Raw genomic sequence first — 56796 nt, 5'->3', positions numbered from 1 at the left:
ACTCGACGTGATCGCAGGCTACAAGGCACCGCTGGCCAACGGCACGCTCGACGTCGGCGTCACCTGGTACATGTATCCGGGCGGCGCGGACGAAACCGACTTCTTCGAACCCTATGCCAAGCTGAGCGGCACCGCGGGTCCGGCGACGTTGACCGCGTCGGTGTTCTACGCACCGAAGCAGCAGGCGCTGGGGCTCTACACCCGCTCGGCGACGCCGTTCGTCGCGGGGCCGGGCACGTCGGAGGACAATCTCTACCTCGCCGGCGACGCCGCGGTCGCGATCCCGACCAGCCCCATCACGCTGAAGGGCCATATCGGCTATTCGGACGGCAACCCGGGCCTCGGACCCAACGGCACCAGCGTCGCGCCGACGGGCAAATACTGGGACTGGTCGGTCGGTGCCGACGTCACCTGGAAGAACCTGACCTTCAACGTGTCCTACGTCGACACCGACATCTCGGCGCGCGAGGCGGCCTATCTCCAGCCGAACCTGGCGAAGACGACCGGCGGCTCGATCGTCGGCCCGACCGCGGTGATCGGGGTGACCGCAGCGTTCTGACGACTCGCGTCATCCCCGCGAAAGCGGGGATTCAGGGCCACGGGCGACATCGCCTGTGGCCTTGGATCCCGGGTCGAGCCCGGTATGACGGTTACTCTACCGAGAACGTCAGGCCGGCATTCGCCTTCAGCCGCGCGACCAGCGGTTCGGCCATCAATGCTCCGGGCGTCCAAATCCCGCCCTCGCCCGCCACATCCTTCACCAGGCAGATCGCCGTCTCCGCGATCATCTTCGACGTCGATCCATAGCCCGGATCGCGGTCGCCCGTGACGGTCGCGCGCAACCGTTCGCCCGACGGCATCTCCCCCAGGAAGGCGATTTCGTAATGGCCGCTCTCGCGCTCTTCCAGTGACGGCCCCTCACCCGGCGCCGGCCCCTTGTCGCCGCCCATCGGATTGAACTTGGCAATCGCCTCCGCCGCGGCCTTGCCGATCTCGCCCAGCCCCGGCGCGACCATCATCTCGTCATAGGTGAAGTCAGTGCCGTACGCGTGGGCGAGCAGCGCGTTGGTGCGGTGAACGTTCTTGGTGTTGATCGCCGCCATCACGAACGGCGCGGTCCAGGCGCCCAGCGCATCGTCATATTCGGGCATCAGTCCCTTGGGCTGCGATGGCCCGGAGAAGCCCGGCGTCAGCGCGAACGGATCGATCATCAGCTTGAAGATCGACGGGTCCTTCGCCGCCGCCGCCATCGTCGCCCTGGCACTGGCGAAGGTGCCGCCGGAGAACGTCCCCTTCATCGCGATCACGCGGCCCTTCACGCGGGGGAAGGATTTGCCGAACCGCGCGATCGCGGCCTGCTGCAATGTCCAGACGCCCAGGTCGAACGGGATCGAATCGAACCCGCCGCTGAAGACGATTCGCGCGCCGGTCAGCTTCGCCTGAGCTTCGTGCGCATCGATCATGTGCCGCATCCACGCCGGCTCGCCGCACAGGTCGACATAGGCCGTGCCCGACGCCGCGCATGCCGCGACCAGCGGCTCGCCGTAAAGCTGATACGGCCCGACCGTCGTCAGCACGACCATCGCCTGGTCGCACATCGCACGCAATGACGCGGGATCGTCGGCATTGGCGGTGATCAGCGGCACGTCGAGACCGAGATCGTCGCGCACCGCCTCCAATTTGGTCAGCGATCGCCCGGCCATCGCCCACCGCACGCCGTGATCGCGGCTGCCCAGATATTCGGCGACCAGCTTCCCCGTGAAGCCGGTCGCGCCGTACACGATGATGTCGAAGTCTCGCATGGTCCCTCTCCTTGTGTCCGGCAGCGTCGCCGATCCCCGGGTGGCGCGCAAGGCCGGGGCATCCTAGATGGACCCGACAGACCCACCCCCCGCCCCGTTCGGGCTGAGCCTGTCGAAGCCCTGTCTTTTCTTCCGCGCCGAAGAAGGGCAGCCCTTCGACAAGCTCAGGGCGAACGGCGGTTTTGCCGGAAGCCAGCCATGCCCCAATACGACTACGACCTCTTCGTCATCGGCGCCGGATCGGGCGGCACCCGCGCCGCGCGCGTGTCGGCGGCGCACGGCGCGCGGGTCGCGGTGGCGGAGGAATATCGCGTCGGCGGCACCTGCGTGATCCGCGGCTGCGTCCCTAAAAAGCTGCTCGTCTACGGCGCGCATTTCGCCGAGGATCTGAAGGACGCACAGCGCTTCGGCTGGAAGGTGCCCAACGACTGCGAATTCGACTGGAAATGCCTCCAAGAAAACGTCCTGTCGGAGGTCGACCGGATCAATGGCGCCTACACCAGCACGCTGCAAAGCCACGGCGTCGAGATCATCAACGAGCGCGCCGTGGTTACCGGCCCGAACAGCGTGAAGCTGGCCAGCGGACGCGAGATCACGGCCGAGCGCATATTGATCGCGGTCGGCGCGCGCCCGGCAGTGCCGTCCTGCCCGGGGCACGAGCATGGCATCACCTCGAACGAAGTGTTCCACCTCGACGCCATTCCCAAGCGCGTGCTGATCGCTGGCGCAGGCTATATCGCCAACGAATTCGCCGGGGTGCTGCATCAGTTCGGTGCCCACGTCACCCTCATCAACCGTACGGACGTGATTCTGCGCGGTTATGACGAGTCGATTCGTGACCGGCTGCTCCAGATCAGCCTGATGAAGGGCATCGAATTCCGCTTCAACGCCGAATTCCGTGGGATCGAGAAGCAGGCCGACGGCAGCCTGAAGGTCGAGATGACCGGCCATGATCCGCTGGAAGTCGACTGCGTGATCTTCGCGACCGGCCGCGTTCCCAACACCGACGGTTTGGGGCTTGAGACGGCCGGTGTCGAGTTGGACGACAAGGGCGCGATTCCGGTCGACGCCGACAACCAGTCGAGCTGCCCGTCGATCTATGCGGTCGGCGACGTCACCAACCGCGTCCAGCTGACGCCGGTCGCGATCCGCGAAGGCCAGGCGTTCGCCGACACCGTCTATGGCGGCAAGCCGACGCGGGTCGACTATAACTGCATCCCGGCCGCCGTGTTCAGCCATCCGCCGATGGCCGGCGTCGGGCTGACCGAGGCGGAGGCGAAGAACAAGCTGGGGACGGTCAAGGTCTACCTCAGCGACTTCCGCGCGATGAAGAACGTACTCGCCAATCGCAACGAACGCTGCTTGTACAAGATGGTGTGCGAAGCGGAGACCGACCGCGTGGTCGGCCTGCACATGATCGGGCCGGATGCGCCGGAGATTCTCCAGGCGGCGGCGGTCGCGGTGAAGGCCGGGCTGACCAAGCAGGCGTTCGACGAGACGGTGGCCTTGCATCCGAGCATGGCGGAGGAACTGGTGCTGATGCGTTGAGGCCAAGCGGCGTCGCGCCGGCATGGCCGGCGGACGGCCGCGGTGCGCAGCATGGCCTCACCCGGCCGGCGGGCGTAGCCCGACCGACGACGCGGCTTCGCCGCGGCGGAGCCGTGTGCCCCTACCCACTGTTCGCGCTGAGCTTGTCGAAGGGCGTGCCCCGAACACGTGCTTCGACTTCGCTCAGCACGAACGGTGGGTAGCGTCGTGGGGCAGCCCCCACTCCTCCCCCAACGAACATGACAAAACCAAAACCCGCCAGTCACGCCTTCGACACGTTTTCCCGCTATGTAATCTGTCCCATGACCCGGGAAACCATCGCCGAGACCTATGCCCGCGACGGCTATGTCGTCGTCCGCCGTGTGTTCACCCCCGCCGAGATCGCGCAAATTTCTGCCGCGATCGACCAGCTGTGGCAGGAGGGAACCGTCCTCGGGGCGAGCTGGCGGCACGGCAATCTGTTCTACAACGTCGCCCCCGGCCGCGATGGCGCGCCGAAGGTGCGGATGGCGCAGTGGCCGTCCTATCACCAGCCGGTGATGAACGCGGTGCGACTCGATCCGCGCTTCGCCCGGTTGCTCGGGACCCTGATCGGTGGCGACCTGAAGCAGATCATCAACCAGGTGCATTGGAAGGAGCCGCACGGGGCCGGCGACTTCGCGTGGCATCAGGATTCGCGCTTCCGCAAGCCGGATCATGTCTATCGCAACCTGGGCACCTCCTATGTGCAGACCGGTCTCGCGATCGATCCGCATACGCCGCAGTCGGGCTGTATGCGCTTCGTGCCGGGCAGCCACCGGCTCGGCAACGTCGACCTCGACGTCGACGCCGATGTGCTGGGCCGCGCGATGGACGACGCGGCGCTTGCGAAGATCGGCTATACCACCGCGGACGTGGTCGATCTGGTGCTGGAGCCGGGCGACGTGGCCTTCTGGAACCCGTATCTTGTCCACGCCTCCGGCCGGAACCGGGAGGGGCATATGCGCCGCCTGTACATCAACGGCTATGTCCGCGCCGCCGACTGCGACCGCGGCGAATGGGCGTTCCGCGACGGCCGGCCGGTACCGCTGGGGCCGGAGCCGGCGATCGTGCATTACGAGAACCTGCCGAAGGACCGCGACCCGCATTACGTGTGAAGGCGCCTTCTCTGCATTTGCGTTTGTCGTCCCCGCGAAGGCGGGGACCCATCTCCCGGATGAGCCCCGTGGCGAGCGCAAGAGATGGATTCCCGCCTTCGCGGGAATGACGATCGGGAGGGCGAAAGTCCTTGATTTCATGAGAGCGCTACGGCTTGAGCAGCCCATGCGCTTCTTCTCCGACAACGCCGCCCCGGTTCACCCGGCCGTCCTCGACGCGATGGTCGCGGCCAACGTCCTCGACACCGCTTATGACGGCGATCGCTGGTCGCAGCAGCTGGACGGTGCCTTCTCCGACCTGTTCGAGACGTCGGTCAAAGTATTGTGGGTACCGACCGGGACCGCGGCGAATTGCCTGGCGCTGACCGCGCTGTGCCCGCCCCATGGTGGCATCGTGTGCCACCGCGACGCGCATATCCAGGTCGACGAAGCCGGCGCGCCGGAATTCTACACCCACGGCGCCAAGCTGCTGCTGGCCGATGGCCCCGGCGCCAAGCTGACGCCGGATGCGATCCGCGCGGTCACCGATGCGATCCGCCCCGACGTGCATCAGGTCCAGCCGCATGCGGTGTCGATCACCAACGCGACCGAATATGGCCTGGCCTATACACCGGACGAGGTCGCCGCGATCGGCGACCTGGCGCGCGAGAAGGGCTGGGGCCTGCACATGGATGGCGCGCGCTTCGCCAACGCGGTCGCGCATCTCGGCTGTTCGCCGGCCGAGGTGACATGGCGGGCAGGCGTCGACGCGCTGTCGTTCGGCTGCGTCAAGAACGGCGGCATGTCGGCCGAGGCGCTGATATTCTTCCGCCCGGAACTTGCCGCGCCGATCCTCTACCGCCGCAAGCGTGCGGGGCTGCTGTTCTCCAAGGGCCGCTACCTCGCCGCGCAGTTGCTGGCGATGCTGGAGGGCGATCTCTGGCTGGAGAACGGCCACGCCGCGAACGCCGGTGCGCGGTTGCTGGCGGCAGCGGCGGGCGATCGGCTGGTCTATCCGGTCGAGGCGAACGAGGTGTTCCTGCGCGTGACCGCGGACGAGGCGGCGAGCCTGCGCGCGCTCGGCTTCGACTTCTACGACTGGGGCGTCGGCGAAGCGCGGCTGGTGATTTCGTGGAACCAGACCGAAGCCGAGATTGCGCCGCTGGCGAAAGCGATCGCCGCACTCTGAAGTCATCCCCCCTGCCTTTGCGAGCCATCTACGAAAGTCACGCATTCGCCCACAAGCCTTCGGTGTTCCCGCGCAGGCGGGAACCCAGGACGAAGCAATACAACAGATCGCTTTGCTCGCCGCTCTAGGCTCCCGCCTGCGCGGGAGCACCGACGGGCTTTTCGCAGAAGTCGCGCTTTCGCTGGTTAGAGCTTTGTGGCTAAAGCGCCGCCATGTCCGACGCCGACCGTCCGCAATCGACCCGCCTGTCGGTCCTCCTCCCCTTCGCGATCGTCACCGCGATCTGGGGGTCGACGTGGATCGTCATCACCGGTCAGCTGGGGGTCGTGCCGGCAAGCTGGTCGGTCACCTATCGCTTCATCGTGGCCGGGGTCGCGATGTTGGGCTGGGCGCTGTGGCGACGGGATTCGCTGCGGCTCGATGCGCGCGGCTGGGGCTTCGCGACGGCGCTGGGGACAGCGCAGTTCGTGCTGAATTTCAACTTCGTCTACCGGGCGGAAACCTTCATTACGTCGGGCCTGGTTGCGGTCGTCTTTGCGTTGATGCTGGTACCGAATGCGCTGCTGGGGCGGATATTCCTGGGGCAGAGGCTCGGGCGGCAGCTGTTGCTGGGGTCCGCCATCGCAATCGCCGGCGTCGCCTTGCTGTTCGTCCACGAACTGCGCGCCGATCCGAGCGGCGGGGCCAAGCTGTTCGCCGGGATCGGCTTCACGCTGGCGGGCGTGCTGTCGGCGTCGAGCGCGAATATCCTACAGGGAACGAAGACCGCCAAGCTCTATCCGATGGCGTCGATGCTGGGCATATCGATGCTGATCGGCGCGGTGCTCGATGCCGCCTATGCCTTTGCGACGGTGGGTCCGCCGGTGCTGGACCCGCGACCGATCTACTGGGCCGGCACCTTGTACCTCGGGCTCGCCGCTTCGGCGATCGCCTTCCCGCTCTACTACGGCGTCATCCGTGTGATCGGCCCGGCGAAGGCGGCCTATTCGGGTGTGCTCGTGCCCGTCATCGCGATGCTGCTCTCGACGCTGTTCGAGGGCTATCGCTGGTCGCTACTGGCGGGGAGCGGAGCGGCGCTGGCGATGGTCGGGCTGGTCGTGGCGCTGACCGCGCGCAGGCCCAACCGGTAATCCGCGAAGCGCGGGCGCCAGCCGAGCACCCGCCGTGCCTTGCCATTCGCCACCCGCCGGTTCTCGGCATAGAAGGCGCGCGCCATCGGCGACAGCTGGTCGAGCGACACCAGCGGCGGCGGCGGCGGCAGGCCGACCAGCCGCGCGGCATAGGTCATGACGTCGTCCTGGTTCGCCGGCCGGTCGTCGGACAGATTATACGCCCCCGCCGGGCCGTCGAAGCCCGCGATGACGCCCGTCGCGAGATCGGCGACGTGGATGCGGCTGAACACCTGATCGGGCAGTCCGGTCAGATGCGCCTTCCCCTCCCGAAGCCGATCGATCGGCGAGCGACCGGGGCCGTAGATACCGGGCAGGCGGAACACCCGCGCGCCCAGCGCCAGCCAGCGCGCGTCGGCAGCATTGCGGTTCGCGCGCCGTCCGCGGATCGGCGCGGCTTCGTCGACCCACGCCCCGCCCGCATCGCCATAGACGCCGGTCGACGACAGATACCCGAGCCATTTGCCCGCCAGCAGGTCGCCGTACCGGTCGAGCACCGGATCGCCTTCGTCGGGCGGGACCGACGACAGGACATGCGTCGAGGCCGCAAGCCCGGCGCGGACCGCAGCGGCATCGTCGAACGATATGTCACCCGCCCGCCCCGTCGCGATGACGACGCCGCCGCGGCTGCGCACCGCCGCGGCGACGTGGCTCGCGGCATAGCCCAGACCGAAGACGAACAGCCGCGTCATGCGTCTGTCAACACGCTGTCGATCCATTCGGGCACCAGCACGCTCGCCGGACCCATCCGGCTTTCGTGGAAGTGGATGCTGCCATCCGAGGGATCGAGGTTCAGTTCGATCGTATGCGCCCCGTGCCAGCGCGCGGTGCGGACGAACCCCGCCGCGGGATAGACCGCCCCCGATGTGCCGATCGACACGAACAGGTCGCACTGCGCCAGCGCCGCTTCGATCCGGTCCATATCGTAGGGCATTTCGCCGAAGAACACGATGTCCGGCCGCATCGCCTTTGCTCCGCAGGCGGCGCACGGCGTCGCCGGCGGCAAGGCATCGCTCCACGGCGTCCGCACGCCGCAAGCCGCGCACAACGCCGATCGCAGTTCACCATGCATGTGCAGCAGTCGCGTGGCCCCCGCCCGCTCGTGAAGATCATCGACGTTCTGCGTGACGATCAGCAGTTCGCCCGGCCACTCGGCATCCAGCCTGGCAAGCGCCCGGTGCGCGGCATTGGGCGCGACCCCCGCCAGGGCGGCGCGACGCAGGTCGTAGAAGCGATGGACGAGCGCCGGGTCGCGCTCCAGCGCCTCGGGCGTACAGACGTCCTCGACGCGGTGCCCTTCCCACAATCCACCCGGTCCGCGAAAGGTGGCGATCCCGCTCTCGGCAGAAATGCCGGCACCGGTCAGTACGACGATCGACTGCATTTTATCCATATCGGACCGAATACCGCATCGACCACAGCCTGGCGACCGTGCCCGCGTTACTCGTTTTGGTCAAAATAACCGCTCCGCATAAATCAATGATCAAAACGTTGGTGACACTATCGCCGATGTAGAGGGACCGGGGATAGCTTCATCAAGATGTTGATTCGCGTCGAAATCGAACGGCTTCGGCCAGGAGTGTTCGTCGATTCGTTCGACGGCTCTTGGTTGTCGAGCCCGTTCTGGCGGAAACGCTTTCTTATTCAGGACGCCGACGCGATCACGCGGTTGCGGGACGCCGACATCACGGAAGTGACGATCGATACGGCGCGCGGGCTCGGCCCGATCCCGTTGGCCGAGCCGACGCCGGTCGTTGCCGAGGACGACATTCTCGACGAACGGACGATCTCGCCGTCGCAAACGCCCGTCGCCGAGGCGGAGCCCGAGGCGGCCGCCCCCCGGCGTCGCGTCCGCGCGACCAAGGCGAGCGAGGTCGAACGTGCCGCCGAGGTCGTGGAACGCTCGAAGGAAGCCGTGACCGCAATGTTCAGCGAAGCGCGGATGGGGCAGGCGATCGACGTCGACGCGGTCGAACCTCTGGTCGACGAGATCGCGGCATCGGTCGCGCGCGACCCGTCGGCGATGGTCAAGGTCACCCGGCTGAAGACCAAGAACGAATATACCTATCTCCATTCGGTCGCGGTCTGCGCGCTGATGATCAATCTGGCGCGACACATCGGGCTGCCGCCGGAGGATCATCGCATGCTGGGCATGGCCGGCCTGCTGCACGACATCGGCAAGATGTCGATCCCCGAGGAGATCCTCGACAAGCCCGGCCGCCTGACCGAGGAAGAGGTCACGATCATCCGCGCCCACCCGGAACAGGGGCATGTGATGCTGGTCGACAGCCCCGGCGTGTCTCCGATCGCACTCGACGTGTGTTTGCATCATCACGAGCGGGTCGACGGCGGCGGCTATCCCTTCGGCCTCTCCGGCGACCAGCTCAGCCTGCACGCGCGCATGGGGGGTATCTGCGACGTCTATGACGCGGTGACGTCGAACCGGCCGTACAAGCGCGCATGGTCGGCGAACGACGCGCTTGCCCGGATGCTCGAATGGGAGGGCCATTTCGACGAGGAATTGCTCTACGCCTTCATCGCCAGCATCGGCATCCAGCCGACCGGGGGGCTGGTACGTCTGGCATCGAACCGGCTGGGAATCGTGATCGAGGGCAATCACGACGAGCCGACGGCGCCGAAGGTCCGCGCCTTCTACGACATTCCGACGCAGCGGTTCGTCCCGCAACAGGACATCGACACCGCCGTCGCGCGCCTGTCGGATCGTATCCTGCGATCCGAAGACGGCGGTTACTGGTTCGGTCAGAATTGGGAAACCGTGCGTGATGCTGTCAACCGCGGCGAAATGCCGCAGACTTCGCACGACCCAGCCAGACCCTATGCCGCGACACCGCGCCAGACTCTTGCCACGCGGATCAGGGCCGCGGGGGGGAGCCGGTGAGCATGGGAAGCAATGCCCTGCAGGCGCCACGCCGCAGCCGCCTCGCCACCTGGTTCGGTGGGCAGCAGGCCGATGATCCGCGCGCCACTGCCGCATCGGCCCAGGCCCCCGATACCCGCGCGATCGTCGAGCGGCAGCTGTACGACGACATCGGCGACTTTCTGGTTCGCCATCGCCTCTCGCCGATGCCCATCCATTTCGAGATCGCGCATGCCTATCTGACCGGCGCCGATCCGATGATCGCCGGCGCCATCGGCAAGATGCTGGCCGAAGAGGAAGGGTTGAGCGCCCAGCGCATCAGCGATCTGATCGCCGAACTGCGTCCGGTCGAATCGGTGCCACAGGCGCTGGCACAGCTGGCCGATCAGCTGGAGGAACGGCTGAACGAGTGCATCGCGGCCAATGATCGGTCGCATGTTTCGGCGCGCGATTACGGCGATGCCCTGGACGATGCCCAGGCGCGGCTGGAAACCGATCCGGTCGGGACGCTCGAACATATCGCAGGGCTGACGCGCGCGGTCGTCTCGACGACGCGCCTTGTCGAAACCGAACTGAAGCAGACGCGCCGGGCGACCGAGCAATTGCGCTCGGACCTGGACCGTGCGCGCGCCGCGGCGGAACGCGATCACCTGACCGGACTGCCCAACCGTCGCGGGTTCGAGCGTCGTCTGGCCGAACTGATGAACGCGCCCGATGCCGATCGTCGCCGACTGGTCGTGGCGCTGGTCGACATTGACGATTTCAAGCGCGTCAACGACGTCCACGGCCATCCGGCGGGCGACCGGGTGCTGAAGTTCGTCGGCAATTTCCTGGCGAGCGAACTCGGTCCCGACATCTGCGTCGCGCGGTACGGCGGTGAGGAATTCGCGGTGCTGACGAACGGGCGCAGCACGCACGACGCGGTCATGCTGCTCGACGAAGTGCGCGAGCGGCTGGGCGAACGCAGATTGGTCAACCAGGAAACCAGTGAGCCGATCGGGTGCGTCACCTTCTCCGCCGGTGCAGCCGCGCTGACCGATGACATCGCACGCGCGATGGCGGCGGCTGATGCCGCGCTTTACAAGGTAAAGCGTACCGGCAAGAACGCAGTCAACATGGCGTCGGCAAGCTGACGGGTCAGGCGAACGGCGTCTCGGCCGGCCGGCCGACCGCATAGGCGCGACTGGGCGCGTCGATCGGAAAGCCCCGCGCGACGGCCTTGCGGATTTCGCGCCGGACGTGCTCCAGCGTCGCCGCGGTGGTCGCGGCGGCGGTCGAGGTCTTCAGGAACTCCTGCGATACCATCAACCCGCTGCGGACCCGAACCATCGACCCGCCGGGCCGGATCAGCCGCCCCACGCGTCGCCGCACCGTCGTCTCGGCGAGGCCGAGCGCCCGCGCGATGACGCTGGGGCGCACGGCGTGGCGTTCGCACATCGGCAGGCCGATCGCCTGCGGGTCGCAGGCATGGCGCCGGACGTTGGCGCACAATGTCGTCGAAAACAGCGCGAGGTCCAGCCAATCGCCGTGCAGCCCACGATTGGTCTCGACGGTCGCCAGCAACGTATCGACCGCACCGCTGACCCCGACCGAGATGTGATAGGGCGGGAGCGGTTCGGGGGCGGGTGCCGCGGCATCCTTGTCCGCAAAATCCTCGACGAACCGCACGAACGCATCGTTCGACAGCTTCACGACCGCGTCCACATCGGGTCGGTCGATCAACCCCGGCGCAGCCGTCACGCCGCCGCGCACGCGCACGCAATATCCGGCGTCGATCAGCGCGTTGACGTGCCGGCGCACGGTCTCGAACGACCGGTTGAGGGAGATCGACAGCGAATGCGCCGAAATGGGGCGCGCATCGCCGCGTGGCGACAGGCCTTCACGCACCACCAGCGAGAAGATGACGAACCGGTCCATGTCGCCATCGAACAACCGCAGGCCGGCGGCGTTGATCGTCACCTGCATCTCCGCCAGCAACCGCGTCAGGCGGCGGACGGGCACCGTATCTGTCAGAACGACCTTGGAAAGATATGGCATCGCTCAGCTTTTGCAGTCCTTGTCCGAACCGTCCAATCCGATGACGGCCTTGATCGTGGTTTTTGCCCGAAATGAGTAATATGCGTAATATTATGTCCTGATCATCCGCAACGCGCGCAAAGGGCTGGGCCGCTACGCCGCCATGTGCCAAGGCCTGCGTCCATGACAGCGATCGGAATCTACGGCAGTCTCGGACGGATGGGGCAGGCGATCGTCGGGGAGCTTTCAGCCCTCGGCGCGCGCCACGCGGGCGGCGCGGATTCGCGGGACGATCCGGCGCCACTTGCGCAGGCGGCGGACGTATTGGTCGACTTTTCGGCCCCCTCGGCGCTTCCCGCCCATCTGGCCGCGGCCCGCGCAGCCGGTACGCCGATCGTCATCGGCACGACCGGGCTGACGTCGGAGCATCATGCGCTGATCGATGCCGCTGCCGCGGATATCGCGGTGCTCCAGACCGGCAATACCTCGCTCGGCGTGACGCTGCTCGCGCAACTGGTCCGCGAGGCCGCCGCGCGGCTCGATGCCGATTGGGACATCGAGATCGTCGAGATGCATCACCGGCACAAGGTCGATGCGCCGTCCGGGACCGCCCTGCTGCTGGGCGCGGCGGCGGCCGACGGGCGCGGGACGACGCTGGCGGATGTCAGCGTGTACGACCGCGCCGGGGTGACCAGCGCACGCAGCGAAGGCACGATCGGCTTCGCCTCGCTGCGCGGCGGGTCTGTGATCGGCGACCATAGCGTGATCATGGCAAGCGAGGGTGAGCGGATCGAACTGGTCCACCGCGCCGACAGCCGCGCGATCTTCGCGCGCGGCGCGGTCCGCGCCGCCCTGTGGCTCGCGACGCAACCACCGGGCCGCTACGCGATGGCGGAGGTGCTCGGGCTTTGAAGAAGGCCGACGTCGTCACCTTCTTCCACCGCCTCGCGGAGCATGATCCGCATCCGGTGACCGAGCTCGAATATTCGAACCCCTTCACCCTGCTCGTCGCGGTCGCGCTGTCGGCGCAGATGACCGACGCCGGCGTCAACAAGGCGACCCGCGGCCTGTTCGCCGTCGCCGACACGCCAGAGAAGATGGTCGCACTCGGCCTTGACGAGATCCGCCACTATGTTCGCACGATCAACTTCAACAACACCAAGGCGAAGAACGTCCTCGCGCTGAGCGAAGCGCTGGTGCGCGATCACGACGGCGTCGTCCCCGACGATCGCGCCGCGTTGGAAGCGTTGCCGGGCGTCGGGCGCAAGACGGCCAATGTCGTGCTCAACACCGCCTTCGGGCACGAGACGTTCGCGGTCGACACGCATATCTTCCGCGTGTGCAACCGCACCAAGCTTGCTCCCGGAAAAGATGTGGTCGTCGTCGAGACGAAGCTCGACCGCGTCGTCCCGCAGCCGTTCCGCCTGCACGCGCACCACTGGCTGATCCTGCACGGCCGCTACACCTGCAAGGCGCGACGCCCCGAATGCTGGCGATGCATCGTCGCCGACCTCTGCGCGTTCAAGCCGAAGACGCCGGCGCCCAAGCCGGTCGCCGCTGCCGGAGAGTCGTGATGATCCGCCCCGCCCTCATCGCCCTGTTGCTCGCCGCCGCGCCCGCACTCGCCCGCGACGACGTCGTACCGGCGGCGACGCCGAACGGTGCGCCGGTCAGCTGCATCTCGACCGTCGGCCTGCGCAGTCAGGTCCGCAGCGATTCCGTCATCGACTTCACGGCGGGCAGTCGCACCTATCGGAACACGCTGCCGCAATCCTGCCCCGGCCTCGGCTTCGACCGCCGCTTCGCCTATTCGCTGACGACGCCGCGTCTGTGCGACGTCGACATCATCACCGTGTTGCAGGACCCCGGCCTGTCGCCCGGCGCGAGTTGCGGGCTGGGGAAATTCCAGCCCGTCACCCTCGCCCGCCGCGTGCGTTAGATCAGAACGACGTCGACAGCTGCGCGAACCAGTTGCGCGGCCGCGCGAAGATGCGCTCCGCATAGCCAAGCGTCGCCAGCGACGCGTTGCCCTGGATGAGGTAGCGCGAATCCAGGATATTGTTGACGCCCGCGCTCAGTTCGATCCGGTTGGCGAAGCGAATGCCGACCGACGCGTTTCCGACGAAATAGCCATTCTCCTCAATCAGCGGGATGCTGCCGGTGATGAAGGTGATCTTCGATTGGTACGTTCCGTCGACGCGCGGCGTCAGCGTCGTGCCGCCGCCGAGTTCGATCTTGTACGACAGGCCGAAGTTCGCCTGAAGATCAGGCGTGAACGGCAGGTCGTCGCTGGGCGTCACGGTCGCGGTCGCTCCGGGGATGGGCGTGATGCTCTTGATCTTGTCCTTCAGCACGCTGAGCCCGCCGTCGAAGATCAGGCCCCAGGGTGCGCGATAGCTCGCCTCCGCCTCGAACCCGCGGATGCGCGCTTCGCCGGCGTTGAAGAGGAGCGGCACGACGCCCTGGCGGAAGATCAGCTGGATGTCCTGATACTGCGCCTCGAACGCGGCGAGGTTCAGGCGCAGGCGGCCGATGTTGGTCTTGATGCCGGCTTCATAGCTGGTGACGCTTTCGTCCGAGAAGGGCACCGGCAGGTTGTTCGAGGTCGCCGCATTGTAGCGCGTGTTGAACCCGCCCGATTTGAAGCTCTTGGCATAGGACGCATAGGTGCTGATCGCGTCGTTCCAGCGATACTGGATGCTGCCCGATCCGGTCAGCGCCGCGAAGTCGCGCTGGAACGGCCGCGGGAAGATGAACAGCGGCCCGCCCTGCGACGTCGCCAGCGTCGGCAACGGGTTCGGGTCGGGCTGGGTCGCGGGGAACAGGTTGAGCACCGTCCCCTGATAATATTTGCGGTCCGAGGTGTAGCGCAGGCCACCGCTCAGTTCGAGCCGCGCGGTCGGCGACCAGCTGACTTCGCCGAACACCGCGACCGAATTGGTCTTCAGGCGCGACACCTGAAGATCGCGGCTGCCGGGGCCACCTGCGAGCAGCGAGGAAATGACCGGCGGCGACGGTGGGAAGGCGAGGAAGACCGTCGCGCGCTCGTCGGTCGCTTCGTTGAAATAATAGCCGCCGAGGATGCCGTTGACCTTGCCGAAGTCGAGCTGAAGCTGGACTTCCTGGCTGAACTGGTTCGACTTCGATCCGACGTCGGTGGTTATGAGGGTCAGCGGCGTATTGTCGGCGTCACGGATGCCGCGCGAGCTCGTCTCGCGATAGGCGGTGATCAGCTTGACCAGCGCCTGGTCGGTCAGGCGGATGTTGGCGGTGCCGGCAGCGCCCCACACTTCCGACATGCTCATGACTGGCGCGTTGCCGCCGTTCACGAAGTCGCCGCGGGCCTGAAGATCGTTGGCGCAGCGGATGTCGGCGATCAGCGGCACGTTGGGCGCGCCGAAGCGACGGTCGCCCGGCACGATCGGCGAGAAGGGGATGGTCGCGCCCGGGCAGCCGGCGGCAACGCTGGCGATGGCGGCGACCGGGGCCTGTTCGTTGACGCCCGCCAGCACGAACGGCGCACCGTTTTCGTCGCGGCGAGAATAGTCGGCGCGCAGGAACAGATCGAACGCGCTCGACGGCTCCCACTTCAGCGCGCCGTTCAGCGAATAGCCGTTCTCGTTACCCAGATCCTTGCCGTCGACCGCGCGGATGACATAGCCGTCGCGCTTGCGGAAGCCGCCCGAAATGCGCGCCGCAAGCGTGTCGCCGAGCGGGATATTGAGCGCCGTGAAACCCTCGCGCAGATTATAGTCGCCGATGCGCAGGCGGCTGCGGCCGCTCCACGTGCCGAGTTCGGGCTGGCGGGTGCGGACCAGGATCGCGCCACCGATGGTGTTGCGCCCAAACAACGTGCCCTGCGGCCCGCGCAGCACTTCGACGCCGTCGATGTCGCCGAAGTCGATCGCCCCGCCCACCGCACGGCCGAGGTAGACTTCGTCGAGATAGATGCCGACGCCCGGATCGACCGCCGCGGTCGGATCGACCTGACCGACGCCGCGGATGAAGACGACCGCGGAGGCGGTATTGCCCGACAGCTGGCCGGCGGGCTTGAATTGTAGGCTGGGGGTGATGCGCTCCAGATCCGATGTCTGGACGATCTGGCGCTGCTCCAGGATCTCGGCGCTGAATGCGGAGATCGCGACCGGCGTATCCTGCAGGCTTTCCTCGCGGCGGCGTGCGGTGACGATGATGTCCTGCGGGTCGGCTTCGGTCGCCGACTGGGCCTGCGCCGACCCGTCCTGCGCCTGCGCGATACCGGGCACCGCGGCGATCGCCAGGGCACCGATGGCGGCGTTGCAACCCAGCACGGCACGCATCGTAGAACGAAGACCAGTCATCGCATCCTCCCGTTTCGGGGCGGCTCAGCGGCGCCCCATTTGTCCCGAATGCTACGCCCGGATATGTTATTGTCAATAACAGTAATGACGCGAAGCTAAACACAGGCATTTGACGCATTCGGCAAAACGTGGCTTCCGCTTGTTATGACGGAAACCCATTCTCTGGTCGGCGCGCTCAATCCCCTGGTCGGCTATCATCTGCGTCGTGCGTCGGCGGTGTTCGCGGCGGACTTCGCCGCGGCGGTCGAGGGCACGGGGATGCGACAGGTGCTGATCGGCATCCTGGCCGTCGTCGCTGCCAGTCCCGGCATCAATCAGGGCGCGGTGGGCCGCATCCTGGGCATCAAGCGCGCCAATATGGTGTCGCTGATCAACGAGCTGATCGACGCCGGCATGATCGTGCGCGAAACCGACCCGACCGACCGACGCGCCTTCACGCTGACTCTGTCACCCGCGGGCACGGCAATGCTCGACGACTGCACGCGGCGGATCGAAGCGCATGAGGACCAGTTGCTTGCCGGCTTCTCCGCGGCGGAAAAGGCGATGCTGCTCGACCTGCTCGGCCGCATCGAGAAACGCGCCGCGCCAACGGATTAGCTACCCGCCCCCTTCCCCCGTTCGCCCTGAGCGAAGTCGAAGGGCGTGCCTATAGGACAGAAGCTTCGACTTCGTTCAGCACGAACGGGATGCGGGATCAGCCTTCCGCCAGGATCAGCGCATCGAGAGCGACCACACCCTCCCCGCGCGGATAGACGACCACCGGGTTCAGATCGACCTCGCGGATCGACGGCGTTCCGGCCAGCACGCGGCCGAGGTTCGCGATGAGATCCGCCACCGCCGCCACGTCGAGCGCGGGCGAGCCGCGATAGCCATCGAGCAGCGCCCCCTGCTTCAGCGCGCGGAGTTCGGCGACGATGGCGTCCTTCGTCAGGTCGATCGGTAACAGGCGGACGTCGTGAAGCAGCTCCGCGGTCACCCCGCCGAAGCCGACCAGGATCACCGGCCCCCAATCGGGATCGTTGCGCGCGCCGACGATCAGTTCGACCCCGCGCTTCCCCATCGCCTCGACCTGCGCACCGTCGAGCACGATCGATCCGTCATAGGCGGCGACATTGCCGTACAGCCGCTCCCACGCCGCCTCCAGCGCCGCGTCGTCGGCGATGTTCAGGATGACGCCACCCGCGTCACTCTTGTGGCTGAGCGCCGCGGCTTGCGCCTTGATCGCAACCGGATAGCCGATACGCGCGGCGACCACCTTGGCCTCATCTACCGTCGCGGCGAACCCGCCCGCCGGGAACGGGATACCGACCGGCGCCAGCAGTTGCTTGGCGCGATATTCGGGGATCACGCCCGGCGGCAGGTCGAGCGTGACAGGCTCCGCCTCGGCGCGCGCAAAGTCGCGTTCGGCCCGACGCAGCAGATGCCGCAGCGCGCGGAAGGCGCGGTCGGGCGACGGGAAATAGGTCACGCCGATCGCCCGCAGGCCATCGATATACTCGGCCGGCACGGGCGCCCCGTCGTCGAGGCCGGCGAAGATCACCGGCTTGGTCGGAGCGAGCGCCGTCACCGCATCGATGATGTACGGGAATTTGCGCGCCGCGGTCGCCGGGTCGGTCTGGATGATCCCGAACACCAGCGCGGCATAGGCATCGTCCGCCAGCAGCGGGATCAGCGTGCGACGGTAGAGGTCGGGGTCGACCAGCGCCTGCGCGGTCAGGTCCATCGGGTTGGACACGGGGATGAAATCGGGGATCGCCGCGCGCATCGCCGCCACGGTGTCGCCCGACATCGCCGGCAGGTCGAGGCCGATGCTCTCGGCCAGATCGAGCGTCAGCGCCTTGAACGCGCCGCTTTCGGTCAGCACGGCGGTGCCGCCGCGCTTGACCGGCTGGCTGCGCACGGCCAGTTCGACGACATCGCCCAACGCCTCCAGGCTGTCGACCAGGATGACGCCCGCGCGTTCGACCTTGGCGCGCATCAACTGCCAGTCGCCCGCCATCGCGCCGGTATGCGTTGCGGCGGATTCGCGCGCCGCACTCGACGTGCCGGGGTGGAGCAGGACGATGTGCTTGCCCGCCGCCCGCGCCCGTTCGGCCAGCGCCAGGAAGCGCGCGGGCTTGCGGAACTGCTCCACGATCATAGCGATCGCGGGGGTGGCAGGGTCGTCGATCAGGTGTTCGACATAATCCTCGACGCCCGACGCCGCCTCGTTGCCGGTCGACACCGACACGGTGATGCCAAGTCCCTTGGCCATCAGCGTGGTGCCGAGCACCACCGCCATCGCGCCCGACTGGCTGACGATGCCAACCGCAGGCTTGCCGGCGAGATCCAGCACCGGCGCCTCGACGAAGGTCAGCGGCACGCCCGCGGCATAGTTGACGAGGCCCAGGCAGTTCGGCCCCTCGACGATCATGCCGTGTTCCGCCGCGATCCGCGCGACTTCGGCCTGCGCGGCCAACCCCTCCTCACCGCCCTCTGCGAAGCCCGCCGAGAAGATGATCGCCGCGCCGACGCCCCGCTTGGCCAGCGCCTGCACCGCACCGAGCACCGCGGGACCGGGGATCGCCAGTACCGCCGCATCGACACCGTCGGGCAGGTCGTCGATCGACTTCAAGCACGGCCGGCCGTCGATCTCGTCCCGCTTGGGATTGATGAGGTGGATCGCGCCAGCATAGCCATGGCGTTCGAGATTGCGCAGCACGGAATTGCCCAGCGCGCCGGGGGTGGGCGACGCGCCGACGATGACGACCGAGCGGGGGGTGAGGAGGCGGGAAAGGTCGGGCATTACATATCTTTCGATCCTCCCCGGCACGGGGAGGTGGCAGCGCGAAGCGCTGACGGAGGGGGCGTGCCTCATCGGACGTGGCCCGCGGATAGCCCCCTCCACCATGCTTCGCATGGTCCCCCTCCCCGTTCCGGGGAGGATTTGCGCGGCTTACGCCTTCACCTTGTCCTTGTCATACGCGCCCAGCCCGGGCTTGTAGCTCTTCTCGTCGATGAACTGCCGGATGCCTTCCTTGCGGCCTTCGTTGTCAAACGAATTCGCCGCTTCCTGCGCGCGGACCAGATAGTCCTCGGCATCGTCGTAGCTCATCACACCGACGCGCTTCATCGCATCCTTGGTCGCTTTCAGCGCGACCGGGTTCTTGGCGAGCAGCACCTTGGCGACCTCGGTCACCCGGTCCTTCAGCGTCGCGAGCGGATGCGCCTCGTTAACCAGACCCCATTCGACCGCGGTCTTGCCGTCGATATTCTCGCCCATCATCGCGTGGTACATCGCCTTGCGGAACGGCATCAGTTCCTGTGCCACCTTAGTCGCGCCACCGCCGGGCAGGATGCCCCAGTTGATCTCGCTGAGCCCGAACTTCGCTTCCTCCGCCGCGAACGCCAGGTCGCAGGCGAACAGCGGGCCGTAGCCGCCGCCGAAGCACCAGCCGTTGACCATCGCGATCGTCGGCTTCTGATACCAGCGCAGGCGCCGCCACCAGCCATAGCTCTCGCGCTGCGCCTTGCGCGTGCCGGCCAGGCCCGTCGCTTCGGTCTCGCGGAAATATTCCTTCAGATCCATGCCCGCGGTCCACGCCGGCCCTTCGCCCGACAGGACGAGCACGCCGACGTCGTCGCGGAATTCCAGCGCGTCGAGCACTTCCATCATATCGCGGTTGAGCGTCGGGCTCATCGCGTTGCGCTTTTCCGCACGGTTGAAGCGGACCCAGGCGATGCGGTCCTCGACGTCATAGGCGACGACGCCGTTGCTGCTATATTCGGTCATGGCTTACCCTTTGCTGGCGCGCGTCAGTCGACGGCGAAGATTTCAATGAGGACGTGGTCGGGCATGCGGATGCCGCGGCCGACGAAGGTCTTTTCGCGCAGCCACTGGTGCTTGCCCGGCGGCGGATCGAACACAGGCGAACTGCGGAAATAATAGGCGGACGGATCAACCCGTTCTCCGCGGGCGATGCGATCGGTGACGTCCTGACTGGCGACGCGGACGCCCGGATTGTGGATGCCGATGACGGTACCGTCGGCGGCCTTCAGGAAATAGCGCGCCTCGACCCGGGTGAAGCCGCCCGGATAGATGGTCTGCCAGTCCCCGCCGCCGGACAGCACCGTGCCGGTCAGGCGCGGGCCGGTAATGCTGCCGCCGGTGATCGGGATGAACCGCCGCCGCCCGCCGTCGATCTCCCCCTGCTCGACCGGCGGGGCGATCTCGACCCGCACGGTGAAGACAGGCGTCAGTTTCGGCGCGACCGGCGCCGGAGCAGCGACCGCCGCGGCACCGGCGACGATCAGGGAAAGGATCGCCATCGCGCCCGCCTCAGATCGGATAATGACCGGGCTGGGTCTCGATCGTGACCCAGCGCAGCTCGGTGAAGGCGTCGATCCCGGCCTTGCCGCCGAACCGGCCATAGCCCGATGCCTTGACGCCACCGAACGGCATCTGCGCCTCGTCATGCACGGTCGGCCCGTTGACGTGGCAGATGCCCGACTTGATCTTCTTGGCGACGCCCAGGCCCCGCGCGGTGTCGCGGGTAAAGACCGACGCTGACAGGCCGTATTCGGTGTCGTTGGCGAGTTCGATCGCATGGGCCTCGTCGCGGGCCCGGACGATGCCGACGACGGGCCCGAAGCTTTCGTCGCGGAACAGCTTCATCTCCGGCGTCACCTTGTCGATGACGTGCGCGGGCATCAGCACGCCGTTCGCGTCGCCGCCGTTGACCTGCACTGCGCCCGCCCCGACCGCATCGGCGATCAGCGATTTGACATGATCGACCGTCTTCTGATCGACGACGGCCCCCAGCGGCGTCTTGCCTTCGCGCGGGTCGCCGACCGGCATCGTGCCGACCTTCGCCACGAACTTCTCGACGAAAGCATCGGCGACGGCATCGACGACGATGATCCGCTCGGTCGACATGCAGATCTGGCCCTGGTTCATGAACGCGCCGAACGCCGCGGCCTTCACGGCTTCGTCCAGATCGGCGTCCTCCAGCACGATCAGCGGCGCCTTGCCGCCCAGTTCGAGCAGCACGGGCTTCAGATGCTCGGCCGCACGCTTGGCGATGATCTTGCCGACCGCGGTCGATCCGGTGAAGTTGATGCGGCGCACATGCGGGTTGTCGATCAGCGCGCCGACGACCTCGCCCGCATCCTGCGGCGCGTTGGTGACGATCGACACGGCGCCAGCGGGCAGCGCTTCGACAAAGGCCTCCGCGATCAGGCTGTGCGTGCGCGGACATTGTTCGCTCGCCTTCAAAACGACCGTATTGCCGCACGCCAGCGGCACCGCGACCGCGCGGACGCCCAGGATGATCGGCGCATTCCACGGCGCGATGCCCAGCATCACGCCGACCGGCTCGCGCAGCGCCATCGCGATGCAGCCGGGCTTGTCGGACGGGATCACTTCGCCGCCGATCTGCGTCGTCAGTGCCGCGGCTTCGCGCACCATGCCGACCGCCAGCATCAGGTTGAAGCGCGCCCAACCCTCGGTCGCGCCAATCTCACCCATCATCGCATCGACGAACTGGTCGGCCTTGGCGGCAAGCGCATCGGCAGCCTTGGTCAACGCGGCGCGGCGAGCGTTGGGGCCGAGCGCGGACCACGCCGGAAAGGCGGCGGCAGCAGCCTCGACCGCGGCATTCGCCTCTGCCGGGCCGAACGCGGCGGCGGTCGTCGCGACCTCCCCCGTCACCGGGTTGATGCGATCGAATGTGTTGCCGGACGCCATCGGGCCGCTCTCCTAATTTGTTATGTGTTATAGCCTAAATCGAGTTGTGCAGATCGTCAATCGGCCAATTGCGCGGCAGGTCGCCTGCGCATCATCACGAGGGCGGCTGCCGCCACGAGCGAACCGATCCCCATCAGCACCGCGACGGTCTGAAGCCCGTAGCCCGCCGCGAACAGGAAGCCCGCGACCGCCGGGGCGAGCGCCGATCCGCCGCGCCCGACGCCGATGACGAAGCCGGTCGCGGTGGCGCGAACGCCGGTCGGGAAGCTCTGGGCAATCAGGGCATAGAGGCCGACGACACCCGCATTGGTCGCGAAGCCGGCGCAGGCGGCGACGATCGACAGGCCGGTCAGGTCGCTCTGTGCGCGGCCGAACACGATGATCAGCGCGGTCGACAGCAGCATCGCCGTGATCGTCAGCGGCAGCAGGCGGATACGCCCGGTCAACAGCCCCAGGATCAGCGACCCCGTCGCCCCGCCGATGCTCGCCCACACCAGCACGCCCGCGGCCTGCGGCGGCGGGAAGCCCATGTCGACGACGATCTTCGGGATCCATTTCAGGATGAAGTAGAAGGTCATGATGTGCGCGAGGTAGGCGAGCGTCAGCAGCACCGTGGTGCGCAACAGCGCGGGCGAGAATAGCGTGATGAGCGGCGCCTTGCCTGCCACCGCCTGCGGCTCTGGATCGGGCAGCGCTTCGACCGGGGCATGACCCATCCGGCGCAGCGTCGCGTTGATCCGCTCCAGCGCGCCGGCGGGACGCTTGTGCATCAGGAAGGCGACCGACTCGGGCGCCCGCCACAGCACCAGCGGCACGAACAAAGCGCTGCAGATCGCGCCGAACACGAACACCGCCCGCCAATCATAGTGCGCGAGCAGCACGGCGGAGACGGAGCCGCCGACGATCGTCCCGACCGGATAGCCTGCCGCCATCAGCACGACGGCCAGCGAGCGGTGCTTCGCATTCGCCGCCTCCGCCACCGCGGCATTGGTCGATGCCAGCATGCCTCCGATGCCCAGCCCGGTCAGCACGCGCCAGATCGACAGGGTGTAGACGTCATGCGCGGTCGCCGCGCCCAGCATACCCACGGTCATCATGCCCAGGCAGCCGAGGATCGTCGTCCGCCGCCCGATCCGGTCGGCGACGCCGCCCAGCAACAGCGAGCCGATCGCCATGCCGATCAATTCCATCGACAGCACAATGCCCAGCGCCGCGCGGTCGATTCCCCAATCCTTGGCGATGCCCGGCGAAGCGAAACTGATCGAGAGGACGTCGAATCCGTCGAGCGCGTTCAGCCCGACCATCGTCGCGACGATGCCCCATTGGAACCGCGACATCGGCTCGCGGTCGATCACTGCACGCGGATCCTGGGCCACCGACACCTCTCGACTTTATTGTTATGAGACTGAACATATACCCGGATCGGACCAGACGGCAACCGGCCATTGCGTGCGCTGGCATGCCTCCCTACAGCCGTATGCAACACGTACGATCCATCCTGGAGTGACCCGATGCCCACGCCACCGTTCCGCGCCGATCACGTCGGCAGCTTCCTGCGACCCAAGTCGCTGATCGACGCGCGCGCGGCGTATCGCGCCGGCAGCATCGACGCCGCCGCCCTCCGCACGGTCGAGGACGACGCGATCCGCGACGTGGTCCGCTTCCAGGAAGATCTCGGCCTGCAATCGATCACCGACGGCGAGTTTCGCCGCACCTATTTCCACACCGACTTCCTGCTCCAGCTGGACGGCGTCGACGAGGCCGGCGGCACGCAGGTGAAGTTCCACCAGCACGGCGGCAAGGAGCTGGAATATGCACCGCCGGTCATGAAGATCAGCGGCAAGATCGCGCATGCCCGCGACATCCAGCGCGCGGATTATGAATTCCTCGCCTCCTGCACTTCGCGCACGCCGAAGGTGACGATTCCGTCGCCGACGATGCTGCACTTCCGCGGCGGACGCGACGCGATCGATGCCGCGGCCTATCCGAACCTCGAAGATTTCTACGCCGATCTGGCCGCCGCCTATCGCGCGGAGATCGCGAGCCTGGCGGACGCCGGGTGCCGTTATCTCCAACTCGACGACACCAACCTCGCCTATCTCTGCGACGACACCCAGCGCGAGAATGCACGCAAGCGCGGCATGGACCCCGACGAACTGCCGAGGCTCTATGCGCGCCTGATCAACGAATCGATCCGCGACCGGCCGGACGACATGATCGTCTGCGTCCACCTGTGCCGCGGCAACTTCCGTTCGTCCTGGGCGGCCGAGGGTGGGTACGAGCCCGTCGCCGAAGTGCTGTTCAACGAACTGAACATCGACGGCTATTTCCTGGAATATGACGATCCCCGCTCGGGCGACTTCGCGCCGCTGCGCTTCCTGCCGAAAGGCAAGACGGTCGTGCTGGGCCTGGTCACCACCAAGCTCGGCGAGATGGAGAGCGCCGACGACGTGAAGCGCCGCATCGACGAAGCCGCACAGTTCGCGCCGCTCGACCAGCTGGCGCTGTCGCCGCAGTGCGGCTTCTCGTCGACCGTCCACGGCAACGACATCCAGGTCGAGCAGCAGGCGGCGAAGATGCGGCTGGTGATCGACGTGGCGCGGGACGTGTGGGGCGACGCGTAAGAGATTTGATTCACGCAAAGGCGCGAAGGCGCAAAGAAGATGTGAAACCGCGCGTCAGCGCTTAGAAATCTTCTCTTCGCGCCTTTGCGCCTTTGCGTGAAAATCAAACTTCTTCCGGCCAGTACAGCCGCATCGGGTTGTCGACCAACAGCTTGCGCTGCAACTCCGCCGTCGCTGCGATCTCGGGGATCACATCGACCAGCGCCCCATCGTCCGGCAACACCGTCTCCATGTTCGGATGCGGCCAGTCGGTTCCCCACAGCACGCGGTCGGGATAGGCCTCGACCAGCGGCCGAACGGCGCGGACGAAATCGGCATAGGGCGGCCCGGCGGGATCGAGCCGGTCGGGACACGTCACCTTCGTCCAGATATCGTCCCGGCTGTCGAGCAGCGCGCGGAAAGCGGTCATGTCCGCGCCGTCCGGCCCCTGGCGCACGTCGGGGCGACCCATGTGGTCGATGACGACCGGCACCGGAATGGCGTCGAGGAACGGCCGCATCTCGTCGAGGATATCCGCTTCGAAATAGACGACGACGTGCCAGCCGAGCCGCTGGATGCGCCGCGCGACGTCGAGGAACTTGTCCTTGGGCGCATCGTCGACCAGCCGCTTGAGGAAGTTGAATCGCACGCCGCGAATGCCGCCGGAGTGCAGCGCGTCCAGTTCGTCGTCGGAAATCGCCGGATCGACCACCGCGACACCGCGGCACGTGCCCTCCGACACTGCGATGGCGTGGAGCGTCGCACGATTGTCGGTGCCGTGGCAGCTCGCCTGGACAATGACGTTGCGGCTGAACCCCAGATGCCGGCGCAGTGCGAACAGCGCGTCCGGGCCAGCGTCCTGCGGCAGATATTTCGCCTTGGCGCTGAACGGGAACTCCGCCTGCGGACCGAACACATGACAATGCGCGTCGACCGCGCCCGGCGGCGGGGTGAAGCGGGGGCGCGAGAGTTCCAGCGTCCAGCTGCGGATCCGGCCGTCGGCATCTTTCATGCGAAAATCTCCCCATCCATCAGCTTGCGCGCGGTGCGCAGCATGCCGGCCTCGACCGGCTGGCCGTCATCGTCGAGCGTCACGACGCATTCGGTGACGCCGGTCGGATGCTCGACGCCGAGCGTGAGGTGCTTGCCCTCCGGCACCACCGCCACCGCGGCGGCCGGTGAGCCCTCGATCAGACACGCCGTCGCGACGCTGACCGCACCAAGTACCCCGATCGAGGCATGGACACGGTGCGGGATCAGCGAGCGCACAGCGATCGCGCCACCGTCCTGCGGCGCGGCAACCAGCATCATCTTCGGCACCGATTTTTCCGCGACGTCGCCCAGATTCATCAGTGGCCCAGCCTGAAGGCGGATCGCCTCGACCTTCGCCTTCATCGCGTCGTTCGCGTCGAGCGTGTCACGATCCTCGTAACCGGAAATGCCGACGTCGCTCGCAGCGATGACGACGCAGGGCATGCCGTTGTCAATCAGCGTGCACGCGACCCCGTCGATCGTGTCGACGCCGTTCCCGGTCGGCAGCAGCGCGCCGCACGACGAGCCTGCGGTGTCGCGGAACGCCAGCGGGATCGGCGCCGCCGTCCCCGGCACGCCGCTGATCGCCGCATCGCCGGCATAGGTCACGGTGCCGCTCGGCGTCTGCACGGTGGCAACGGCGACCTGGCCCGTATTCTCCATGAAGATCGCGACCCGCGTCTCGCCGTCCTGCGCGGCTACGAGACCACGCTCGATCGCGAACGGGCCGACACCGGCGAGGATGTTGCCGCAATTCTGCGCGTCGGTGACGATCGCCTGATCGACGAAGACCTGGAGGAAGAGATAGTCGACATCGACGCCCTCGCGCTTTGACCGAGTGACGACCGCGACCTTGCTGGTCAGCGGGTCCGCGCCGCCCATGCCGTCGATCTGGCGCGGATCGGGCGAGCCCATGACACGCAGCAGGAACGAGTCGCGGGCGGCAGGGTCGGCGGGGAGGTCGTCGCGGAGGAAGTAGCCGCCCTTCGAGGAACCGCCCCGCATCCACATGCAGCGGGTCATATGATCCTCCCCTGCAAGGGGAGGTGGCAGCGCGTAGCGCTGACGGAGGGGGGGCTCCTCATGATGCACCGCTTGTGGAGCCCCCCCTCCACCATGCTTCGCATCGTCCCCCTCCCCGTGCCGGGGAGGACCTTGGGCTCACACATACTTCAACCCCATCGCTTCCAGCCGCGGGCGCATGTCGTAGATGTCGAGCCCAAGCTCGCCTGCCGCCAGCCGCACGCGCTTCGCCTCTTCCGCCGCCTCGCGCGCCTGTGCCTTCTCCAGCACCGCCGCTGCGTCGGCCCGCTTCACCACGCACACGCCGTCGTCGTCGGCCACGATCACATCGCCCGCCTCGATCGCCGCACCCGCGCACACGATCGGCACGTTGACCGAGCCCAGCGTATTCTTGACCGTACCTTGCGCGAACACCGCCTTCGACCAGACCGGAAAGCCCATCTGCGTCAGGTCGCGGACGTCGCGCACGCCCGCATCGATCACCAGCCCGCGACACCCACGCGCCATCGCGCTCGTCGCCAGCAGGTCACCGAAATAGCCGTCGACGCAGGGGCTGGTCGGCGCGAGGACCAGGATGTCGCCGTCCTTCAACTGCTCGATCGCGACATGGACCATCCAATTGTCGCCGGGCGCCGCGGAGATCGTCACCGCGCTCCCGGCGATCCGCGCGCCGGCATAGATCGGGCGCATATAATGGGCGAGCAGGCCGATCCGCCCCTGCGCCTCATGCACCGTCGCCACGCCCGCCGACGCGAGCCCGTCGATCACGGCGCGGTCGGCGCGTTCGATATTCTGCACGACGACGGTCATCTCGATCCTTTCACTGATTACCGGCGTCGTCCGCGCCCGCGCGAGCTTTGGCCAATCGATCTTGCGGCGGCCCCATAAGTTTTTGCTATATCCGACATTGATGAAGCCGTTCGACCTCAACCTGCGTCACCTTCGCGCGATCCGGCATATCGTCGCCGAGCGCAGCCTCAATCGCGCCGCCGATGCCGCGGGCCTGTCGCAGCCTGCGCTGACCCAGGGCCTGGGCAAGGTCGAGCGGCAGCTGGGCGTGCAATTGTTCGACCGCAACCCGGACGGCATGGCGCCGACCGCGGCCGGCCTGGCGTTGGCCGACCGCATCGATCGCGCCTTCGCACAACTTGCCACGATCCGCCGGACATCCAAGCGCGGTTTTGCCAGGCCCGAGGCACTGATGACCGCGACGCAGGCCGAAGCCTTCCTTCATTTCGCCGACGCCGGCAGCTTCGCCGGCGCGGCCGGGACGAGCGGACTGTCGCAGCCCGCGATCCACCGCGCGGTGCGGGAGCTCGAACAGATCTGGGCGACCCCGCTCGCCGAGCGCCGCGGGCGCGGCATGATGCTGACCCCCGCCGGCCGTGCGCTTGCCCGAGGTGTTCGGCTGGCCGCACGCGAGATCGCCGCCGGCATCGCGGAGGCCCGTGGCGATGCGAAGGGTGGCGGGCGGATCGCAGTCGGTGCGATGCCGCTCAGCCGCGCACGGCTGTTACCGCATGCGCTCGCCCGGTTCCTCGCCGAAGCGCCGGGGACGGTCCTCGATGTCGTCGAGGGGTCGTGGCGTGAATTGGTCGACCCATTGCTCGACGGCGTCATCGACCTGATGATCGGCGCGCTTCGTCCCGATCCGCCTGCGGGACTCGATCAGGCGCCGCTGTTCACCGATCGGCTGGCGATCTTCGGGCGCGCCGGGCATCCGCTCGCAGGGCGCGACGTCGACCTCGACCAGTTGGCCACGCAAAGCTGGGTCGTCGGCCCCACAGGCACGCCGCTCAGGACACATTGGGAGACGCTGTTTACCGGGCGCGCGCTGCCTGCCGTACCGATCGAGTGCGGATCGGTCATGGTGATCCGGGGACTGCTCACCGAAAGCGACCTGCTGACACTGCTGTCCCCCGATCAGGTCGCGCTGGAGGTCGACGCCGGGTTGCTCGTGCGGATCGGTCCTGAACTGATCGACACGGTGCGAACCATTGGGATCAGCACGCGGGCAGGCTGGCGACCGACGACGGCGCAGGCGCGGCTCGTCGCGTTGCTGAAACAGGCGGCGGTCGATACCAGACTTCAGGAAAATCGATAGACGGCGGCGCTTTCCGATTGGCGGCACATGCCGTCCGCCGCCTACCCCCGTGAACCATGGGACGTCAGGTCGCCTTCATCGGATTCGGAGAGGCAGGGCAGGCCTTCGCGCAGCCCGGCGCCCGCGCCTATGACCGCAAGACCGACGATGACGCCGCCCGCGCCGCCAAGCTGCACGACTATCGCACAACCGCCGTCACCGGCTGCGACACGCCAGCCGACGCGTTGGCGGAGGCGCAGGCGGTCTTCTCGCTCGTCACCGCCGATCAGGCGCTACCGGCCGCCCACGCCTACGCGCCCCTGCTCGCGCCCGGCGCACTGTGGCTGGACATGAATAGCGTCGCTCCAGGCACCAAGCGCGCAGCCGCGGACGCGATCGAAGCCGCCAGCGGGCGCTACGTCGACGTCGCGGTGATGGCGCCGGTCCTTCCCGCCCGGCTGTCCGTGCCGCTGCTCGTCGCCGGCCCGCATGCCGAGGACGCCGCAGAAGCCCTACGCGACCACGGCTTCACCAACGTGTCCGTCGCCGGTCCCCGGGTCGGCGATGCGTCGGCGATCAAGATGATCCGGTCGGTCATGGTGAAAGGCCTCGAAGCGCTGAGCGCCGAATGCGCGCTCGCCGCGCATCGTGCGGGCGTTGCGCATGCCGTACTAGCCTCGCTCGACGCCAGCTGGAAGCCGCAGGGCTGGGGCGACCGGGTCGACTATAACCTCGACCGCATGATGGCGCACGGCCTGCGCCGCGCCGCCGAGATGGAGGAGGTCGCGAAGACGCTGGAGGAGCTGGGCGTCGAGCCCGCGATGACCCACGGGACGGTCCGCCGCCAGCGCAGCCTCGGCAGCCTGGGGCTGACCCCGCCGGACGGCCTCGCCGCAAAGCTCTTGGCTCTTGGAGATACCGCATGATCATCGACTGCCACGGCCATTATACCGTGTTGCCCAAGGGCCATGACGCGTGGCGCGAGGCGCAGGTCGCGGCCTACAAGGCGGGCGAGCCCGCGCCGCCCTATCCCGACATCACCGACGCCGAAATCCGCGAGACGATAGAGGCGAACCAGCTGCGCCTGATCAAGGAACGCGGCGCCGACCTGACGATCTTCTCCCCCCGCGCCTCCGCCATGGCCCCGCACGTCGGCGACGAAACCGTCGCGATCGAATGGGCACGCCGCTGCAACGACTTGATCGCGCGCGTCGTCGGCCTGTTCCCGGAAACCTTCGTCGGCGTCTGCATGCTGCCGCAGAGCCCCAAGGCCGACATGACCGCGAGCGTGGCGGAGCTGGAGCGCTGCGTGAAGGAATTGGGCTTCATCGGCTGCAACCTGAACCCCGATCCCGGCGGCGGGCATTTCACCCATCCGCCGCTGACCGACCGCTATTGGTATCCCTTCTACGAGGCGATGGTTGCGCTCGACGTGCCGGCGATGATCCACGTCTCAGGCAGCTGCAATCCGGCGATGCACGCGACCGGCGGCTACTACATCGCCGCCGACACCGTCGCCTTCATGCAACTGCTTCAGGGTGACCTGTTCGCCGATTTCCCGACCCTGCGCTTCATCATCCCGCATGGCGGCGGCGCGGTGCCCTACCACTGGGGCCGCTACCGCGGGCTGGCCGACATGCTGAAGAAGCCAGCGCTCGACACGCATCTGATGAACAACATCTTCTTCGACACGTGCGTGTACCACCAGCCGGGAATCAATCTTCTGGCAGACGTGATCGAGACGAAGAACATCCTGTTCGGCAGCGAGATGGTCGGCGCGGTGCGCGGGATCGATCCGACGACGGGTCAGTATTTCGACGATACGAAGCGCTACGTCGACGCGCTCGACATTCCGGACGCGGATCGCGCGGCGATCTTCGAAGGCAATGCCCGCCGCGTCTTCCCGCGACTGGATGCGCAATTGAAGGAGCGTGGGTTGTGAGCATCGTAAAGATCCTCCCCGACACGGGGAGGGGGACCATACGAAGCATGGTGGAGGGGGCTCTCCGCGAGCTGCGACCTGTGCGGAGGTCCCCCTCCGTCAGCGCTGCGCGCTGCCACCTCCCCGTGCCGGGGAGGATTTGACATGACTGAGCCACGCGACATCCACGCCTATCTCGCCGAGTTCGAGGATATTCCCGGCACCCGCGTCTTCACTGCCGCGCGGGCGCGTCAGGGCTATCACATGAACCAGTTCGCGATGAGCCTGATGAAGCCCGAGAACCGCGAGCGGTGGAAGGCGGACGAGGCGGCCTATCTCGACGAATGGCCGCTGAGCCCGGAGCAGCGCGAGGCGATCCTGTCGCGCGACTACAACCGCTGCCTCGATCTCGGCGGCAACATCTATTTCCTCGCCAAGGTCTTCTCGACCGATGGCCTGAGCTTCGTCCAGGCGGTCAGCACGATGACCGGCGTCTCGGTCGAGGACTATCAGGCGATGATGAACGCCGGCGGCCGCTCGCCCGAGGGCGTGCGCTCGAAAAAGGATAAGAAATAATGGCCCGCATCACCGCCGGCGTGGCGACCAGCCACATTCCGCTGCTGGGCGTCGCCCACGACATGGCAAAGGACCGCGACGCCTATTTCGGCCCGATCTTCGCCGGCTACGACTGGACGCGGGATTGGGAGAAGGCGGAGAAGCCCGACGTCGTGATCCTGGTCTACAACGACCACGCCTCTGCGTTCGACATGAAGATCATCCCGACCTTCGCGATCGGCTGTGGTGAGCGCTATGCCCCGGCCGACGAAGGTTGGGGACCGCGCAAGGTGCCCGACGTCCACGGCCACCCCGATCTCGCCTGGCATATCGCGCAGAGCCTGATCCTCGACGAATTCGACATGACCATCATCAACGAGATGGACGTCGACCACGGTCTGACCGTGCCCTTGTCGATGATGTTCGGCGATGTCGCCGAATGGCCGGTGAAGGTCATCCCGCTCGCGGTCAACGTCGTCACCTATCCCCCGCCCTCGGGCAACCGCTGCTGGGCGCTGGGCGAAGCGATCGCGCGCGCCGTCGAGAGCTTCCCCGAGGATCTGAACGTGCAGGTCTGGGGCACCGGCGGCATGAGCCACCAGCTCCAGGGCCCGCGCGCCGGGCTGATCAACCGCGAATGGGACAACGACTTCCTCGACGGGCTGATCGGCGACACCGACCGCCTGCGGCACATTCCGCACATCGACTACCTCCGCGAGACGGGCAGCGAGGGGATCGAGATGGTGATGTGGCTGATCATGCGCGGCGCGCTGGGCAAACGCACCGCCGCGCTGCATCGCCATTACCACGTGCCGTGCAGCAACACTGCGGTCGGCCATATCGTCCTGCGGCCGGATAACGGCGAGGGGCTGGATATGACGGGAAGTGGGGCGGCCTGAGGAATAAAAGCCCTCTCCCCTTCAGGGGGAGAGGGTTGGGAGAGGGGCAGTCTCAAACCACGAACGACAGGGCCGGACTGAGAGACGGCCCCTCTCCCCGGCCCTCTCCCCTGAAGGGGAGAGGGGGAGATCAGCATGAAAATCGCACTCGCCGGCGCCGGCGCCTTTGGTGAAAAGCACCTCGACGGCCTGAAGAATGTCGACGGGGTCGAGGTCGTATCCGTCGTCGGCCGCGAACTCGCGCCGACGCAGGCCGTGGCCGCCCGATACGGCATCGCCCATGCGACGACCGACCTCGCCGAGACGCTGGCGCTGCCGGGCGTCGACGCGGTCATTCTCTGCACGCCGACCCAGATGCATGCCGCACAGGCGCTGCAATGCCTGGAGGCGGGCAAGCACGTGCAGGTCGAAATCCCGCTCTGCGACAGTCTGGCGGACGGCGAAGCGGTGCTCGCCAAGGCGCAGGAAACCGGCCTGACCGCGATGTGCGGCCACACCCGCCGCTTCAACCCCAGCCACCAATATGTCCACAACCGCATCGCCGCGGGCGAGCTGAACATCCAGCAGATGGACGTGCAGACCTATTTCTTCCGTCGCAAGAACATCAATGCGAAGGGCGAGCCGCGGTCGTGGACCGACCATCTGCTGTGGCACCACGCCGCGCACACGGTCGACCTGTTCGCCTATCAGGCCGGGCCGATCGTCCAGGCGAACGCGATCGAAGGGCCGCACCACCCCGAACTCGGCATCGCGATGGACATGTCGATCCAGCTGAAGGCGGAAAGCGGCGCGATCTGCACGCTGTCGCTGTCGTTCAACAACGACGGCCCGCTCGGCACCTTCTTCCGCTACATCGGCGACACCGGCACCTATATCGCGCGCTACGACGATCTGGTGACCGGCAAGGAAGAGCCGATCGACCTGTCGGGCGTCGCGGTGTCGTCGAACGGCATCGAATTGCAGGATCGCGAATTCATCGCCGCGATCCGCGAGGGCCGCGAACCCAACGCCAGCGTCGCGCAGGTCATGCCCTGCTACCGCGTGCTCGACGCGCTGGAAAAGCAGCTCGAAGCGGCACGATGAAGACGCAAGTCGTCATCGTCGGTGCAGGCCCGTCGGGTCTGCTGCTCGGCCACCTGCTGCGCGCGGCCGGCGTCGACTGCGTCGTGGTCGAGCGGCAGGCCCCGGACTATGTCCTCGGCCGCATCCGCGCGGGCGTGCTGGAGACGGTGACGACGGACCTGATGACCCGCCTCGGCCTCGACGCGCGGCTGAAGGCGGAAGGGCTGGTCGAGGAGGGCTTCAACCTCGCCACCGCCGACCATCTGATCCGCATCGATATCAAGGCGCTGACCGGCAAGCACGTCACCGTCTATGGCCAGACCGAAGTCACCCGCGACCTGATGGATGCCGCGGCCGAGCGCGGTTTGCGCGTCATCTACGAGGCAAAGGACCTCGCGCTGCACGACATCGACGGCGACGCGCCGTTCGTGACCTACACCAGGGACGGTGCGCAACACCGGATTGACACGCAGTTCATCGCCGGCTGCGACGGTTTCCACGGCCCCTCGCGCAAGGCGATCCCGGCCGGCGCCGTCCGCGAATTCGAGCGCGAATATCCCTTCGGCTGGCTCGGCATCCTCGCCGACGTGCCGCCGTGTCACCCGGAACTGATCTACGCCAACACCGACAAGGGCTTCGCGCTCGCCTCGATGCGATCATTGACGCGCAGCCGCTATTATGTCCAGGTCCCCCTGACCGACCGCGTCGAGAACTGGAGCGAGGAACGGCTTTGGGACGAACTCGCCGAACGCTTTGATCCGCTGAGCGACCACAAGGTCACCCGCGGGCCGGCACTGGAGATGTCGATCGCGCCGCTGCGCAGCTACGTATTCGAGACGATGCGCCACGGCCGCCTGTTCCTGGCCGGGGACAGCGCGCACATCGTGCCGCCGACCGGGGCGAAGGGCCTGAACCTCGCCGCCTCCGATGTCGCCTATCTCTCCGACGCGCTGATCGCCTGGTTCGCCCGCGGTGACGAGACGGGCCTGACCGGCTATCAGGCGCGCGCCCTGGCGCGCATCTGGAAGGCGGAACGCTTCAGCTGGTATCTGACCAAGCTGATGCACCGTTTCCCCGAGGATGGCGCGTTCGAGCACCGGATGCAGACCGCCGAGCTCGACTATGTCGCCACCTCGCGCGCGATGCAGACTGCGATTGCGGAGAATTACGTGGGACTGCCGCTCTGATGCCCTTGCCGACCCGGACGATCGGTCCGTTCACCGTTTCGAGCATCGGGCTCGGCTGCATGAACCTCAGCCACGCCTATGGCACGCCCCCGAGCGAGGCGGAGGGCGTGGCGCTGCTCAACCACGCGCTGGATCTGGGGGTGACCTTTCTCGATACCGCCGCGCTCTATGGCGGCGGGACGAACGAACGGCTCGTCGCGCAGGTCATGCATCGCCGCGCGGAATTCACGCTGGCGAGCAAATGCGTGCTCGACATGCGCGACGGCCAGCGCATCCTGGATGGCTCGCCCGACGCCATCGCCACGACGCTCGACGCCGCGCTCGGCCGGCTCGGTACCGACCATATCGACCTCTATTACCTCCACCGGCTCGACCCGAACGTGCCGATCGAGGACTCGGTCGGTGCCCTCGTCCGGGCGAAGGACGCCGGCAAGATCGGCGCCATCGGCCTCAGCGAGATGTCCGCCGCGACGATCCGCCGCGCGCACGCCGTCCATCCGATCGCCGCGATGCAGAGCGAATATTCCCCCGCCGTCCGCAACCCGGAAGTCGCCGTGCTCGACACATGTGCAGAGCTCGGCATCGGCTTCGTGGCCTTCTCGCCGGTCGCGCGCGGGTTGCTCGCGGGCAGCGTCCGCGACGACGGTTATGACGCGGGCGACATCCGCCGCAGCATGCCGCGCTTTGTCGAGCCGCAGCTGTCGCGGAATCTCGCGCTCGTCGACCGTTACGATGCGATCGCGCGGGACGCCGGCATCACGCCCGCCCAACTCGCGCTCGCCTGGCTGCTGGCGCAGGCGCCGCACATCGTCCCCATCCCCGGCACGCGGTCGATCGCGCATCTGGAGGAGAATGTCGCGGCGGCGGCATGCACTCTGTCGACCGACACGCTCGCCGCGGTCGATGCGCTGCTGCCCGCCAATCGGCTGGTCGGCGCACGCTATCCGGCGGCCGCACAGGCGCAGATCGATACCGAACTGCTGCCCGACGAACCGCTCGCCGTCACAAGCTAGAGCGGGTTGTGATCATACGGAGGCATCGTGATTGCCCTGTCGTGTTCGTCCGGCAAGGAGCGAGGTGCAGCAGGTAGCGGCGCTACCTGCAAGGCTTGCGACGCAGACCGGCGGGCGCGACAGGGCAACCGCAAAGCGGCGGGCCGATTTTGCCCCAGGGCGGCGTCGCTCGTCGGTCACGATGCAATAGCATCGCTCCGCTCCTCGCTCCTTGCCCTGAACCAAAATCGGCTCCGTCGCGGTGCCTCCGTATGGTCACAACCCGCTCTAAACGCCGCCCTAACCTATTTTTAGCGCCTGACGCCGTAGCCTGCGTCATCATGACGAAGCTGCGCAATCTCGCGAAAACGACAGCGGCTGCCGGCCGCATCAACGCGCGTCCCTCGCCGGTCGCCCGGCTGCTGATCGTCGGTGGCGGGCCGGCGGGCACTGCGCTGCTGACCGCCGCGGCGAAGGCGGGGACGCTCGCCGACCTGTCGAAGGGCCTCGTGCTCGTTGACCGCAGTGACACGCTCGGCAGCGGCCGGCTTGGCAACTATGCCATCACGTCGGACACGACCGCGCAGACCTTCCTGACCGCGATCGAGAACACGTCAGAGCCTTCGCTCGCCGCGCTCGCCGACCATTCCGCCGCAGCCGCGGTCGGCGATTGGCGCGACAAGCTGGGCGTGCCGTTGGCGACCGTCGGGCCGTATCTGTCCGCAACCGGCGAGCGGCTGGCGACGCTCGTGTCGGGCTATGGCGGCAAGGTGCTAAAGGGGCATGATGCGCTGAAGGCGACCCGCGCAACGGACGGGACATGGACCATCCGTCTGCGCTGTCGGTCCGACGATCATGAATTCGACATACGCGCCGAAAATCTGGTCATCGCGACAGGCGGCCATCAGCCGCTCGATCGCCTGGTCGAACAGCGCGTCGCGGGGGAGCGCCTTACCCGTCGCGTCGGGGAGAAACTGCTCCAGTCCGACGAAGTGCTGACGCTCGGCGGGTTGGATCGCGTCGCCGATCTGCTGTCGGGCAAGCGATCCCCACGGGTCGCCGTCATCGGCGGGTCGACCAGCGCGCTGACCACGGTCGGGCTGCTGCTGCGATCGCGCCCCGGTATCCCGTTCGGCGCGGGCGGCGTGACCCTGCTCCACCGCCGCCCGCTGCGGCCCTTCTACCCGTCGGTCGAAGCGGCGCACGCCGAAGGGTTCAGCGATTTCGGCGCTGAAGACATTTGCCCGGTGACCGGCTTCGTCTATCGCCTGGGCGGCTTCCGCCTGGAGGCACGCGAACTTGTCCTGCGCATGCTCGGCATCGACGGACGCGCGCCCGATCCGCGCGTGCGACTGCACCGGATCGACGAGGACGAGGGGCAGGCGCTAGACATTCTCGACCGCGCCGATCTTGTCATCGCCGCACTCGGCTACCGCCCGCGTGCGCTGCCGCTGCAGGACGCGTCGGGCCAGGCGATCCCGCTCGCCGCCGACTGCGGCGATCCGATGGTCGACGACCTGTGCCGCATCGTCGACGCGGACGGTTCGCCCATTCCCAACCTCTACGGCATCGGCCTGGCCGCAGGTTTCGTCCCGTCGGGCGCACTGGGCGGGGAAGCGAGCTTCCGTGGCCAGACCAACGGCCTGTGGTTCTGGCAAAACGATATCGGCCGGCTGATCGTTGATGCGGTGCTGGCGGATGAGAAAAAGGCGATCGCGGCGTAAGCGCGGTTTAAGCGATCGTTTACCAAGGCGCGCCAATAGTTTCCCCGTCATTACTCGCATATGAGGGACGTCACGTTTGGCCAGTGCTGCTCTGCCCCCGTCGCATTGCCCCGCCCAACGCGACGATGACGCGATCCGCACCGTCGCGCGGAGCTGCGGGCAGCTCGCCGTCGATTGCAGCGATGCCGCCGGCTATGTCGCAGGCGTCGCGCAAGGCATCTCCCGCCAGCTGGACGCTCTGGGCGAACTCGAGCAGGTCACGGCCGCTCTCGACGCCGATCAGCGCGCCGTCGCCCAATCGACGATGGAGGCGCGGCGCCTGTCCGAGCAGGCCCGCGGCACGCTGGAGCGTGAGACCGCACAGATCGAGGCTTCGGTCGGTGACTTCGGGGCGCTGACCGATCTCGTCGCCAGCCTGGGCACCCGGATGACCGACTTCGCCGCGGCGATGGAGCAGGTCCAGCGTGTCGCCGGTGCGATCGACACGATCGCCGCGCGCACCAACCTGCTGGCGCTCAACGCCACGATCGAGGCGCAGCGCGCGGGTGAAGCCGGCCGCACCTTCGCGGTGGTGGCGGCAGAGGTGAAGAAGCTCGCGCTCGAGACGCGTCAGGCGACCGACGAAATCGGGCGGACGATGGCGAGCTTCGCCGACCAGGCCAATTCGGTTATCAAGGACATCGACGCCGGCGTGTCCAAGGGCGTGCTGGCACAAAAGGGCGTCGCACAGATCAGTCACACCGTCGCCGAAGTCGCTGGTCTCGTCACCCGCGTCGACGCGATCACCGAAAGCATTGAGCAGTCGACCGAGGTCACGTCGCGCAGCGTTGGACGGGTGCGCGATACGCTCGGCCAATTCGGTGTCCAGGCCCGCGACGGCAGCTCCGACCTGGCCAACGCGCACCAGCGCATGACGCGGCTGGAGCAACTGGCGAACGTCATGTTCGATGGGCTGGCGCATTCGGGCGTCCGCCTGGACGACACGCGCTTCGTCGACCTGACGGTGGCCGGCATGCACGAAATGCGCACGCTGGTCGAAGCCGGCATCGCACGGGCCGAGGTCACCGTGTCGGACGTATTCGACACGCGCTACGTCCCGATGCCCGGCACCGATCCGGTCCAATATGCGACGCGCTTCAACGCGTTCGCCGACGCCCATGTCCGCCCGATCCTCGATCGCATCGCCGCCTCCGACACGGTGCGCATCCTGGGCGTCGCCGCATCGGACGTGAACGGCTACCTGCCGACGCACATGACGGCGCGATCTCTGCCGCAGCGTCCCGGCGACCCGGCCTGGAACGCGGTCAACTGCCGCAACCGCCGCAACTTCATGGACGACGCGACTGCGCGGGCCGTGGCGTTCGAGGGCGACTTCATGCTGTCGACCTACCGACAGGATCTGGGTCAGGGCCGCTATCGCGCGGTCAAGAGCGTGTTCGTGCCGCTGTGGATCGCAGGGCGGCGCTGGGGGAATTTCGAGATGGCGTTCGTCGACTGACCGACGCCAGGTTCAGTCCATGACCCGGTGAACCACCTCAAGCTCGCGGCCCTTGATCCGCAGCTCGTTGAACCCCGCCCGACTTGCCCGCGTCCGGCACGACAGCGTCCCTGCGCCGATCAGCCGGATCGTCCGGTCGCCTTCGCGATGCGTCCGGTCGAACGGGTCATGCACATGGCCCGACAGCACGACGTCTGCCCCCGCCGCCGCCAGCGCCGCCAGCGCGTCGCGCCCGCCGTGGGTGCGCGCGGTCGCCTGGGTGCCCGCCTCGATCAGCGGGTGGTGGCAAGCGACGATCGTAAGGCCGGCCCGATCGACCGCCGCGACGCCGGCCAGCGCGCGCTTCAACGACCCGTCGCTCACACTGCCCTTCGACCAGTTTCGCAGCTGGAACCGCGTCGTGGTCTTCAGCGGGACGACATGGACGCCGGCGATCTCCAGCGGTTTCTCGATCATCGATTCCAGCTTCAGATAGCGTCGGTACGGACGGAACAGCCGCGCGAACAGATTGAACAGCGGCAGGTCGTGATTGCCGACCTCCACCGTCACCGGGCGCTGCAATCCCTCCAGCCACGCCGATGCGGCGGCGAACTCGTCGCCCTTCGCCCGCATCGTCAGGTCGCCGGTCATGATGATCGCATCGGGCTGTTCGGCGTGGACCGCGGCATCGAACCAGGCGATGGCGTCGCGGTCCTCGGCCCCAAAGTGAACGTCGCTGACGTGAAACAGACGGATCATAGACGGGCTCTAACGCATCACCCGCCGCTCGGTCGCATCACCGTGTCGCGGCGCCCGCCATCGTCATCAGCGCGAGCAGCCCGACGCCCATTCCGCGCACCGTGTCGGGCTTGGCGACGTCGGTCCATTCGTCGAGCGCATGCGCCCGCCCGCCGCTCCCGCCCGCGCCGATGGTGACGGCGGGAATGCCCAGACTCATCGCGATATTGGCATCGGTCGACGATGCGGCGAGTGACGGGGTGAAACCCGCCGCGCGCACCGCCCCCTGCGTCGCCACCACGATCGCCGCCTCGGCCGACGTCCGCCCCGCCGGCCGGTCGCCGATCGGTTGTGGCTCGGCGCTGACCACCCCGACCCGCGTCGACCGCGCCGCATTCTCGTCGCTTGCCGCCTTGGCGACGATCGCCAAGACCTGCTTCTCCAATGTCGCCAGCGCACCCGCGTCCTCCGAACGCATGTCGATGTCGACGAACACCTCGGACGGGATGGCGTTGACCGACGTGCCGCCGCCGACGACGCTCGCCGAATAGGTCGTACGCGGGCTGGCCGGTGGCTGGATACGATAGACGTCCGCAATCGCCGCGCCCATCGCGGCGGCCGGATTGACGATGCCGAACGCGCCGTAGCTATGCCCGCCCGGCCCCCTGAAAACGACATGGTAGCGCTTCGATCCGACCCCGCCGTTCACGACCTGCGACGGGTCCGCGCCGTCGAGCGAGAAGAAGGCGCCGATCCGATCCTTATACGCGCCCTTGGTGAACAGGTAGCGCACACCGCGCAGGTCGCCGCGCCCCTCCTCGCCCACGGTGCCGACGAACAGAATCGGCCGCTTCGTCCGCACCTTCGCCGCATCGAGCGCACGGATATAGGCCAGCAGAGTCGCCAGCCCGCGCGTGTCGTCACCGACACCCGGCGCCATCAGCTTCGTCCCCTGACGCCGGACGGTCACATCGGTGCCTTCGGGAAAGACGGTGTCGAGATGCGCCGAGATCACGATCGCCTTAGCCGTCGGATCGGCGCCGGGGCGCAAACCCAGCACATTGCCCTCCGCATCGATCGCCACGTCGCGCAGGCCGAGCGCTCGGAACTTCTCGGCATAGGCCTTCGCCCGCACCGCTTCCTTGAACGGCGGAGCGGGGATCTGCGTCAGCTCGATCAATTCCTCGACGAAACGGTCGTGCCCCCGATCGATCGCCGCCATTGCCGCGCGATAGGGCGCGCTGACCTGCACCGCGGCGACATCCCCCTCCCGCTTCGGCGCGGCCGACAGCGAGGATGCCGAAACGGCCAGCGGGAGCATCAGGAAACGGATCGGCGACATCGGACAGCCTTGCAAGGAAACGGTGGCGAACGATGGCCGCCCCGCACGCCCCCGGCAACCCTTCATTCCACGCCGCGCCATCCACATGCAAACGCCGTTGACCCGACCACGCCGGCTGTGGCAAGCGCAAGGCTGCCCGGGCGGGTGTAGCTCAATGGTAGAGCAGAAGCTTCCCAAGCTTACGACGAGGGTTCGATTCCCTTCACCCGCTCCAAGCCTCCCACGACCGCCGCATTCCAACCGGCCGCCCGGCTCAAGCGATGCGGGGCTTGGTGACGCATTGGCGGAGGGCTTCGGCTAGTTCCGAGGGTGCGCTCGGCTTGGGGCAGACGGTTGCGGCCGGATAGCGGCGGCGCATTTCGTTGGCGTCGGCGTGGCCCGAGTGGAAGATGATCGGCACGCCGGCCGCTTCCAGTCGGTCGGCAGCGGGATAGACGGTGTCGTCGGCCAGTCGCACGTCGAGCACGGCGGCGGCGAAGGCTGCGCCGTAGCGGTCGATCGCGTCATGCGCCTCGGTCAGCGTCGTGCACGGGCCCTCGACGCTGAAGCCGGCGTCCTCGATCGTCGCCTGGAGGTCGAGCGCGATGAACAGTTCGTCCTCGACGAGCAGAACCGGCTCAGTCATGCGCCATCACCGTCGCGGGCAGGCGCATGTCCAGACGAAACATCGTGTCGGTAAAGGCGCTGGTCATCGTGCCCCGCAACTGCCGCATGCTGGTCTCCACCAAGATCGATCCGAACCCGCGCCGGCTGGCCGCGACTTCGGCTCGTGCCGGTCCCTCCTCGCTCCATTCGAGCGCGATACCATCCTCATCCGTCTGCCACCGCACCGTCAACCGCCCCGCGCCGTGCGTCCCGAGGACGCCGTATTTAACCGCGTTCGTCGCCCATTCGTGCAGGATCAACGCCAGCGGCGACAGGCAGCCGCGGTCGAGCGCGACCGGCGGCCCCTCGATCGTGATCTCAGCATGGTCGCGATACGGCGCCAGCGTCGCGCTCACGACATCCTCCAGCCCGACCGCCTGCGGCTCCCCCGCGGGCGAGGCGAGCGAATGCGCGCGGCCGAGAGCGGCGATCCGCGTCCGCAGGTCGGTGGCGAGTTCGGGAATCGCATCATGCGTGCGGGCGGCGACCGTGATCATGCCGGCGATGACCGCGAACAGGTTCTTCACCCGGTGGTTCATCTCACGCAGCATCAATTCGCGCGTTTCCGCCAGCGCATATTCGGGCGTGACGTCGATCGACACGCCAACGAGGCGCGGCGGGACGCTGCCGGCGACGGTGCGACCGAATCCCTTGACCCAGCGGACCTCCCCATCCTCGCCACGGACGCGGAAGGTCGCCTCGTAATCCTCGTTGCGCGCGACGGCATCGATGAGCGCGGCGCGTACGGCGTCGCGATCCTCGGGATCGATACGCTCCATCAGCGGATCGATCCGGCCGGCCTCGGCAGCGTCGATATCGAACATCCGCCGCTCGACCCCGTCGAGCACGGTCTCGCCGGTCTCGGGACAATATTCCCACACGCCGATGCCCGCGGCCTTGATCGCCAGATCGAGCCGCTCGCGCTCATCGGCCAGCTCGCGCTCCAGCGACAGCGCGTCCGTGATGTCGGTCAGGACCAGCGAGGCGCCGGCCACCTCGCCGCTCTGCGTGCGATAGGGCAGGACGCGCAACGAATAGACATGCTGTCCGTCGATCGTCGACACGCGGCGTTGCGTCGCCGGCGCGCCCCCGGCGACCGCGCGCGCATCGTCGAGGTGGCCGGCACCGTTCAGACGGCTGGCGACATCGGTCAACAGACGGCCGCGATCGGCCGGCTTCAGCGGGAAGATCGCCGTCGCCGCCTCGGTATAGTTGCGCACCTTCAGGTCGGCATCGAGGACGATGACCGCGAGGTCGGTCGATTCGTAGAAGTTGCGCAGGTCGGAATTGGCGACGGTCAGCTGGTCGACCTTGCTCTTCAGCTCGTCGTTGACCGTCGTCAGTTCCTCATTCGTCGACTGAAGCTCCTCATTCATCGACATCATTTCTTCGTTGGAGCTCTTCAGCTCCTCGTTCGCCGTCTCCAGTTCCTCGATCGCCGAGCGCAGGCGATGGCGCGTCAGGCGCAGTTCGTCCTCCAGCGCCTCCATATGGTCGTCGCCACGTTCCAGGTCCTGCAACTCGCTGGGATCGGACGAATGGAACGGCCCGGTGTCGCGGAAGACGAAGAGCAATGTGCCGTCGCCCAGCGGATCGCAGATCACTTCGGTCGGCTGGACGCCATAGTCGCCCTCGACGTCGACATCGCGGGCGACGACGCGGCGGCGCTCGTCGCGGGCCTGACGCAACAGCGGGCCGATGACCGCGCGCAGACCCGGTCGCGCCAGATTGACCGCGCTGCTGCCACCCGTGCGCGTCACGGGAAACTCGAAATAGCGGCCGAGCTTGCCGTAGGCGGAGATGATCGCGCCGTCCTGATCGACGATCAGGCTGGCCGGCGCATAACGCTCGACCAACCGGCGAATGGCGAGGTTCTCGCTGCCATGCGACGACGTCGGGCCGCTGCCGTCACGCCCACGCCGCGGTACCGGCTGGCGACCGCTGCCGGGCAGGTCGATCGGATAGTTGGGAGCACCGGGCGCGCGTTCGAACAGGCGCGCCTGCTGGTCGATCGGCTGGAACAGATGCTCGAACCGCCCGACACTCTCGGACGGACCAAGGAACAGGAAGCCGCCGGGACGCAGCGCATAGTGGAACAGCGGAATGACCGACTGCTGGAGCTGGTCGTCGAAATAGATCAACAGGTTGCGGCACGAGACGAGGTCGATGCGCGAGAATGGCGGGTCCTTCACCAGGCTGTGGCTGGAGAAGCGGATCATGTCGCGGATCGCCGGCGCGATCTGGAAACGCTCGGCGTGCGGGATGGTGTAGCGTTCGCGCAGCGGCGGCGGCAGGTCGGCGAGCGCGGAGGCCGGGTAGCTCCCCTCCCGCGCGATGCTCAGCATCTGTTCGTCGATATCGGTCGCGAAGATCTGCACCGCCAGCGGCTCGCCCGACAGCCGCGCGGCCTCCGCGAACATCATCGCGATCGAATAGGCTTCCTCGCCGCTCGAACAGCCCGGGATCCAGACGCGGATATCCTCGTCCGACGGCCGCCCGGCCATCAGCGGTTCGACGACGCGCTGGCGCAACATCTCGAACGCCTCTGTATCACGGAAGAAGCGGGTGACGTTGATCAGCAGGTCGCGGAACAGCGCGTCGCATTCGTTGGCGTCGTTGCGGATGCGGTTGAGGTAGGCGCGGCCGGTATCGATCCCCAGCACATGCATCCGCCGCTCGACCCGGCGCACCAGCGTCGAACGCTTGTAGCCCGAAAAATCATGACCGATTGCGGTGCGCAGCACGCGGCACATGTCGTCGATATGATCGGCGACGACACTGGCCTCCGCCTCGTTCGGTTCGCGTCCGGCACGGCGGCTGAAAAAACCCTGCAGGCATTCGAGGATTTCGCCCGCCGGCTTCACGAAGTCGATCAGGCCGGTGCCGACCGCCGACAGCGGCATCCCGTCGTAGCGCGCGCTCTCCGGCTGCTGGACGACGCAGACGCCGCCGTTTTCCTTGATCGCGCGCAGGCCGGTCGTGCCGTCGGCGCCGGTGCCCGACAGGATGACGCAGGCGGCATTGGCCTGCTGGTCGGTCGCCAGCGAGGCGAAGAAGTCGTCGATCGGCCGCCGCGCGGCTGCTCGAAGTCGGTCAGTTCCAGCACGCCGCCGCGAATGGCGAGGCCACGGCCCGGCGGGATGATGTAGACGGTATCAGCCTCGATCCGCTCGCCGCCGGCCGATTGCAGCACGGCGAGGCCGGTATTGCGATCGAGCAGCTGCGCCAGCATCGATTCGTGATTGGGGTCGAGGTGCTGGACGATGACGAAGGCGAGCCCGGTCGGCAGCCGGGCGGGCGCCAGCATCTCGCGCAGCGCCTCCAGCCCGCCGGCCGATGCGCCGATCCCGACGATCGGCACGGCTGCATCGGCAACCGACATTGCAACGGCTGTGTCGCCCGTACGGCTATGCATTATGAGCGCGCTCGACGTCGTCCAGCATCATGCGCGCCTGCGCGATCGTCGCGGCGCTGTTGGCGATCGTCATCAGCGTCCCTTCGACGACGATCCCCGCCTCCCCCGCGACCGGCGCCAGCCGGCCGAGCGTCGCCGATAGCTGCGCGTCATAATCGGCCAGCAAATCCGGCTGCGACCGGCTGACGTCGAATTGCGAGGCGAACATGTAGCGCGTTTCGCCACCCATCGTGCGTAGCCGGGACATGTAGAGCAGGTTGACGAAGGGTGTCCCGTCCTTGCGGAAGTTGATGATCGGCGTGCGCACGTTGGCCTGGCGCGGGTTGGCCAGGAACTCGCGAAGGCGCGCGCGCGCCTCGCTGTTCGGTGCGTCGCGTTGCAAGAGGCGGCAGTTGCGCCCCACCACATCATCGGGCGAATAACCGGTGAGTTCACAGAACGGCGCGTTCACCAGCAGGAGGTGATTGTCCCCGGCCGCTGACGCGAGGGCCAGTGCGACCCGCGACTGGCTCAGATAGTCGGCCAGCCCAGTTGGTACATCCGTCTCCAAAACGCGCGAGAACTCCGGTTTGCAACATCGATCAGGCGTGAAGTCGCACCGATAACAGCCTGTCGCCGAAGCGCAATCGGTGAACGCGCGCCGATCCGGCCGCTATCGTCCCATTCGGATATTTGAAGACCGCACGGAACTTTTCGAAAACCTTGCCAAAGCGTTGGAACAAATCCTTTACCCAAGCGTAACGACATTGCCGATTTCCGGCAATTTTCGCCCAAGGTTCTAGAGGAGTTGTCGATGAGGAACGCCGTTCTCGGTGCGCTCGCGCTTATCGCGTTGCCATCCACCGCCAATGCCGCCGCATTCATGAACGGCGGGTTCGAAACCGGACCGGCAATCGGCGCGCAGGGCTTTACCACCCTCGCCAACGGATCGACCGCGATCACCGGCTGGACCGTGACCGGCGACAGTATCGATTACGTTGGCAGCTATTGGCAGGCCGGCGAAGGCAGCCGCAGCATCGACCTGAGCGGTACGGGTCCAGGCGGCATCATGCAGACCTTCGACACGATCGCCGGCGTCACGTACAACGTCCGCTTCCTGCTGGCCGGCAATCCCGACGGCGGACCGACGACGAAGGTGCTCTCGACGGTCGCCAGCGGCAATCTGCCGCAGGTGAATTCGTTCAACATCAACAATACGACGCGCAGCAACATGGGCTGGACGCCCTTTACCTATTCCTTCGTCGCCGGCGCCTCGACGACGACCCTGGCCTTCACCTCGGGCACGCAGACCGCGTTCGGCCCGGCGCTGGACGGCGTATCGGTCACCGCAGTGCCGGAACCCGCGACCTGGGCAATGATGCTGATCGGCTTCGGCGCGGTCGGTGCGTCGATGCGGCGCAAGCGTGTGCAGGGTCGCGCACACGCCTGAGCCCGTCCGGCTGGACAAGACTTATCAAAAAGGCCGTCGGTTCGGAACCGGCGGCCTTTCCTTTCGCATCCCCATTCCGCGCGCCTTACACCAAGTCAGACAGGGACGCGGCCAGATCGGCCTTTACGAACGGCTTGGGCAAGCGCGGCACATCGCCGTCGATCCCGCCTTCGGCATAGCCGGAAATCAACAGGAAGCGCGCGCCGGGACAGACATCGCGGACGATCCGGGCGAGTTCGACCCCGGTCATGCCCGGCATCATATGGTCGGACACGACGACGTCGGGAACCTCGCCCCCCTCCATCAGTGCCACCGCCTCCCTTCCGCTCGCGACCGCGCGGACATGGTAGCCGAGGTCCGACAGCATCTGCGCCGTCGCCTCGCGCACCTGTTCCTCGTCATCGACCAGCAGCACCCGGCCGCCGGCACAGGATGCTGCGCCAGGCGACGTCGTGGTCGCCGCCGGTGCCATGGTCAGGCTTTCGGGTAGGCAGAAACATATGCGTGTTCCCTCGCCCGGCGCGCTGTCGATCGTCAGCATACCGCCAAGCTGTGCAGCGAGACCGTGCGCCATCGACAGGCCCAACCCCGTCCCGCGGCCGACGCCCTTCGTCGAAAAGAAGGGCTCGATCGCGCGCTGCCGGGTTTCCGCGTCCATGCCGACACCGCTGTCGACCACGCACAGCCGGACATATCCGCCCGGCGCCGCTCCGCCCGGCACGTCGTCGTCCAGTCGCAGATGATCGATCACGATGCGGATATCTCCCCCCTCGGGCATCGCATCGCGCGCATTCACGCAGAGGTTCAGCAACGCCATTTCGAGCTGGCCGGCGTCGGCCATCGCCGGCGGCACGTCGCGCGCCGCGTCGACCTCGACACGGTATCGCGGGCCGATGGTCGTTGCGATCAGGTCGAGGACACCCCTGGTCAGTACGGCAATATCGACCGGCACGGGATTGAGCGGCTGGCGACGGGCAAAGGACAGCAGCCGGTGGACGAGCGTCCGGGCACGCTCCGCGGATTGGAGAGCACCGGCCACCAACCTGGCATCGCGGCTGTCGGCCAGCCCCTTGTGGTGCAGGCGGTCGAGCGCGCCCATGATCGGCGTCAGCAGGTTGTTGAAGTCGTGCGCGACGCCGCCGGTAAGCTGGCCCATCGCCTCCATCTTCTGCGCATGCCGCAGCGCCTCTTCGGCCTGTTGCAACTCGCGCGTCCGCGCCTCGACCCGTGCCTCCAGGCTGGCGTTGAGATCGCGCAGCGCGTTCTCGGCGTCGACCCGCTCGGTTACCAGGCGGATGCGCTCGGCGACTTCCTCCATGAAGACGACTTCGTCCTGCCGCCAGGCGCGCGGATGGCGGTCGTTCAGATAGACGATCGTGCGCAGCCTTCCCTCACGAACGAACGGCACGACCAGGATCGCGCGGGTATCGACCGTGCGAGCCGTATCCCGCGCCAGCATATCGTCGCTCAAGGGATGGTCGAACAGATCGTCGATCGCGACCGTCCGCCCGGCATCGAGCGCCGCGACGACCTTCACGCCGAAATCGACCGCCGGCATCTGGCCGACCAGCGGGGCTACGCTGCCATCGGTCCAGCAGATGCGATAATCGAAGACGTCCGCGTCGGAATCCAGGTCGCCGAGCCCGACACGAACGACGCCGAAATACTCGCCCAGCACCGCCGCGACCTCACCCAAAGCTTCGTCGGCGTCGTGCCCGCGCAGGATGTCCGCGATCTTCAGCCGCAATGCGGTCCGCGCTTCGCGGCGAGCGGCGCGGCGGATCATCGCTTCGACCTGCGCCGCACCGAGCGACAGCAGCATGATCAGCACGGTCACGACGCTGATGCCGACCGCCAGATAGGTCTGGTTGGCGCTGGCTGTCCCCTGCGCGTGATCGATATCGCGCGTCGCCACGAACACGGCGGCGGCCATGCCCGAATAATGCATGCCCGCGATCGCCGCGCCCATGACGGTGGCGGCCAGCAGCCGCCGGCCGATCTGACGATCCGTCGACGCGAGCCACATCGCAGCAGTTGCCGCAGCGACCGCGATGACCACCGACGCCGCAACCCAGCGCCAGTCGTAGCCGAGCGTCGCCGGCATCCGCATCGCCGCCATGCCGATATAGTGCATCGCGACCACGCCCGCCCCGATCAACAGTCCGGCGCCCGCGATCCGGGCCGGCACGACCCGTTGCCAGTCGACGATCGCCAGGCCCGCCCCGGTAAAGGCGATCGCGATGACGAGCGACGCCAGCGTCAGCCCGGGATCGTAGCTCATCGCCATGCCCGGCATGCTGAAGGCCAGCATCGCGACGAAATGCATCGCCCAGATGCCGCCGCCCAGCGCGATCGCGGCGCCCGAAAGCCACAGGCGGCGGGCTTGTCCGCGCGACGCACGGATGCGGTTGGCGAGGCTCAAGGCGGTGAAGGACGCGAAGACCGCCACGGCGATCGAGAGGAAGACCAGATACCGGTCGTGCGTGCCACTGACGATCATATGGGCATGGCGAAGCGGCGCCCTCCCTTCAGGCGTCGGCCATGCGCAAAGCAATATCCGCAAGTCCTGTCAAACATTGCCAACTGAACTTCGGTTATTCAGCACGGCGGGGAATTGGTGCGGTTTCGGACCGATCCAGTGTCCGATCCGATTGGCGAACGCAACGACTTGGCTTGCCGAGGCGATGGCCTCCGCCCGGGCACAGGGTGGCTTCGATGCGCCGGATCATATCGTCGTGGATCACCTGTGCCGTCACCGCCCGACAATTGCCGCCTAAATGATCGCACAAGACGCATGCGTCGCCCCGCTGTGTCAACCGACCGCGCCATCAATCGCCCGGTGCGCCAGCGTGCGCTAATGACGACGCGCCGTCAGTCGACGCGGATGCGGTAGCCCTGGCCCCGGACGGTTTCGATGATGTCGGGCCCGTGCGCGTTCAGCTTTGCCCGAATGCGGCTCATGTGCGTCTCGACGATCTTGGTGCCCGGATCGAACTGCATGTGCCAGACGCGGTCCAGCAGGGTCGCGCGCGGGACGAAGGCGCCGGCATGTCGGACCAGTTCCTCCAGCAACCGGAACTCGCGCGGCTGGAGCAGGACGGTCGTGCCGTCGCGATGGACCTTGCGGGTCAACAGGTCGATCGTGATCGGTCCCGCGATCAATCGCGTCGCCGCATCTCCGCGCGCCAGACGGCGTGAGATCGCGCGCAAGCGGGCAAGCACTTCGGCGCAATCGATCGGGCGCGTCAGGCAGTCGTCGGCCCCCGCATCCAGTGCGTCGACCCTGTCCTGCGCCCCGCCGGGACCGGTCAACATCAGGATCGGCATGCCAGCCCCCGCCAGCCGCAAGCGTCCGAGCAGGTCCGGCGCATTGATACCCGGAAGCGTAGCGTCGACGATCAGCGCCTCGAACCCGGACGCCAGACTCAGCGCCAGTCCGCTCTCGGCATCGGCGATCGCGATGACCTCGTATCCGGCATGGACCAGGCATTCGACCAGCGTGTCGGTGAAGTCCGCATCATCCTGGATCAGCAGAATGCGCGGCTTGGCAGCCGATTCGAGCGGCGTCTGTGTGAGGGTCTGGTGTCCCGACTCCGACATGACACGGCACTCCTACGCTACACGCCCGACCGCGTTGAAGGATACAAATTCCCAACATACGCGCCGATCGGAACTGAACCGTTACGATTGCTTTGTCATCGTGACGGGCTCCCGACCCCCGCGTATCGAAGGGGCTGTATCGGGCCGGGAGCACCGTCTACCTATGATATGCACAGTTAGATTTTGGTGAACGCGGTCGTCAGGCGCGCGACAGCTTTCGCGCGATCCCGTGTTGCTAGAGCGGTTTCCGACCGATCCAGGGCCTTAAGCGATCAGCTTTGCCCACCCCGTTCGCCCTGAGCGAAGTCGAAGGGCAGCCTGCCACCATGTGCTTCGACTTCGCTCAGCATGAACGGTGGATTATAGCTGATCGAAACCGGCCCTAGTCAGCCATGGTGCGAAACTTGCCCGCACCGGTCTGGACCCGGGTGAATTTAATCGATTTAATGCAGAACGCGCCGAAGCACGTCGCTGAACGACGGGCGGCGCTCGAACGCCGCCCGTGCGCGGTTTAGAAAGACGTGCGCAGGCTGGCGTACCACCAGCGGCCGCGGTTGGAGTGTACACTGCCGACAAAGCCGAAACGATCATCGGCCAGCGGCGGATCGACGTTGAAGACGTTGCGTGCGCCGATCCGCAGGCGAGGGCCATTGCGCGGCAACTGATACTGGACGAAGACGTTGTGCGTCATCCAGTCGTCGACGATCCAGGGGTCGGTCGTGCCCGTATAGGTCGCGCTGGTGTCGTAGAAGTCGGAGACGTAGCTGGTGAACCAGCCGGCGGTCCAACGCTTCCTGCTCCAGGTGAGCGACGCGGAAACCCGCCATTCGGGCCGGCCGTTGCGCCGGATGAGGTTTTCGACACCGCCGACGACCACGCCGGAGATCGTGCCGGCGGCCAAAGCGTCGAGCAGAATCTTGTGCTGATCGCTGGCCTGTTGATAAAGCTTCAATTTCTGGCTGGCGTTGACGCTCAGGCGCCAGTTGCCAAGCGGCGTATTGCGGACATTGTAGAACAGCCGGAAATCCAGACCCGCCGATTTGCGCGGCTGCAGGTTCATATATTCGTCGGTGATCGACAAAAGCGTACCGACCGGCGCCAGCCCGGCCGCCGCGGCATCCGCGATCTGCTGATCATCCGGCGCCGCACGGACGATGTTGGGATTGGAGCTGCCGATCTGGCGCAGATAATAATCCATGATCAGCTGGTTCGTACCGCCGAAGATACCGACCAGATTCTTCTGGTGGATCTTCCAATAGTCGACCGTCAGCGTCAGCTCACCATATTTCCGGGACCAGAGCTTGGGTTCCAGCACGGCGCCGAAGCTCAGATTTTCGGAATTTTCCGCCTGAAGGTTCTTGTTGCCGGACCGGCTTTCGATCCGATCCTGGGCGTCGCAATAGGCATTGTCGCTAAACAGCGACGAGATCGCGTTGATCTTGAGCTGAACCGCGCAGGCGGCATAGTCGCGGCGCGAATTCGAGCGCTCGAAATCCGGCTGGTGTAGTTGCAGCAGGTTGGGCGCGCGGAACCCTTGCGACCAGGATCCGCGGAACATCAGCCAGCGGTTCGGACGATAGGCCATCGCAGCCTTGGGCGCGCCGACCCAGCCGAACAGCGAGTAATTCTCGACTCGCCCGGCCAGCTGCACATCGATCGAGCGAATGAACGGCACGTCCATGTCCGGCGACACCACGGGCACGGCAAGTTCGAGGAATCCCGAATAGACGTTGCGCGCGCCCTTGCTGTCCGGCGTGTAGGACACGCCCATGACGTCGCTCTGGGAAACCTGCCCAGCCAGATCGGTGAAGGTTATGGTCCCGTCCAGACGCGGATCGCGATCCTCCGAATAGGTTTCCCGGCGCGCTTCCAGACCAGCGGCGATGCCGATGTCGCCCGCCGGCACGGCAAGAAGATCCCCCCGCGACAGCTTGAAGTCCCACAGCATCAGCTGGGTCTCGGCCTTGCGATAGACCTTCACCATCATGGGTTCGATCGTCGCCGGATCGTTCAGGCCGACGGCGCCGTCCTTCGGGCTGTTCAGGTCGCCGCCGACAAAGGGATTATAGGCGACCGGCGTGGTCAGGTTGATCGCGGACTGGAGCGCGGTCATGCTGATCCCGTCCATCGTGTCGTCGGTCGACGCCTTGCTGTACAGCAGCGCGCTTTCCCAGGCGAAACCGCGCCACTGCCCGCGCAGCCCACCCAGGAAACGGGTGGTCACATTCTGCACGTCGATGGCGCGATAGCCCAGGTCGGAGAAGCGGAAATCTTGGACCTGAACCGCCGCACCCGAACTCGGGAAGGCCGTGGTTCCGGTGCCGGTCGTCAGACCCGGCAACCGCGCCGTGACGCCCACCGCCCCCAGCGGATTCCAGTAGGCGGTCGGCGACATCAGCACGCGCTGCATGTCGAGCGGGGTATCCTGCTGACGCTGCGACCAGGTCTTGCCCCAATAATAGCCGAGCTCACCGAAGAATTCGATACCGTTCCCGAAATCATGATTGATGAAGGTGAACAGGTTCACCCGGTCGACCGACGACGAGATTGTGCGCATCGTGTCGATATCGTAGCGAAGATTCCTATCCTCGCCCGTGGTGGAAAGAATTGAATTGTCGAAGCAGGTCCCCGCGATGAAGCCGTTGGCCAGGCATCCCGGATTCGTGCTGGGCTGGATATGGAACGTACCCGCGGTCGATGTCAGCGTCTGGCCGTTGATGCGGGTCGTCGAGCCGGCCGGCCGATAGGTCGTCGGATTCAGGCGGACCCCTTCCGCCCACGCCGTGAGGGTGCTGTAGCTGCCATAGTCCAGCCCTTGCGCCCGCCCGTTGAACCGCGCCACGCGCCCCGCCACCGTCGCATAGTCGCGTTCGTAGATGAACAAGGGATCGCGGGTCAGATAGCTGCCCATGACCGAGATGTTGGTCTTGCCGCCGTTGAAGGTCTTGCCGATCTGGAAGTCGGCCGAATATTCCGACATCCCGCCATCGGTTTGGCCCGTCGCGATCTGCGCCGTAAAGCCTCTAAAGTTATCGCGTAGCACGTTGTTGACGACGCCGGCGACAGCATCGGTGCCGTAGAGCGCGGCGGCGCCATCGGCCAGCACCTCGACCCGACGCAGGCCGAAGACGGGGATGGCATTGGTGTTGACCGTCTGCACCGGCACGAAGCTCTCGACCTGCGTACCGGGGTGCGGCACCAGGCGACGGCCGTTCAGCAGGACGAGCGTGTTGCCGGTGCCGATCGAGCGGAGGTCGATGGACGCCACGTCGCCGCGGGCGTTGTTGATGCCGCCATTGTCCGAATCCGCCTCGTTGAAGCCGACGTCCCCCATCTGGGCGATGGCGCGATAGACGTCGTCGCCGTCGACCGCGCCGATGGCATCCAGGTCGGCCTGATCGATCACGGTGACGGGCAGCGCCTCGTTCAGGCGCGTGCCGGCGATCCGGCTGCCGACGACCACGACCTCCTGCGGCTGTTCGGCGGCGGGGGCGGGGGCGGGGGCGCGATCATTCGCGGCGGTGGACTTGCTATCCTTGCGGCGCGCGCCTGCCCTGACGACCGCGACCGAGCCGCTGGGATCGCGCTGCACCACGAAACCGGTCCGGGCCAGGATCGCTGCCAGCGCGGCCTGGTTCGACAGCATCCCGCGCGCGCCCTTCGACCGCACGCCGCGGACTTCGTCGGGCTTGAACATGATTTCCTGGCCCGACCGGCGGACATAGGCGTCGAGCGCAGCCTTCAGATCGCCGGCCGGGATATCGTAGCGGACCCGCTGTGCCTGAGCTTGGGCAGGCGACACGATCGCCAGCGTCGACACGCCACACATGGCCGCAGCCATCCACATCTTCATCATTGCAACCCCCCGGTTGGGAGCGGCACGTTCGCTCGCTCTTAACCGGTGAGACAAACACGGATTAATAATCTGTATGTCGTCAGCCCGATATTTTTACGTCCCTCTCGGCAATTTCGACACGCAGTCCATAAGCCTCACGCAACAATCGCAAAAATCCGACCTGGTTCGCGGACCGAAACGTGCCCGTCAGACGGATCGCTGCGACATCAGGATCGGCGACCACGATTTTGCGGTCGTTATACCGGTTGAAGTCGGCCACGACGTCGCCGAGTGCCGCCCCGTCGAAGCTCAACATGCCGTCGCGCCACGCGAGCGCGCGTTCGACACGGCTCGCGTCGCTGTCGGTCACGACCATGTCCGCACCGCTGAGGATCGCCCGCTGCCCCGATACCAGCGACGGTGCCGGACGGCCGATTTGGATCCGTTCGCCATTCGACCGATCGACCCGCACGCGTCCCTCGACGACGGACACCGTCACCGCCTCACCCTGGCGCTGGACCGCGAAACTCGTGCCGAGCACGGTCACGCGATAGTCCCCGGCGTGGACCACGAAGGGGTGCGCGGGGTCGTGCACCACCTTGAAGAAGGCCTCGCCCTGGTCGAGCCAGACCTGCCGGTTCGTCTTGGCCGCGGTCGAGCGCAGCCGTGTCGCGGTGTTCAGCTCGACGCGGCTCCCGTCGGCCAGGCCGATGGCGTCGCGCCCGCCGACCCGCGTGGCATAGGCGATCGCCGCACGTTCCTCGCCAAGCGGCTCGTGCGCCCAGAAGCCGATGCTTCCAACCGCGAGCAGGGCAGCGATGCCCGCCGCGATCTTCAGTCGAGCCATCGGGATTGCCCACCGCGGCGAACGTCGCATCTCCGGCTGATGGGCGAGCGCAGCAAGGCGGTCCGCCGTCTTCCATCCGCGCGACAGGCGCCAATAGGCCGCCTTGTGCGCGAAGGACGCGTCGAGCCACGCCTGCAACTCGGCCTGATCCGCGTCGCTCCAGTCCGGCGCTTCCCGCCGGATCACGAAATCTGCCGCGCGAGCGGCGATGTCCTCATGCGCCATGACGGCCTCTCATCTTGCTGCGCTGGCGTTCGATGCGAATGTCCTGGCCTTCCCCGCCGAACAGGAAGTCGGTCAGCGCCCGCATGCCCTTGCTGGTCTGCTGATCCACGGCATCGATGCCGATACCCAATCGGGCAGCCACATCCTTCGACGACAGCCCCTTGACCTTCCGAAGCTCGACGATCTCGCGGCACCGGGGTGGCAGTCCTTCCAGTCCGGCCTGCAACCGACGCAGTTCCGCGCGGGCCGAGGCGAAGCGTTCGGGCGTCAGTTCATCCACATTCGCCTCGACCCCTTCGAGATCGGCGACGAGGTCGAGGCAGACGACCTGATCTCGCCGCGCCCGACTGATCAGGTGGTTGCGCGCGATCGCGTAGACATAGGCCGACACATGGATCGGCAGTCCCCGCGAGGCACCGCTCAACACCCGCTCATAGACATCCTGTACAAGGTCCGCGACCTCGGCCGGTACCCGCCAGTTGCGACGGATGAAGGCGGTCAGCGATCGCTCCAGCGGCAGCACCTCCCGGCAGAACCACGCCTCCAGGCTTTCGTCGTCGACCATCATGCCCCCGCTTCCCCCTTCGGCAAGGCCTATATCGGGTGAGACGAGCGACGCGAAAAAAACTGGTGGTCGCCGCGTCGGAATAATCGGGGCACGCAGAAAACATCGACGCGTCCGAAGGACGGTTGCGCCCGCACCGATACCCGGCTCAAATAAAATCGACATCGACGCTACAGTCGGACGCGCCTCCTGCGTCTAAACCGAATGAGCATCGAAGGGGGAGTATCATCATGACCAAGCCGCTGAACCTGTTCGGCACCGGCCTGCTTGCACTGGCCGTGATGCTGACCCCCGCCGCGGCGCAGGTCATCAGCCCGCCCGCCACCGGCGCGATGGCTCGCATCCCGGCACCGTCGCAGGCGTTCCCGACCGAGCCGGGGAGCGACTATTACCTCGCGAACTACGACGCCTATGCCGCCTATCTGCAAAAACTCGCGGCAACATCGGATCGGATCAAGCTGGTCGAGATCGGTAAATCGGCCGAGGGACGACCGATGTGGATGGCGATCGTCTCGTCGCCCGCGAACCTTGCCAACCTCGACCGATACCGCACGATCGCGCAGCGCCTCGCCAAGGCCGGTGGCGTGTCGGAAGCAGAAGCGAAGACGCTCGCCGCCGAGGGCAAGGCGGTGGTGTGGATCGACGCCGGCCTTCACGCGACCGAAACGGTGACGGCGCAGAGTCAGATCCACGTGCTGTACCGCATGCTGACCGGCACCGATGCCGAGACGATGCGCATCCTAGACGACACGATCGTCCTGTTCGCGCACGACAATCCGGATGGGCATCAGCTCGTCGCCGACTGGTATATGCGCAACGCCGACCCGAAGGCGCGCGAGTTCCGGACGATCCCGCGGCTGTACCAGAAATATGTCGGCCACGATAACAACCGCGACAGCTTCATGAGCCAGATGCCGGAGACGACCGCGATCAACCGCGTGCTGTTCCGCCAATGGTATCCGCAGATCGTCTACAACCAGCATCAGACCGGCCCGGCGGGCATGGTCGTCTTCGTGCCGCCGTTCCGCGACCCGTTCAACTACAACTACAATCCGATCGTGATGAGCCAGCTCGCCGAGGTCGGCGCGGCGATGCACAGCCGTCTGATCGCCGAGGAAAAGGCCGGATCGGGCATGCGCTCGGTCGCCCCCTATTCGACCTGGCACAACGGCATGGTCCGCTCGGTCGCCTATTTCCACAATTCAATCGGCCTGCTGACCGAGATCATCGGCGGCCCCGCCCCGCAGAAGATTCCGCTGATCGCCGACACCCAGCTGGCACGCGGCGACGAGCCGCTGCCGGTGGCCCCGCGCGAATGGCACCTGCGCGACAGCTTGGAATATCAATGGTCGCTCAACCGGGCGGTGATGGACTATGCCGCGCGCAACCGCGAACGGCTGCTGCTCAACATCTGGCGGATGGGCAACCAGTCGATCGCGCGCGGCAATCGCGACAGCTGGACGACGACGCCGACGATGATCGACGCGCTGAAGGACGCGAACAGGGCGCGCAAGGCCGACGAGGGCGATTCAGGCGCGCGTTCGGGCCGGGTCGCACCCGATCTGTACAAGACCGTGCTGCAGGATCCGGCGAAGCGCGACCCGCGCGGCTATATCCTGTCGGCCGAGCAGCGCGACCTGCCGACGACGATCGCGTTCCTCAATACGCTGATCAAGAACGGCGTCGACGTCGATCGTGCGACCCGCGCCTTCACCGTCGGCGGCAAATCCTATCCGGCCGGGTCCTATGTCGTGCGCACCGCGCAGGCCTAACGCCCGCACGTCGTCGACATGTTCGAGCCGCAGGATCATCCGC

Annotated in this window: 48 protein-coding genes, 1 tRNA gene and 1 pseudogene (2 of these 50 running past the window's edge); 26 read left to right on the top strand and 24 right to left on the bottom strand. The window is 66.9% G+C overall.

Annotated features, from left to right (window positions below; translation table 11 throughout):
• Nucleotides 1-559 carry the 3' portion of a TorF family putative porin gene (locus ACFSC3_RS10280; protein ID WP_380940906.1) on the top strand. The gene continues 269 nt to the left of window position 1, outside the view, so the window shows 559 of its 828 coding nt (coding positions 270-828); the start codon falls outside the window, past its left edge; it ends in the stop codon at nt 557-559.
• A gap of 91 nt (nt 560-650) precedes the next feature.
• Here the strand turns inward: ACFSC3_RS10280 and ACFSC3_RS10275 are convergent, their stop codons facing one another.
• Nucleotides 651-1802 carry a saccharopine dehydrogenase family protein gene (locus tag ACFSC3_RS10275; RefSeq protein WP_380940311.1) on the bottom strand — a complete coding sequence of 384 codons (1152 nt, stop codon included), beginning with the start codon at nt 1800-1802 and terminating at the stop codon, nt 651-653.
• Between the two features lie 198 nt (nt 1803-2000).
• On the opposite strand from ACFSC3_RS10275, the gene gorA reads away from it, so the two are divergent.
• From gorA to ACFSC3_RS10255, 4 genes are all read left to right on the top strand, one after another.
• Nucleotides 2001-3350, top strand: coding sequence for a glutathione-disulfide reductase (gene gorA, locus ACFSC3_RS10270; RefSeq protein ID WP_380940310.1), 1350 nt, complete (start codon nt 2001-2003; stop codon nt 3348-3350).
• 302 nt (nt 3351-3652) lie between these two features.
• Complete coding sequence (locus ACFSC3_RS10265; protein WP_380940309.1) at nt 3653-4486, top strand: phytanoyl-CoA dioxygenase family protein; 834 nt, start codon at nt 3653-3655, stop codon at nt 4484-4486.
• A 166-nt stretch (nt 4487-4652) separates the two neighbouring features.
• A complete protein-coding gene (locus ACFSC3_RS10260) occupies nt 4653-5654 on the top strand; it encodes a threonine aldolase family protein (protein ID WP_380940308.1) in 1002 nt (333 codons plus the stop codon).
• Nucleotides 5655-5866: 212 nt separating this feature from the next.
• On the top strand, nt 5867-6784 hold the full coding sequence (locus tag ACFSC3_RS10255) for a DMT family transporter (RefSeq protein WP_380940307.1): 918 nt from the start codon (nt 5867-5869) through the stop codon (nt 6782-6784).
• On the opposite strand, the gene ACFSC3_RS10250 is transcribed toward ACFSC3_RS10255, so the two are convergent.
• Nucleotides 6694-7515: a Rossmann-fold NAD(P)-binding domain-containing protein gene (locus ACFSC3_RS10250; RefSeq protein WP_380940306.1), complete on the bottom strand. Its 822-nt coding sequence runs from the start codon at nt 7513-7515 to the stop codon at nt 6694-6696. The genes ACFSC3_RS10255 and ACFSC3_RS10250 overlap by 91 nt on opposite strands.
• On the bottom strand, nt 7512-8216 hold the full coding sequence (locus ACFSC3_RS10245; protein WP_380940305.1) for an NAD-dependent deacylase: 705 nt from the start codon (nt 8214-8216) through the stop codon (nt 7512-7514). The genes ACFSC3_RS10250 and ACFSC3_RS10245 overlap by 4 nt, the downstream gene beginning before the upstream one ends.
• A 147-nt stretch (nt 8217-8363) precedes the next feature.
• Here ACFSC3_RS10245 and ACFSC3_RS10240 point away from each other — a divergent pair, with 147 nt between their 5' ends.
• Nucleotides 8364-9722, top strand: coding sequence for an HD-GYP domain-containing protein (locus tag ACFSC3_RS10240; RefSeq protein ID WP_380940304.1), 1359 nt, complete (start codon nt 8364-8366; stop codon nt 9720-9722).
• A gap of 2 nt (nt 9723-9724) precedes the next feature.
• Complete coding sequence (locus ACFSC3_RS10235) at nt 9725-10834, top strand: GGDEF domain-containing protein (RefSeq protein WP_380940303.1); 1110 nt, start codon at nt 9725-9727, stop codon at nt 10832-10834.
• Nucleotides 10835-10838: 4 nt separating this feature from the next.
• Here the strand turns inward: ACFSC3_RS10235 and ACFSC3_RS10230 are convergent, their stop codons facing one another.
• The gene (locus ACFSC3_RS10230; RefSeq protein WP_380940302.1) at nt 10839-11738 is read right to left on the bottom strand and encodes a DeoR/GlpR family DNA-binding transcription regulator; all 900 of its coding nucleotides are present in this window, start codon (nt 11736-11738) and stop codon (nt 10839-10841) included.
• Between the two features lie 162 nt (nt 11739-11900).
• Between ACFSC3_RS10230 and dapB the strand changes: the two genes are divergently transcribed.
• Genes dapB through ACFSC3_RS10215 form a run of 3 tightly spaced genes read left to right on the top strand, consistent with a single transcriptional unit; the run spans nt 11901 to nt 13656 of the window.
• On the top strand, nt 11901-12629 hold the full coding sequence (gene dapB / locus ACFSC3_RS10225; protein WP_380940301.1) for a 4-hydroxy-tetrahydrodipicolinate reductase: 729 nt from the start codon (nt 11901-11903) through the stop codon (nt 12627-12629).
• Nucleotides 12626-13291, top strand: coding sequence for an endonuclease III (nth, locus tag ACFSC3_RS10220; RefSeq protein WP_380940300.1), 666 nt, complete (start codon nt 12626-12628; stop codon nt 13289-13291). Before dapB ends, nth begins: the two co-directional genes overlap by 4 nt.
• A complete protein-coding gene (locus ACFSC3_RS10215; RefSeq protein WP_380940299.1) occupies nt 13291-13656 on the top strand; it encodes a hypothetical protein in 366 nt (121 codons plus the stop codon). The genes nth and ACFSC3_RS10215 overlap by 1 nt, the downstream gene beginning before the upstream one ends.
• Before the next feature lies 1 nt (nt 13657).
• Here ACFSC3_RS10215 and ACFSC3_RS10210 read toward each other — a convergent pair whose 3' ends face one another.
• Nucleotides 13658-16057, bottom strand: a complete 2400-nt coding sequence (locus ACFSC3_RS10210; RefSeq protein WP_380940298.1) for a TonB-dependent receptor — start codon at nt 16055-16057, stop codon at nt 13658-13660.
• A 144-nt stretch (nt 16058-16201) separates the two neighbouring features.
• Between ACFSC3_RS10210 and ACFSC3_RS10205 the strand changes: the two genes are divergently transcribed.
• Nucleotides 16202-16654 (top strand): MarR family winged helix-turn-helix transcriptional regulator, encoded by a 453-nt coding sequence (locus ACFSC3_RS10205; RefSeq protein ID WP_380940297.1) that lies wholly within the window; start codon nt 16202-16204, stop codon nt 16652-16654.
• 97 nt (nt 16655-16751) lie between these two features.
• Here the strand turns inward: ACFSC3_RS10205 and ACFSC3_RS10200 are convergent, their stop codons facing one another.
• The 5 genes from ACFSC3_RS10200 to ACFSC3_RS10180 all read right to left on the bottom strand — a co-directional run bounded on the left by ACFSC3_RS10200 (nt 16752) and on the right by ACFSC3_RS10180 (nt 23158).
• The gene (locus ACFSC3_RS10200; protein ID WP_380940296.1) at nt 16752-18842 is read right to left on the bottom strand and encodes an acetate--CoA ligase family protein; all 2091 of its coding nucleotides are present in this window, start codon (nt 18840-18842) and stop codon (nt 16752-16754) included.
• Nucleotides 18843-18992: 150 nt separating this feature from the next.
• A complete protein-coding gene (locus ACFSC3_RS10195; protein WP_380940295.1) occupies nt 18993-19829 on the bottom strand; it encodes a p-hydroxycinnamoyl CoA hydratase/lyase in 837 nt (278 codons plus the stop codon).
• A gap of 23 nt (nt 19830-19852) precedes the next feature.
• Nucleotides 19853-20365, bottom strand: a complete 513-nt coding sequence (locus ACFSC3_RS10190; RefSeq protein ID WP_380940294.1) for a DUF3237 domain-containing protein — start codon at nt 20363-20365, stop codon at nt 19853-19855.
• A 10-nt stretch (nt 20366-20375) separates the two neighbouring features.
• The gene (locus ACFSC3_RS10185) at nt 20376-21782 is read right to left on the bottom strand and encodes an aldehyde dehydrogenase (protein WP_380940293.1); all 1407 of its coding nucleotides are present in this window, start codon (nt 21780-21782) and stop codon (nt 20376-20378) included.
• A 56-nt stretch (nt 21783-21838) separates the two neighbouring features.
• A complete protein-coding gene (locus ACFSC3_RS10180) occupies nt 21839-23158 on the bottom strand; it encodes an MFS transporter (RefSeq protein WP_380940292.1) in 1320 nt (439 codons plus the stop codon).
• A 135-nt stretch (nt 23159-23293) separates the two neighbouring features.
• On the opposite strand from ACFSC3_RS10180, the gene ACFSC3_RS10175 reads away from it, so the two are divergent.
• Entirely contained in the window at nt 23294-24406 is a 1113-nt protein-coding gene (locus ACFSC3_RS10175; RefSeq protein WP_380940291.1) for a 5-methyltetrahydropteroyltriglutamate--homocysteine S-methyltransferase, read from the top strand.
• Nucleotides 24407-24509: 103 nt separating this feature from the next.
• On the opposite strand, the gene ACFSC3_RS10170 is transcribed toward ACFSC3_RS10175, so the two are convergent.
• From ACFSC3_RS10170 to ligK, 3 genes are all read right to left on the bottom strand, one after another.
• Nucleotides 24510-25397: an amidohydrolase family protein gene (locus ACFSC3_RS10170; protein WP_380940290.1), complete on the bottom strand. Its 888-nt coding sequence runs from the start codon at nt 25395-25397 to the stop codon at nt 24510-24512.
• A complete protein-coding gene (locus ACFSC3_RS10165) occupies nt 25394-26440 on the bottom strand; it encodes a 4-oxalomesaconate tautomerase (RefSeq protein ID WP_380940289.1) in 1047 nt (348 codons plus the stop codon). The genes ACFSC3_RS10170 and ACFSC3_RS10165 overlap by 4 nt, the downstream gene beginning before the upstream one ends.
• Before the next feature lie 138 nt (nt 26441-26578).
• Nucleotides 26579-27250, bottom strand: a complete 672-nt coding sequence (gene ligK / locus ACFSC3_RS10160) for a 4-carboxy-4-hydroxy-2-oxoadipate aldolase/oxaloacetate decarboxylase (protein ID WP_380940288.1) — start codon at nt 27248-27250, stop codon at nt 26579-26581.
• A gap of 100 nt (nt 27251-27350) precedes the next feature.
• Between ligK and ACFSC3_RS10155 the strand changes: the two genes are divergently transcribed.
• From ACFSC3_RS10155 to ACFSC3_RS10110, 10 genes are all read left to right on the top strand, one after another.
• Nucleotides 27351-28544 carry a LysR family transcriptional regulator gene (locus tag ACFSC3_RS10155; protein WP_380940287.1) on the top strand — a complete coding sequence of 398 codons (1194 nt, stop codon included), beginning with the start codon at nt 27351-27353 and terminating at the stop codon, nt 28542-28544.
• 56 nt (nt 28545-28600) lie between these two features.
• Nucleotides 28601-29449, top strand: coding sequence for an NAD(P)-dependent oxidoreductase (locus ACFSC3_RS10150; RefSeq protein WP_380940286.1), 849 nt, complete (start codon nt 28601-28603; stop codon nt 29447-29449).
• On the top strand, nt 29446-30465 hold the full coding sequence (locus ACFSC3_RS10145) for an amidohydrolase family protein (protein ID WP_380940285.1): 1020 nt from the start codon (nt 29446-29448) through the stop codon (nt 30463-30465). The genes ACFSC3_RS10150 and ACFSC3_RS10145 overlap by 4 nt, the downstream gene beginning before the upstream one ends.
• Before the next feature lie 144 nt (nt 30466-30609).
• Entirely contained in the window at nt 30610-31020 is a 411-nt protein-coding gene (gene ligA, locus ACFSC3_RS10140) for a protocatechuate 4,5-dioxygenase subunit alpha (RefSeq protein ID WP_380940284.1), read from the top strand.
• A complete protein-coding gene (locus ACFSC3_RS10135; RefSeq protein WP_380940283.1) occupies nt 31020-31898 on the top strand; it encodes a class III extradiol dioxygenase subunit beta in 879 nt (292 codons plus the stop codon). The genes ligA and ACFSC3_RS10135 overlap by 1 nt, the downstream gene beginning before the upstream one ends.
• A gap of 135 nt (nt 31899-32033) precedes the next feature.
• Nucleotides 32034-32981, top strand: a complete 948-nt coding sequence (locus ACFSC3_RS10130; protein ID WP_380940282.1) for a Gfo/Idh/MocA family oxidoreductase — start codon at nt 32034-32036, stop codon at nt 32979-32981.
• The gene (pobA, locus tag ACFSC3_RS10125; RefSeq protein WP_380940281.1) at nt 32978-34147 is read left to right on the top strand and encodes a 4-hydroxybenzoate 3-monooxygenase; all 1170 of its coding nucleotides are present in this window, start codon (nt 32978-32980) and stop codon (nt 34145-34147) included. The genes ACFSC3_RS10130 and pobA overlap by 4 nt, the downstream gene beginning before the upstream one ends.
• The gene (locus ACFSC3_RS10120) at nt 34147-35160 is read left to right on the top strand and encodes an aldo/keto reductase (protein ID WP_380940280.1); all 1014 of its coding nucleotides are present in this window, start codon (nt 34147-34149) and stop codon (nt 35158-35160) included. The genes pobA and ACFSC3_RS10120 overlap by 1 nt, the downstream gene beginning before the upstream one ends.
• A gap of 320 nt (nt 35161-35480) precedes the next feature.
• A complete protein-coding gene (locus ACFSC3_RS10115) occupies nt 35481-36863 on the top strand; it encodes an FAD-dependent oxidoreductase (protein WP_380940279.1) in 1383 nt (460 codons plus the stop codon).
• A 76-nt stretch (nt 36864-36939) separates the two neighbouring features.
• Nucleotides 36940-38361 (top strand): methyl-accepting chemotaxis protein, encoded by a 1422-nt coding sequence (locus ACFSC3_RS10110; RefSeq protein WP_380940278.1) that lies wholly within the window; start codon nt 36940-36942, stop codon nt 38359-38361.
• Between the two features lie 12 nt (nt 38362-38373).
• Here ACFSC3_RS10110 and ACFSC3_RS10105 read toward each other — a convergent pair whose 3' ends face one another.
• Nucleotides 38374-39099, bottom strand: a complete 726-nt coding sequence (locus tag ACFSC3_RS10105) for a metallophosphoesterase family protein (RefSeq protein WP_380940277.1) — start codon at nt 39097-39099, stop codon at nt 38374-38376.
• A gap of 37 nt (nt 39100-39136) precedes the next feature.
• Nucleotides 39137-40420: a M20/M25/M40 family metallo-hydrolase gene (locus ACFSC3_RS10100; RefSeq protein WP_380940276.1), complete on the bottom strand. Its 1284-nt coding sequence runs from the start codon at nt 40418-40420 to the stop codon at nt 39137-39139.
• Between the two features lie 140 nt (nt 40421-40560).
• On the opposite strand from ACFSC3_RS10100, the gene ACFSC3_RS10095 reads away from it, so the two are divergent.
• Nucleotides 40561-40634: transfer RNA gene (locus tag ACFSC3_RS10095), tRNA-Gly, on the top strand.
• A 39-nt stretch (nt 40635-40673) separates the two neighbouring features.
• Here ACFSC3_RS10095 and ACFSC3_RS10090 read toward each other — a convergent pair.
• From ACFSC3_RS10090 to ACFSC3_RS10075, 4 genes and pseudogenes are all read right to left on the bottom strand, one after another.
• Nucleotides 40674-41045: a response regulator gene (locus ACFSC3_RS10090; RefSeq protein WP_380940275.1), complete on the bottom strand. Its 372-nt coding sequence runs from the start codon at nt 41043-41045 to the stop codon at nt 40674-40676.
• Nucleotides 41038-44109, bottom strand: a complete 3072-nt coding sequence (locus ACFSC3_RS10085) for a CheR family methyltransferase (protein WP_380940905.1) — start codon at nt 44107-44109, stop codon at nt 41038-41040. The genes ACFSC3_RS10090 and ACFSC3_RS10085 overlap by 8 nt, the downstream gene beginning before the upstream one ends.
• A gap of 104 nt (nt 44110-44213) precedes the next feature.
• Nucleotides 44214-44372, bottom strand: a pseudogene (locus ACFSC3_RS10080) (chemotaxis protein CheB); the annotation flags it as partial.
• Between the two features lie 100 nt (nt 44373-44472).
• A complete protein-coding gene (locus ACFSC3_RS10075) occupies nt 44473-45030 on the bottom strand; it encodes a PAS domain-containing protein (protein ID WP_380940274.1) in 558 nt (185 codons plus the stop codon).
• A 243-nt stretch (nt 45031-45273) separates the two neighbouring features.
• Between ACFSC3_RS10075 and ACFSC3_RS10070 the strand changes: the two genes are divergently transcribed.
• A complete protein-coding gene (locus tag ACFSC3_RS10070; RefSeq protein ID WP_380940273.1) occupies nt 45274-45909 on the top strand; it encodes a choice-of-anchor C family protein in 636 nt (211 codons plus the stop codon).
• 85 nt (nt 45910-45994) lie between these two features.
• Here ACFSC3_RS10070 and ACFSC3_RS10065 read toward each other — a convergent pair whose 3' ends face one another.
• From ACFSC3_RS10065 to ACFSC3_RS10045, 5 genes are all read right to left on the bottom strand, one after another.
• Nucleotides 45995-48409, bottom strand: a complete 2415-nt coding sequence (locus tag ACFSC3_RS10065; RefSeq protein ID WP_380940272.1) for an MHYT domain-containing protein — start codon at nt 48407-48409, stop codon at nt 45995-45997.
• A 371-nt stretch (nt 48410-48780) separates the two neighbouring features.
• Complete coding sequence (locus tag ACFSC3_RS10060; RefSeq protein WP_380940271.1) at nt 48781-49509, bottom strand: response regulator transcription factor; 729 nt, start codon at nt 49507-49509, stop codon at nt 48781-48783.
• A 511-nt stretch (nt 49510-50020) separates the two neighbouring features.
• Nucleotides 50021-53365 carry a TonB-dependent receptor domain-containing protein gene (locus tag ACFSC3_RS10055; RefSeq protein WP_380940270.1) on the bottom strand — a complete coding sequence of 1115 codons (3345 nt, stop codon included), beginning with the start codon at nt 53363-53365 and terminating at the stop codon, nt 50021-50023.
• A 79-nt stretch (nt 53366-53444) separates the two neighbouring features.
• Nucleotides 53445-54416 (bottom strand): FecR family protein, encoded by a 972-nt coding sequence (locus ACFSC3_RS10050; protein WP_380940269.1) that lies wholly within the window; start codon nt 54414-54416, stop codon nt 53445-53447.
• Nucleotides 54406-54984 carry an RNA polymerase sigma factor gene (locus tag ACFSC3_RS10045; RefSeq protein WP_380940268.1) on the bottom strand — a complete coding sequence of 193 codons (579 nt, stop codon included), beginning with the start codon at nt 54982-54984 and terminating at the stop codon, nt 54406-54408. The genes ACFSC3_RS10050 and ACFSC3_RS10045 overlap by 11 nt, the downstream gene beginning before the upstream one ends.
• 227 nt (nt 54985-55211) lie before the next feature.
• On the opposite strand from ACFSC3_RS10045, the gene ACFSC3_RS10040 reads away from it, so the two are divergent.
• Together ACFSC3_RS10040 and ACFSC3_RS10035 are read left to right on the top strand one after the other, a co-directional pair.
• Nucleotides 55212-56753: a M14 family metallopeptidase gene (locus tag ACFSC3_RS10040; RefSeq protein WP_380940267.1), complete on the top strand. Its 1542-nt coding sequence runs from the start codon at nt 55212-55214 to the stop codon at nt 56751-56753.
• A gap of 18 nt (nt 56754-56771) precedes the next feature.
• Nucleotides 56772-56796: the 5' portion of a hypothetical protein gene (locus ACFSC3_RS10035; RefSeq protein ID WP_380940266.1), read on the top strand. 1214 nt of this gene lie beyond the right edge of the window; only the first 25 of its 1239 coding nucleotides appear in the window; its start codon is at nt 56772-56774; the stop codon falls past the right edge of the window.

Source organism: Sphingomonas floccifaciens (genome assembly GCF_042681125.1).
In the GTDB taxonomy this organism is placed as follows: Bacteria; Pseudomonadota; Alphaproteobacteria; order Sphingomonadales; family Sphingomonadaceae; genus Sphingomonas; species Sphingomonas floccifaciens.
The sequence above is the reverse complement of the archived record's forward strand: the minus strand, read 5'-3'. Positions and strand labels throughout refer to the sequence as shown.

What these genes read in the sequence shown, in the direction of transcription:
- ACFSC3_RS10275 (WP_380940311.1), bottom strand. Translation starts at nt 1,802, where the DNA reads ATGCGAGACTTCGACATCATCGTGTACGGCGCGACCGGCTTCACGGGG.
- gorA (WP_380940310.1), top strand. Translation starts at nt 2,001, where the DNA reads ATGCCCCAATACGACTACGACCTCTTCGTCATCGGCGCCGGATCGGGC.
- ACFSC3_RS10265 (WP_380940309.1), top strand. Translation starts at nt 3,653, where the DNA reads ATGACCCGGGAAACCATCGCCGAGACCTATGCCCGCGACGGCTATGTC.
- ACFSC3_RS10260 (WP_380940308.1), top strand. Translation starts at nt 4,653, where the DNA reads ATGCGCTTCTTCTCCGACAACGCCGCCCCGGTTCACCCGGCCGTCCTC.
- ACFSC3_RS10255 (WP_380940307.1), top strand. Translation starts at nt 5,867, where the DNA reads ATGTCCGACGCCGACCGTCCGCAATCGACCCGCCTGTCGGTCCTCCTC.
- ACFSC3_RS10250 (WP_380940306.1), bottom strand. Translation starts at nt 7,515, where the DNA reads ATGACGCGGCTGTTCGTCTTCGGTCTGGGCTATGCCGCGAGCCACGTC.
- ACFSC3_RS10245 (WP_380940305.1), bottom strand. Translation starts at nt 8,216, where the DNA reads ATGGATAAAATGCAGTCGATCGTCGTACTGACCGGTGCCGGCATTTCT.
- ACFSC3_RS10240 (WP_380940304.1), top strand. Translation starts at nt 8,364, where the DNA reads ATGTTGATTCGCGTCGAAATCGAACGGCTTCGGCCAGGAGTGTTCGTC.
- ACFSC3_RS10235 (WP_380940303.1), top strand. Translation starts at nt 9,725, where the DNA reads ATGGGAAGCAATGCCCTGCAGGCGCCACGCCGCAGCCGCCTCGCCACC.
- ACFSC3_RS10230 (WP_380940302.1), bottom strand. Translation starts at nt 11,738, where the DNA reads ATGCCATATCTTTCCAAGGTCGTTCTGACAGATACGGTGCCCGTCCGC.
- dapB (WP_380940301.1), top strand. Translation starts at nt 11,901, where the DNA reads ATGACAGCGATCGGAATCTACGGCAGTCTCGGACGGATGGGGCAGGCG.
- ACFSC3_RS10215 (WP_380940299.1), top strand. Translation starts at nt 13,291, where the DNA reads ATGATCCGCCCCGCCCTCATCGCCCTGTTGCTCGCCGCCGCGCCCGCA.
- ACFSC3_RS10210 (WP_380940298.1), bottom strand. Translation starts at nt 16,057, where the DNA reads ATGACTGGTCTTCGTTCTACGATGCGTGCCGTGCTGGGTTGCAACGCC.
- ACFSC3_RS10205 (WP_380940297.1), top strand. Translation starts at nt 16,202, where the DNA reads ATGACGGAAACCCATTCTCTGGTCGGCGCGCTCAATCCCCTGGTCGGC.
- ACFSC3_RS10200 (WP_380940296.1), bottom strand. Translation starts at nt 18,842, where the DNA reads ATGCCCGACCTTTCCCGCCTCCTCACCCCCCGCTCGGTCGTCATCGTC.
- ACFSC3_RS10195 (WP_380940295.1), bottom strand. Translation starts at nt 19,829, where the DNA reads ATGACCGAATATAGCAGCAACGGCGTCGTCGCCTATGACGTCGAGGAC.
- ACFSC3_RS10190 (WP_380940294.1), bottom strand. Translation starts at nt 20,365, where the DNA reads ATGGCGATCCTTTCCCTGATCGTCGCCGGTGCCGCGGCGGTCGCTGCT.
- ACFSC3_RS10185 (WP_380940293.1), bottom strand. Translation starts at nt 21,782, where the DNA reads ATGGCGTCCGGCAACACATTCGATCGCATCAACCCGGTGACGGGGGAG.
- ACFSC3_RS10175 (WP_380940291.1), top strand. Translation starts at nt 23,294, where the DNA reads ATGCCCACGCCACCGTTCCGCGCCGATCACGTCGGCAGCTTCCTGCGA.
- ACFSC3_RS10170 (WP_380940290.1), bottom strand. Translation starts at nt 25,397, where the DNA reads ATGAAAGATGCCGACGGCCGGATCCGCAGCTGGACGCTGGAACTCTCG.
- ACFSC3_RS10165 (WP_380940289.1), bottom strand. Translation starts at nt 26,440, where the DNA reads ATGACCCGCTGCATGTGGATGCGGGGCGGTTCCTCGAAGGGCGGCTAC.
- ligK (WP_380940288.1), bottom strand. Translation starts at nt 27,250, where the DNA reads ATGACCGTCGTCGTGCAGAATATCGAACGCGCCGACCGCGCCGTGATC.
- ACFSC3_RS10155 (WP_380940287.1), top strand. Translation starts at nt 27,351, where the DNA reads ATGAAGCCGTTCGACCTCAACCTGCGTCACCTTCGCGCGATCCGGCAT.
- ACFSC3_RS10150 (WP_380940286.1), top strand. Translation starts at nt 28,601, where the DNA reads ATGGGACGTCAGGTCGCCTTCATCGGATTCGGAGAGGCAGGGCAGGCC.
- ACFSC3_RS10145 (WP_380940285.1), top strand. Translation starts at nt 29,446, where the DNA reads ATGATCATCGACTGCCACGGCCATTATACCGTGTTGCCCAAGGGCCAT.
- ligA (WP_380940284.1), top strand. Translation starts at nt 30,610, where the DNA reads ATGACTGAGCCACGCGACATCCACGCCTATCTCGCCGAGTTCGAGGAT.
- ACFSC3_RS10135 (WP_380940283.1), top strand. Translation starts at nt 31,020, where the DNA reads ATGGCCCGCATCACCGCCGGCGTGGCGACCAGCCACATTCCGCTGCTG.
- ACFSC3_RS10130 (WP_380940282.1), top strand. Translation starts at nt 32,034, where the DNA reads ATGAAAATCGCACTCGCCGGCGCCGGCGCCTTTGGTGAAAAGCACCTC.
- pobA (WP_380940281.1), top strand. Translation starts at nt 32,978, where the DNA reads ATGAAGACGCAAGTCGTCATCGTCGGTGCAGGCCCGTCGGGTCTGCTG.
- ACFSC3_RS10120 (WP_380940280.1), top strand. Translation starts at nt 34,147, where the DNA reads ATGCCCTTGCCGACCCGGACGATCGGTCCGTTCACCGTTTCGAGCATC.
- ACFSC3_RS10115 (WP_380940279.1), top strand. Translation starts at nt 35,481, where the DNA reads ATGACGAAGCTGCGCAATCTCGCGAAAACGACAGCGGCTGCCGGCCGC.
- ACFSC3_RS10105 (WP_380940277.1), bottom strand. Translation starts at nt 39,099, where the DNA reads ATGATCCGTCTGTTTCACGTCAGCGACGTTCACTTTGGGGCCGAGGAC.
- ACFSC3_RS10100 (WP_380940276.1), bottom strand. Translation starts at nt 40,420, where the DNA reads ATGTCGCCGATCCGTTTCCTGATGCTCCCGCTGGCCGTTTCGGCATCC.
- ACFSC3_RS10090 (WP_380940275.1), bottom strand. Translation starts at nt 41,045, where the DNA reads ATGACTGAGCCGGTTCTGCTCGTCGAGGACGAACTGTTCATCGCGCTC.
- ACFSC3_RS10070 (WP_380940273.1), top strand. Translation starts at nt 45,274, where the DNA reads ATGAGGAACGCCGTTCTCGGTGCGCTCGCGCTTATCGCGTTGCCATCC.
- ACFSC3_RS10065 (WP_380940272.1), bottom strand. Translation starts at nt 48,409, where the DNA reads ATGATCGTCAGTGGCACGCACGACCGGTATCTGGTCTTCCTCTCGATC.
- ACFSC3_RS10060 (WP_380940271.1), bottom strand. Translation starts at nt 49,509, where the DNA reads ATGTCGGAGTCGGGACACCAGACCCTCACACAGACGCCGCTCGAATCG.
- ACFSC3_RS10055 (WP_380940270.1), bottom strand. Translation starts at nt 53,365, where the DNA reads ATGATGAAGATGTGGATGGCTGCGGCCATGTGTGGCGTGTCGACGCTG.
- ACFSC3_RS10050 (WP_380940269.1), bottom strand. Translation starts at nt 54,416, where the DNA reads ATGGCGCATGAGGACATCGCCGCTCGCGCGGCAGATTTCGTGATCCGG.
- ACFSC3_RS10045 (WP_380940268.1), bottom strand. Translation starts at nt 54,984, where the DNA reads ATGATGGTCGACGACGAAAGCCTGGAGGCGTGGTTCTGCCGGGAGGTG.
- ACFSC3_RS10040 (WP_380940267.1), top strand. Translation starts at nt 55,212, where the DNA reads ATGACCAAGCCGCTGAACCTGTTCGGCACCGGCCTGCTTGCACTGGCC.